The 57,671-nt window shown below is 27.1% G+C and carries 23 protein-coding genes and 1 riboswitch; of the genes, 19 read left to right on the top strand and 4 right to left on the bottom strand.

Features of this window, described 5'->3' with window-relative positions:
- From AC07E4_RS12995 to AC07E4_RS13035, 9 genes are all read left to right on the top strand, one after another.
- Positions 1–276, top strand: a 276-nt coding sequence (locus tag AC07E4_RS12995) for a hypothetical protein (protein WP_478216600.1), incomplete at its 5' end; no start/stop codon positions are given.
- A 1,363-nt stretch (positions 277–1,639) separates the two neighbouring features.
- On the top strand, positions 1,640–5,860 hold the full coding sequence (locus tag AC07E4_RS13000) for a leucine-rich repeat domain-containing protein (protein ID WP_478216766.1): 4,221 nt from the start codon (positions 1,640–1,642) through the stop codon (positions 5,858–5,860).
- 183 nt (positions 5,861–6,043) lie between these two features.
- Positions 6,044–6,418 carry a hypothetical protein gene (locus AC07E4_RS13005; protein WP_478216601.1) on the top strand — a complete coding sequence of 125 codons (375 nt, stop codon included), beginning with the start codon at positions 6,044–6,046 and terminating at the stop codon, positions 6,416–6,418.
- 277 nt (positions 6,419–6,695) lie between these two features.
- Positions 6,696–8,492, top strand: coding sequence for an O-antigen ligase family protein (locus AC07E4_RS13010; protein WP_478216602.1), 1,797 nt, complete (start codon positions 6,696–6,698; stop codon positions 8,490–8,492).
- Positions 8,493–8,533: 41 nt separating this feature from the next.
- A complete protein-coding gene (locus AC07E4_RS13015; RefSeq protein WP_478216603.1) occupies positions 8,534–9,124 on the top strand; it encodes a hypothetical protein in 591 nt (196 codons plus the stop codon).
- A gap of 132 nt (positions 9,125–9,256) precedes the next feature.
- Positions 9,257–11,317: a hypothetical protein gene (locus AC07E4_RS13020; RefSeq protein WP_478216604.1), complete on the top strand. Its 2,061-nt coding sequence runs from the start codon at positions 9,257–9,259 to the stop codon at positions 11,315–11,317.
- A gap of 211 nt (positions 11,318–11,528) precedes the next feature.
- Positions 11,529–11,696 carry a hypothetical protein gene (locus tag AC07E4_RS13025; RefSeq protein ID WP_478216605.1) on the top strand — a complete coding sequence of 56 codons (168 nt, stop codon included), beginning with the start codon at positions 11,529–11,531 and terminating at the stop codon, positions 11,694–11,696.
- 586 nt (positions 11,697–12,282) lie between these two features.
- A riboswitch (cyclic di-GMP riboswitch) is annotated at positions 12,283–12,366 on the top strand.
- A 214-nt stretch (positions 12,367–12,580) separates the two neighbouring features.
- Positions 12,581–16,483, top strand: coding sequence for a cell wall-binding repeat-containing protein (locus AC07E4_RS13030; protein WP_478216606.1), 3,903 nt, complete (start codon positions 12,581–12,583; stop codon positions 16,481–16,483).
- Positions 16,484–16,852: 369 nt separating this feature from the next.
- Positions 16,853–18,073 carry a hypothetical protein gene (locus AC07E4_RS13035; RefSeq protein ID WP_478216607.1) on the top strand — a complete coding sequence of 407 codons (1,221 nt, stop codon included), beginning with the start codon at positions 16,853–16,855 and terminating at the stop codon, positions 18,071–18,073.
- A 302-nt stretch (positions 18,074–18,375) separates the two neighbouring features.
- Here AC07E4_RS13035 and AC07E4_RS13040 read toward each other — a convergent pair whose 3' ends face one another.
- On the bottom strand, positions 18,376–18,849 hold the full coding sequence (locus AC07E4_RS13040; RefSeq protein ID WP_478216608.1) for an REP-associated tyrosine transposase: 474 nt from the start codon (positions 18,847–18,849) through the stop codon (positions 18,376–18,378).
- Between the two features lie 940 nt (positions 18,850–19,789).
- On the opposite strand from AC07E4_RS13040, the gene AC07E4_RS13045 reads away from it, so the two are divergent.
- The gene (locus AC07E4_RS13045; RefSeq protein WP_478216609.1) at positions 19,790–22,708 is read left to right on the top strand and encodes a cell wall-binding repeat-containing protein; all 2,919 of its coding nucleotides are present in this window, start codon (positions 19,790–19,792) and stop codon (positions 22,706–22,708) included.
- A gap of 200 nt (positions 22,709–22,908) precedes the next feature.
- Here AC07E4_RS13045 and AC07E4_RS13050 read toward each other — a convergent pair whose 3' ends face one another.
- Positions 22,909–23,715, bottom strand: coding sequence for an SLAP domain-containing protein (locus tag AC07E4_RS13050; protein ID WP_478216610.1), 807 nt, complete (start codon positions 23,713–23,715; stop codon positions 22,909–22,911).
- 1,360 nt (positions 23,716–25,075) lie between these two features.
- Between AC07E4_RS13050 and AC07E4_RS13055 the strand changes: the two genes are divergently transcribed.
- From AC07E4_RS13055 to AC07E4_RS13080, 6 genes are all read left to right on the top strand, one after another.
- Positions 25,076–28,147 carry a cell wall-binding repeat-containing protein gene (locus AC07E4_RS13055; protein WP_478216611.1) on the top strand — a complete coding sequence of 1,024 codons (3,072 nt, stop codon included), beginning with the start codon at positions 25,076–25,078 and terminating at the stop codon, positions 28,145–28,147.
- Positions 28,148–29,593: 1,446 nt separating this feature from the next.
- Positions 29,594–33,298: a cell wall-binding repeat-containing protein gene (locus tag AC07E4_RS13060; protein WP_478216612.1), complete on the top strand. Its 3,705-nt coding sequence runs from the start codon at positions 29,594–29,596 to the stop codon at positions 33,296–33,298.
- A gap of 1,222 nt (positions 33,299–34,520) precedes the next feature.
- Entirely contained in the window at positions 34,521–35,135 is a 615-nt protein-coding gene (locus AC07E4_RS13065) for a TetR/AcrR family transcriptional regulator (protein WP_430830086.1), read from the top strand.
- Positions 35,136–35,414: 279 nt separating this feature from the next.
- A complete protein-coding gene (locus AC07E4_RS13070; protein WP_478216613.1) occupies positions 35,415–37,556 on the top strand; it encodes a YhgE/Pip domain-containing protein in 2,142 nt (713 codons plus the stop codon).
- Positions 37,557–37,582: 26 nt separating this feature from the next.
- Entirely contained in the window at positions 37,583–39,739 is a 2,157-nt protein-coding gene (locus tag AC07E4_RS13075; protein WP_478216614.1) for a YhgE/Pip domain-containing protein, read from the top strand.
- A 1,257-nt stretch (positions 39,740–40,996) separates the two neighbouring features.
- On the top strand, positions 40,997–45,964 hold the full coding sequence (locus AC07E4_RS13080; RefSeq protein WP_478216615.1) for a cell wall-binding repeat-containing protein: 4,968 nt from the start codon (positions 40,997–40,999) through the stop codon (positions 45,962–45,964).
- A gap of 670 nt (positions 45,965–46,634) precedes the next feature.
- On the opposite strand, the gene AC07E4_RS13085 is transcribed toward AC07E4_RS13080, so the two are convergent.
- Positions 46,635–48,266, bottom strand: coding sequence for a cell wall-binding repeat-containing protein (locus tag AC07E4_RS13085; RefSeq protein ID WP_430830082.1), 1,632 nt, complete (start codon positions 48,264–48,266; stop codon positions 46,635–46,637).
- Between the two features lie 1,202 nt (positions 48,267–49,468).
- Here AC07E4_RS13085 and AC07E4_RS13090 point away from each other — a divergent pair.
- Positions 49,469–51,235 carry a cell wall-binding repeat-containing protein gene (locus AC07E4_RS13090; protein WP_478216616.1) on the top strand — a complete coding sequence of 589 codons (1,767 nt, stop codon included), beginning with the start codon at positions 49,469–49,471 and terminating at the stop codon, positions 51,233–51,235.
- A gap of 55 nt (positions 51,236–51,290) precedes the next feature.
- On the opposite strand, the gene AC07E4_RS13095 is transcribed toward AC07E4_RS13090, so the two are convergent.
- Positions 51,291–52,934, bottom strand: coding sequence for a cell wall-binding repeat-containing protein (locus tag AC07E4_RS13095; RefSeq protein ID WP_478216617.1), 1,644 nt, complete (start codon positions 52,932–52,934; stop codon positions 51,291–51,293).
- A 175-nt stretch (positions 52,935–53,109) separates the two neighbouring features.
- Between AC07E4_RS13095 and AC07E4_RS13100 the strand changes: the two genes are divergently transcribed.
- Together AC07E4_RS13100 and AC07E4_RS13105 are read left to right on the top strand one after the other, a co-directional pair.
- Positions 53,110–55,185, top strand: coding sequence for a cell wall-binding repeat-containing protein (locus AC07E4_RS13100; RefSeq protein ID WP_478216618.1), 2,076 nt, complete (start codon positions 53,110–53,112; stop codon positions 55,183–55,185).
- An 846-nt stretch (positions 55,186–56,031) separates the two neighbouring features.
- On the top strand, positions 56,032–57,330 hold the full coding sequence (locus AC07E4_RS13105) for a hypothetical protein (RefSeq protein WP_478216619.1): 1,299 nt from the start codon (positions 56,032–56,034) through the stop codon (positions 57,328–57,330).
- Positions 57,331–57,671: the final 341 nt, after the last annotated feature.

The following is a 57,671-nucleotide window of genomic DNA, read 5'->3' on the forward strand; positions in this document are numbered from 1 at the left end:
GCAAAATCAAATGATGCAAGTGTTACAAAAATAACTGTAAAAGGAACAGAGGCAACTGTTGATTCAAGTGATTCAAAAATATATAATGTAAAATTAGCAAAAGGAACAGTATTATCTGATCTTAAAGAAACTGATGTAGTAGCAATTGCTAAAGATAGTAATGCAAAAGTAGGAACACCAGTAACAAAAGATGATGGTAATACATGGACAGTAGAAGTTACAGCAGAAGATGGAACTAAAGTTAATTATACAATTAATACAACAGTAACAGAGTAACTCTTTGGTATGTAATTATTTTCAAAAAATTAATAAAGTAAATAGGGAGGGATAGCCTTTGGGTTATCCTTTTCTTATTAAATAAATGAATAGAATTAATGAGTTTGAAGTATGCAAGATAATATGAAGTTAAAGCATCATATCAATAAATTCATAAATATATCCTAAAAAATATATAGAAATATCTTTATTATCAATAGAGGCAGTAATGCATATAGTTAGAATGCAAATATGAGTAAAGGCATTTCAGTTTTATACTGAGTTCATATTAATTTCTAGTTCTAAATTTTTGGATCATGAGTTATATATTTAACATTAAGGACATATAAGAAAAAATTTGTGTGAATTGAATAAAATGTATTCTTTTCTATGAATAATTAAGATAATAAATTATTACAAAGAAGAGTATTTTTTATAAAAGATATGTAAAAGAATTATCAATAGAATACATTAAGAATCAAAATTGTAGAAGTCCAAATGAATTTTTAAGTTCACTAAAAAAATTATTTAAATATGTCTTATAAGAAGTAAAAGGAACGAGTATAAGGCAATAATATTGTCAAGAATGTTTTAGTTTTAGAAAATATAACTTTATAAAGATTAGTACAGTCTTTGAAGCAAAACTAAACACTATTTAATTTAGTAATAGTAAATTCTTTTTTATAGGAAATATGAATTTAACTAGAGTATTTATGTTGAAAATGTTAAACTAAAAAGTAGAAGGCATTATAAGATTCAATTCTTAATATGCCTTTTATTATGCGAAAAAATATTAATTTAAAAACATAGATGAATACAAGCTTAAAAATGAAATTACTCTTATTTCAGTTGATAATGAGATAGTTGCAATGTTAGACACAAATTAACAATTAACAATGAAGAATAAAACTGAAGTATCAGTTTTTAAAATCAATTTTTACTATAATTTGCTAAGCAAATTAGTTAAAGCATATAAAAAAACTAGTTTTTATGTGCTTCTATTTTTAGATATTAGGAACAAAGTGAGTAATATATACTATAACTATTCACTTTTCGCTATTAATTCTTACTTAGTTCCAAATATGATAATAAAAATAAACTGTAACTGTAGTATTATCATTTGATAAAGAGATTAGTTTGAATTTGAGTTTGGAACCCTATATAACTCTCCAGAAATATAGATAACCTTTGCAAGTTTATATTATTGATAGAACGCTGTATGCCATGAAAGTGGCACGTATGGTGTGGTCCTGCCAAAATCCTTTGGATAGGTAGGGATGGTGAAAAAAGTTTTGAATTTTTAGATGGAAAAATTATAAAATACAATGGGAATGATGTAAATGTAATTATTCCTGAGAAAATAGATGGAAATATAGTTACCACTATAGGAAGTAATGCCTTTAACAATAAGAACTTAGAAACAGTAAAAATACCTAATACTGTTAAGTGTATAGAAAGTCAGGCATTTGCTAAAAACAAGTTAAAACATGTAGAACTTCCAAAATATTTAGAAGAGATGGGGAATTTAGCATTTGGAAACAATGAATTAACAGAAATAGAAATTCCAAAGACATTGGCAATTATACCAACAGGAGCATTTTCAAAGAATCAGTTAACTTCTGTAACAATGCCAGAAGGTGTTACCATGATAGGAATATCTTCATTTAAAGATAATAAATTAGAAAATGTAATTATTCCAACAACTGTAGAAAATATTAGAGCAACTGCATTTAGTCAAAATGATTTAAAAAATGTAATAATTCCTGAAAGAACTAAAGAAATTGGAAAAAACACTTTCAGTAAAAATGAAAATATAAAACTAACGTATAGTAAATTACTTAAAGTTATTGAAAGTGGACAAAACTTTAAAGTAACTGGGAAATCAGAAGAAAAAGTACAAAAATTGCAAAATTTTATTAAAGCTGCTGAAAAATTAAATGAAGAAGCTAATGCTAATTTAGAAGTTATAAACAAGGTAGTTGATGATGTTAATAAAAGCATATATGACTTAATAGATGAAAAAGATTTTAATTTTATTAATGGAAAGATTACGGAATATGTAGGTAGTGAAAAAGATGTAATAATTCCTGATACAATTGAAGGCGAGGCGGTAACTTCAATTGGAAGTAAGGCATTTAGAGACAAAAAATTAACCTCAGTAAAACTTCCAGAAAGTATCAAAACAATAGAAGATAAAGCTTTTGAAAAGAATAATTTGAAATCAATTAATCTTCCAGAGGGGTTAACATACATAGGAGCAGGAGCTTTTTCAAGTAATGAGTTAAGCAGTGTACAAATTCCTAAAAATATAAAAGAAATATCCATGGCATCATTTTCAAAGAATAATTTAAAATCTGTAATTATTTCAAATGGCGTTACAAGTATAGGAGTAGGTGCATTTACAGGAAATAAAATAGAAAGTTTAAATATTCCAGACACTGTTATCAATATAGGAAAAATGGCATTTCAACAAAATGAATTAAACTATATAAAATTATCAAAAAATACAGAAATTGTAGAAGTATCTTCATTTGCTAAGAATAAGTTAACTGAGGTAAATATTCCAGAAGGCGTTAAGATAATAGGTGATGCAGCATTTAGAGGAAACAACTTAGAAACTGTAAATCTTTCATCAACAGTAGAAAGAATTGGAGATACTGCATTTAATGGGAATAATTTAAGCAAGGTAACTATTCCTACTAATATTAAGCAAATTGGAAATGAGGCTTTTACAAATAATAATGAAGTTAAATTAAAGTATTTAAAACTATTACAAGCTATTAATGCTGGTAAAAGCATAAATCTAGAAGATAAAGCAGAAGAAAAAGTAAATAAATTAAAATTACAAATTGAAAAGGCAAAGGAAATAAATGAGAAAGTATATGCTACGGTAGAAGAAGTAAATGAAGTAGTTAAAAACTTAGAAAATGCTATAAAACTTTTAAATGAAGATTATTTAGCATGTAGTATAAAAGAAATAAAGCATTTACAGTTTAATAATGTTTATGTAACATGCGGAACTACAGAAACTGACTTAAAAGAAAAATTACAAAAGCAAGTTACAATAATAGACTCTAATAATACAGAACATAATTTAAATATAAATTGGTCAATTTCAAATTACAATGAAAATGTTGAAGATGAGTATACAGCAAGTGGAAGTTTTGAACTGCCTAAGGGAATGAATCAATCAAATCCACCGATAGAGCTTAAAGTGATAGTAAAAGTAATAGTAAATTCTAAAGAATGGAATAAAAAAGATTTCTTATTTAAAGGCACAACTATAGCTGGATTTTCTGACAAGGGAAAAGAAAAATTTAAAAATAATAAAAATGTAATTATACCAACAACTAATGAAGGTGGAGAACCTATAACAGAAATAGGTGATAAAGCTTTTTTAGGTACTTATGAAAGCAAACAAAATCCAGAAAAAGGTATAAATACTGTAAACATACCAGATACTGTTACAACAATAGGTTTAGAAGCATTTCGTTATAATTGTTTGTCTGCTATAGAAATACCAAGTAGTGTAACAACTATAAAACAATCAGCATTCAATGGAAACAAGATAAAATCTTTAGTTATACCTGATACAATAAAAAATCTAGAAGATGGAGCATTTACACTTAATGAAATAGAAAATCTTACACTTCCTAATACTTTAAAAGTAATACCAAAAGCATTTGCCTTTAATAAATTAAAAACTCTAGTAATTCCAGAGGGAGTAACTAAAATAGAAATGTTAGCATTTAGTGATAATTTATTAACAGAAGTAAAATTGCCTAGTACGTTGAAGTATTTATCTGGATTTAATAATAATAAGTTCAAAAGTATAGAAATTCCTAAAACTGTAACAGAATTAGGAGAAAAAGCATTTGCTAGTAATAAAATGACATCAGTAACTATTCCGGGAAATGTAAAAGTTGTAGGGTCAAGAGCATTTTGGAACACTTGGCATGATCAGTTTTTAACATCAGTTAATATAGAAGAAGGTGTTGAAAAAATAGATGAATATGCTTTTGCAAGTAATCAACTAAAAGATGTAAATCTTCCAAGTAGTTTAAAAGAACTTAGTTACAATGCCTTTTCTACTAATTTAGGATATGATGGTATAGTTCATTTATTTATAAAGGATTATAAAAATAATCTTAAGGAATCTAAATATAGTGTAATTAATCCTGCTAAATTGACTATTAAATATGTATATGAAGATAAAGTTTTAAAAGAAGAAGATATGTGGAAAAACCCTAAAACAGAAGAGTATTTTCATATAGGTGATAAGGATGTAAAAATTCAACCCAATTATGACAACAATGAATATGAGGTTATAAATAAAAATGAAATAAGTGTTGACTTAAATGATAAATGTAATGAGTGTATTATTAAATGCAATAAAAAAGATGTAATAGATAAAATAACTATTAAATCTATAGGAGAAGTTCCTTCACAAGTGGTTAATTTTGGAACTGATAAAAATAGTGTTATTGAAAAGTTAGCAAAGACAGGAATCATAATAGATTCAAATAACAATAAACATGAGGTAACTTTAAATTGGATAATGGATAATTATAATGCTAACAAGTCAGGTAAGTATGTTGCAATTGGTAAATTTAAGCTTCCAGAGGGTGTGAATCAAACAGAGCCAGAAATGAAATTACAGTTTAAATCAGAAATAGTAGTTAAAGAACAATTTGAAAATGAAGATAATGATAAGTGGAGTGTTGAAGACTTTAGCTTTTCAGGAACAACTATAAAAGGTTTTAGTGAAATGGGGGAAGAAAAACTAAAAAATAATAAAGATTTAGTATTGCCTATGGTGAATAATGAAGGAGAAAATATAACAGATGTTGGAGAAAAAGCATTTTATAACAAAGGATTAGTTAGTTTGAAAATACCAGAAGGTATGAATGGATTTGTAATACAAGCAGGTGCTTTTCAAGAAAATAAATTGAGTAAAGTATTTATTCCAGAAGGTGTTGAAGAAATATTAACATTTGCATTTTATAAAAATGATTTAACATATGTAGATTTTCCAGGCAGTGTAAGAAAAATAGGTAATCAAGCTTTTGCAGATAATAAATTAATTTCTATGACTATTGATAAAGGGGAGGGAACTATATGTTTAGATCGTTTCTCATTTTTAAATAATCAAATATCGTCTGTAACTATATTAAAAGATGTAAAGAAAATTCATGAAGATGCATTCCAAAATAATAAAGGAAGTCAACTTGATGAAAATAAGGTTCAAGTTTTTGTTGCTAAATTAGAGCATGAAAATAATGGATTATTTGAAACATCAAAATATCATAGAGTAAATCTTTTAAGTGTGGAATCAATAGAAGAATTAAAACCAATAGTAATAGAACTTGGAACAGAAAAGGAAGATATAGGGTTATATGAAAAAATGAAAATAAAATTAAATAATGGACATATAAAAGAAGTAAAGACAACATGGGTATGTGAAGAATATGATGCTAATAAATTAGGAGAATATAACTTTAAGGCTATATATGAGCTGCCAGAAGAAATGAAAGCAGAAAAGCCAGAAGTAAATGTTAAGGTAAGAGTTAAAGAAAAGTTAAATGACAGTGGATTAGTAGCATAAAAAATTGATATATTAGGTAAGAATGACTATAGGCTAAATATATACTAAATTTAGTCTATAGTTATTTATTTATATAAATATGTATTAATTTACATATTTTAGTTAAAATGATATAATTAGTTTGTTGGGATTTTAGTATATATAAAGTCTATTTGTATTATTTATTAAAGGGGTAAAAGGGAAATGAAGAAAAAAAGTAAGGTAATAATAAGTTCAATTGTGGCAATTATAATTTTAGTTGTAGTATTAGTAGGTGTTTTAAATAGTAAAGTAAAATATACTAAAGAATTTTCATATCTTCCGCAGTGTAAAGAAATGAAATTAGAGCAAAGTGAACCAGGAAAAGATGATCAGTTTGGGAATGCAGTTTATAAGGTTAAAAATCAAGATTATGATACATATTTAAAAAAATACGAGAAAATATTAAGAAAAGATGGATGGAAGATAAATAAAAATGAAAAACCATCAAGTATAGAAGCTGAAAAAGATAAACACATTTTGAGAATAAATGTAGTTGATTCAAAAGATAGTTTAACAGTATTAATTTGGACCAAGTAATAAAAAAAAGACTTGAAGTAGGTAGTTTTATTTTCAGGTCTTTTTTATTATGCAAAATAGTATATTAAAAAAAAGAAGCTAATATAGTCAAAATTTAAATCTATAAAATATGTAATTTATTAAATATTATGTAAAAAAATAATAAAAATGATATAATATATAAGAAATCGAGTTTCAAATTTAGGTTATTCATGTTTTATTTAAGACAATATATTAAAATTGTAAAAAGCAATTAGAAGTTTTTAATAAAGTTTATTGAAAAAAGGTTGGTGATTATTTGGAAGATACTAATAGAAATAGTGTTACAATTTCATGGGTTTTAGCTAGCATAATATTTTTAACTACAATAGTAGTAAGGTTTAATGTGTTAGATATACTAGAAGAGCAAGCGTGTGTGCTAGGAAAGAGAAGTTTTACAACAGATTGCTTTTATTATAGTAAAATGAAACTTTTATTATTTATTAGTGTAATATTATTAATTTATTTTACATATTTAGTAGTTAATAATAAATTGAAGTTAATTAAGAATAGAATATATATTTTTATGATAACGTATACTTTTATGATTTTATTATCTGCAGTTATATCAAAAAATAAATTCACATCATTTATTGGGATGATAAATAGGTATGAAGGAACAATTACATTAATATGCTATGTAATTTTGATGTTTGTAGCTATGAATATATCTGAAAATGATAAGGCAATAAAGATAGTTGTATTATCTTTATTATTAACAGCTACTTGTGTAGGAATTATAGGATTATTTCAATATTTAAATTTAGACTTTTTTAACACAAACTTAGGAAAGGCATTAATAGTATCTAATAAGGATAAAGAATTTAGAGATCAATTGAAGTTTTCTTTTGAAAAAGGAATGGTGTATTCAACATTAGGAAATCCCAATTATGTTGGTAGTTATACTTCAGTTTTAATACCATATATAAGTACATTTATGATATATACAAAAAATAAGTTACATAAAATTTTGTTTTTATGTTTAGATATTTTGATGATTATAAATTTAATAGGGTCTAATTCAAGAGGCGGAGTGGTATCTATTATATGTTCTAGTATATTAATCATTTTAATAGCTATAAAAAACAAGAAAATTTCACTAAGAAAATTCGCAATTATCATATTTTTGTTGATATTTAGTTCTGTTATAGTCAATAAAATTGCTGACAATAGAATAACTGAAAATATTGCCAGTATATCAAAGGAAATAGTAAATATGTTTTCAACTACAAAAGAGAATTGTGGAACAAGGGTAAAAAGTATTGATTTAATAGATAAAGATACGGTTGGATTTAGTGAGAATGATAAAAATTTATATTTAAAATTTATAAATAATAATTATATAGTAATAGATAATGAAAATAACATATTAAGCTTAGAACAAGATAAAGAGAATGGTTTTTTCAAAGTTTTAGATGAAAACTTTGAAAATTACATGTTTAAATTAGGCAATTGGAATGGAAATGAGGCTATTCAAGTAAAGGAAAAAGCTTTAGATGTAACTTTTATAAGAAAAAATGAAGAGTTACAGTATTTAAATTTAATTAATGGAGAAATTTATGAAGTTAGGGATGTTGAAAAATTAGGATTTGAAGGAAAGGAAAGCTTAGGTTCAAACAGAGGATACATATGGTCAAGAACAATTCCACTGCTTAAAAAAACATTAATTTTGGGATATGGACCAGATAACTTTGCAATACATTTTCCTAAGAATGATTATGTTGGAATTGCTAATTCATATCAACGTCAAGTAATAATAGACAAGCCACATAGTCAATATCTAAACATTGCAGTAAATACAGGCATTATATCCTTAATAATATATTTAAGTATGTATATATATTACATTACAAATAGTATAAAAATATATTCTAAAATAGAAGTGAATGATTTTAAAACTATACTTGGATTAGCTATTTTTGTTAGTATATTTGGATATTTAATAGTTAATATTTTTAATGATAGTGTATTAGGAGTAGCACCTTCAGCATGGATATTAACAGGAATGGGCATAGGAATTAATTATAATGTTAAATTTATAAAAAAAGAGTATTAAAAAGGGTTAAAAATGAAATTAAAAGATAAGAGGGGAAAAGAATGAATAAGAAAAATATGAAAATAATAACTGTAATTATTGTACTTATTATTATAGTAGGGGTAGGATTAAAATCAATTAGTAAAATGAAAAATAATGATTCGAATTATGTAAAAAATTCAAGTAATAAATTAGAAGGAGTATCTGATTATAGTGAGATATTAAAGAATTATGATATTGATCAAAAAGATATTAAAGAGATTAAAAAGCAAATTAAATTAGAAGAAGATAATGTAAAGAGAAACTTAACTTCAGAAGAAATAAAATCAATTATTGAAGAAAAAATCAATAATAATGATAAGGATTCTAAAACTAATGAATTAAAGAAAAATAGTGATAAGAATGGTGAAAAAGATACAGTTAATAAAAAAGAAAATCCAGATGTTAAAATATTAGTTGAAGATGGTGCTGTACAAGGAACAACAGCAATAGTTGTAGAACTTGTAGGGGTTAAAGATTCTTCTAAGTATGAAGTGAAAGTAGATGATACTAATTTAGATTATTATGTAGAAAGAAAAAAATTTGGAGGATTTGTTGAAGAAGTTTTAAATGAACAACAAGTTTCAGAAAAATTAAGAGTTAATTTAAAGTAAAGTAGTTTTAATTATAGATAAGTAAAAAAATAGAAAAAGCAAAAACTATTACGATGAAAATTAATTAAAATATGTAAAAATATGATATATAAATGTTTACCAAAGGTTATGTAAATTAAGGGGGAATTAAAAATGAATAGGAAATCATTAAAATGTATTTGTACATTGGCACTAGTTGGTATTATATCATCAGCAAATTTAACAACAGTATTTGGAGCTATAGATAAAATATTAATACAAACGGAAAATGAAAGTTTAGTACAATATGATCGTAAGGAATTACAAAAAAGCCAGATACAGAAATTAATGGGGGGAGAAGGAAAATTATATACAAACTATATGAAAGATTTGATGAGTGGAAAATTATTATCATATCATGATAATGAAAAGAATGATTACATAGATGCAAGTAAAGTTAACAGAGCATATAGAGTATCATTAATGGCAGGAGACTCAATAAAAATAGATGAGTATACAGCAACTGCAAAGGAAGATGAGATATATAAAGTTAAAAATGAAATTATTCAAAAGAAACTTAATGAGAATGGAAACATAATTGAGGAAACTATAAAGTCAGAAAATAAACCTAATGAAGATGTGAACTCAAGTATTAAACTTGAAAGATCAAATGATGGATTTTATGATGGAGATTTTCAAGTTAATTTTGATGGCGAGATAGATAAGGAATCGGCTGAAAAGCTAGAAAATTATAAAATGCAAGTAACAAGAAAAGAAACAGGGAAAACAGAAAATGTAAAATTGTTTGAAGTTAAGGTTAGAAATAAAAAGGCATGTATATCAACAGTAAGGCATTTAAATCTTAAAGATGAGGATGTAGTGAATCTTAATATTTCAAATGTAAAATATGAAAATGGAAATAAGATTGATAATACAAATATAAATTATAAAAAAGAAGTTAACATAGATCCAGTTAAATTGGCAGATGAAGGTAATTACTTCTATATGGGCAATTCATTAGATGAATTTGGAATAGATTTTAATAAAGAATTATTAAAAATAGACAATGGTGAAGATGTTCATAATAAATTATCAGAAGGTATAGATGTAGTATATAATGATGGAACAAGACCAGAAATTGAGAATATTGATTTTTTCGATTTATATTCTGGAGGAAAGGATTATAAAAACTCAGGTATATTTGTAAAATTTACTAAACCTTTAAAAGACAATGTAACTGTAACTATAAAAAAAGGAACATTAAAAGATAAGGATTATCAAGAATGTGATGATATTAAAATGGAAAGCAATATAAAGCAACAAATTGTAGATAGAATAAAAGTTATACATAGAAACACAGATATTATGGATGTTTTAAAATCATTAAAATATATTGATTTAATAGAAGATAAAACACCATTTGAAAAATATGACAGTTTATTAAAAATAAATCAAAATATAGTTGCTAATAAGTTTTTAGATTTAATTGATGAAAGAAAGTTAGGATATGATTATTTTGAAGATTTAAGAAATATATCAAAGTTTTTAGATGAATCATTAGAGTTATCTAAAAATGATATTGATAATATAATTAATGCAGATAATGCTGAAGAATTAACAAAACTAATGGATAACTTAAGAGTTGAAGGATTTTATAATGTTGAAGATGTTTATAAAGAAAAAATAGCAATGAAAATTTTAAATGAAAAAAATAATGATTTAAGCAAAATAGAAGAAATATTAAAAAGTGAATTAGTAGTTATTATAAATGAAAAATTAAATGAAATGAGCAAGTATGAAGGAAAAGAATTAGATGAAAAAAGCTTAGAGGAAATTAGAGGGAAAGTTGAAAGTATAAAAGAAAATAGAAAAAGTCTTACTTGTTTAGGTATGGGGTGGAATGAAATTCAAGATAAATTAGTTAAAAATGTATATCAAGTGGAAGACGATTTAGAATTTGAAAATTTTATTTTTAATTTAAAACAAGATAAACTTGGAGAAATTAACTATCAAGATAACATATTAGATAATATATATAGCAAAATGTCTTCTAAATATAAATATGGAGTAAAAATAGCAAATAGTGACAATAATATTGTTGGAACAGATGGTATTGTGAGTAAAAGCAATAGGGCTGAAGTTGTAAATCTTACATTAGATATATATAGATATGATGATGAGTATACTGATGATAAGGAAGTAGTTAATTTAAGATTAGATTTAAAAGCAAATTAATAATGAATTTTTAATATAATATAAATGAATGAACTAGTTATTTAACTGGTTCATTCATTTTTTATTTATTGAGAGTATTTTGGAATAAATTCCAAAATACAAAAAGATTGGTATTAAAAAATAAATTAACAAAAGTAAATTGAGATTTTTTAAAACGTAGCTAGAATTTGTTATTAACGTAGCCGGGATTTTAATCCCGGTGACCTGTGATGTGGATATAAATTACAAAATTACAATAAATCAAAGGCGAATAGCTGGGAATGAATTACGAGTTACAAAGCACATGAATTTCGGATTACAGGGAATTTGGATGTTATGTTTAAACGTAGCTGGAATTTCTATTTTATGTAGCCGGGATTTGAATCCAGGTGGACCTTAATATGGATATAAACTATAAAATTGTAATAAAACAAGGAGGAATATCCCGGAATGAATTCAGGGTTACAAAAAAATAGATTTCAATGCTGGTATCCCTTGATAGGGTAATAAAATTATAAATTGCAATTAATCAAATGGAAAGTGTCTTAGAATGAATTCCAGGTTACACAAAAAAACTTTCTTTTGCTGATTAATGATAAGAAAGTGACAAGGATTTAAGAAAAATGTCTAAAATGTAAGAAAAAGGTCAAAATAAGTAATAATAAAATATTTGAAATAAATATACAAAGAATATATAATTTTAATTGTAATTGAGGAAAAAATATTAAATTATTTAATATTATGAAAAATAAATTGTTTAAGATTTAAATATGGTTATTTTATAAGGGTTTATGTTGAATAAAGTCTTATAAAGTTTAGAAAAATATGAGATAGTCCAAACGCATTTTAAAATATATTAAGAATTTAAATTAAATATTATTACAATATTTAATTTAATTCTTGGTATAAATATAAAATGATTATGAATATAAATTTAAAAGTGGTAATTAATAAGGGTGTAATCTAGAACTTAGATATACATCATATAATAAGTAGGGAGTTATGATGTATAATCTGTATTTGGGCTCTTAGATTATGCGGAGCAAGTAGAGCAACCCACCTATGACAATAATTTTTAGTGAATTATTGTTATAGGTGTTTTTTATTGTGACATAATTTTTATATGGTCGGAATTGTGTCAATTCAAGTCTAAATTGAATTATCAATTAAAAAAACATATTAAAATAGCAAGTATCACTTCAAATTTTTAAATTGTGTCATAAATTCAGCTATGAATGGTAATGGTATAAAGGGAAATTTTATGTATAAGAGGGAGAGAATTTCATGAGAAAAGGGTCAAAAATTATTTCAACACTTCTTTTAGGGGCAACTTTAGGCTCTGTTGGAACAAGCGTATTTGCTGTCGAGTCAAAGGATGTTATTAGTGAAAAGTTGTTAGCAGGTGCTACAAGATATGAGTCAGCTATTGAGGTTAGTAAAGAGGGATGGAAAATTTCAGATACAGCAGTTTTAGTTAATGGAGCAGCACTTTCAGATGCTCTTGCAGCAACACCTTATGCAAAGATGAAGAATGCTCCAATTTTATTAACAGAAATGGACAAGTTATCTCAATCAACCAAAAAAGAACTTGAAAGATTAAAAGTTAAAAATGTTTCTATTGTTGGTGGTGAAGGTGTAGTATCTAAAAATGTAGTTAATGAATTAGAGGCTATGGGAATTAAAACTTTCAGAATATTAGGAAAAAATAGATTTGAAACTTCACTTAAAGTGGCAGAAAAATTAGATGCTAAAGCTGTTGCTGTTGTTAATGGATTAGATGGAAGACTTGCTGATGCAATGAGTATTGCTTCTCCAGCTGCAAAAAAAGGTATGGCAGTTTTATTATCAGATGGGAAAAGTTTAAGAGGTGCTGATAAGTTCGTAAAGGATAACGAAATATCTGAAACTTATGTTATAGGTGGAAATGCTGTAGTTTCTGATGAAAATGCAAATAGTATAAAAGCATTAAGAATTGGTGGACAAGATAGAAGAGAAACTAATGGAGAAGTTTTAAAGAAGTTTTATGATGAAAAAGAATTAAAAAATATTTATGTAGCTAAAGATGGTGCTAGTAAAGAAAGTGAACTTGTAGATGCATTGTCATCAGGTTCTTTAGCAGCAAAAGAAGGAGCACCAGTTATGCTTTTAGGAACAGAAGTTTCAAAAGTACAAAAAGAATTCTTAAAAGAAAAGCAAATAAAAGCTTTAACACAAGTTGGTTTTGGTATAAATGAAAAATCACTAAAAGAACTTTATGAAGTACTAAATGTAACTAAAGGAATTGAAGTTAGCACAGTAAAAGAGTTAGAATCTGCTGTAGAAAATTCAAAGTATGGGGAATTAATTAAGTTTACTCCAAAAACAGATGTTAAAGAGAATTATGAAATAAAAAGTAATAAAGAAATAGTTGTAGAGCTAAATGGTAATTTTAGTGGCGAAATTAAGGTAGACATGCCTAAAGGTGACGTTATAAATCAGGGCGAATTAAAGGGAAAAGTGATTTTAAATGAAATAAAAAGTGGAACACTTTTAAATAATGGAACAATACATAATATAGAAGTTAATGATAAAACAGGTTCATCAATTGTAAATGGTAAAAATGGAGTAGTAACTAAATTAACAATTGGGGAAAAAGTTAAGACATACATATCTGGAAACATAAAAGAAATTGTGGTTGAAGGAAAAAAATCTGAAGTGAAGCTTGGAGGAGAAATAAATAGTGTTAAAGTAAATGGCGAAGAAGCTTCAGTAAAAATAGAGAAAAAATCTAAAATAAAAAATGTTGAAATAACGGGTTCTGCAAAGGGAACAAAAATAAGTAATGATGGTAGTGTTACAGCTTTAAAAGTTAGTAGTAATGCAAATGATGTAAAAATAGATGTTACTAATGGAAAAGTTGAAAAACTAGAAGGTAACAAAGATCAAGTTATAGGTGGCGACAAAAATATAGGAACAATAACGAAACCATCTACTGGTGGTGGAGCAAGTTCTGGCGGAGGTGGTGGTACATCATCAAAACCTGAAACACCAGAAAAGCCTGAAACACCACAAGAATCAAAGCTTGATGAAGTAAAGAAAAATGCAAAAAATGATTTAAATAAAGAGTTAGAAAAATATAAGCAAGAAGATTATACTGTTGATAATTTTAATAATATAAACAAAATAAAAACAGATGCAGAGGCAGTGATAAATGAAGCAAAAACTGAGGAAGAAGTAAACACTATAAAAGTAAATGCAAGTAATGCAATGAATTCAGTAAAAACAATATTATTTGAAGTTAAAGAAGAATTTGTTTTAAAAGTTTCAGAAGTAAATAGCAAAAATTTAATAGAAGATAACTACACAGTAGAAAGCTTTGAAGCATTACAAAATGCACTAAACTTTGATGTTACAGGCAAAACAGTAGCAGAAATAAATGAAGCTGTAGAAACTATAGAAAAAGCATTAGAAGAATTAAAAATTTCAGATTTGAAAATAGCTAAAGATGCAGTAGAAAAAGCAGAAAATACAATGAAGTATGAAGATGTAGAAGCTGCAAAAACATTAACAGGAAAGCTTCCAAGTGGAGAAGTAAAAGACAAACTATTTGAAAAAATGTACAAAGCTATAACAATAAAAAATGAATTAGGAACAACAACTATACAATTCCCATATGAACTAAGAGAATTTAACATGACAGTTAAAAATGGAGAAGAAGAAAAAACAGTAAAAATAGTAGTTGATGACTTAAAACATGAATTAGAAGTTGAAGGCTTAAAAGCATTTGCATCAGAAAAAGGCTTTGAATACAAAGACTACAAAGATGAAAATAACAATGTTGTATTTACATCATATGTAGAAAATGCATCAAGAATAAGATTTGTAGACAATGAAAACTCTGATGAAATAATGAAAATAACTTATAAAACAATAAAAGAATCAGAAAAAGAAATGAAAGAAGCTACTGAAATTTTAAATGAAAAAGTAAATGAAGTTGAAAATAAGAACTTACTAGAAGAAGATTATACAGTAGAAAGCTTTGAAGCATTACAAAATGCACTAAACTTTAATATTGAAGGAAAAACAGTAGCAGAAATAAATGAAGCAGTAGTAGCTATAGAAAAAGCAGTAGAAGAATTAAAAATATCAGACTTAAAAATAGCTAAAGATGCAGTAGAAAAAGCAGAAAATACAATGAAGTATGAAGATGTAGAAGTTGCAAAAATATTAATAGAAAAGCTTTCAAATGGAGAAGTAAAAGACAAGCTATTTGAAAGAATGTATAAAGCTATAACAATAAAAAATGAATTAGAAACAACAACTATACAATTCCCATATGAGCTAAGAGAATTTAACATGACAGTGAAAACTGGAGAAGAAGAAAAAACAGTAAAAATGGTAATTGATGGCTTAAAACATGAATTAGAAGTTGAAGGCTTAAAAGCATGTGAATCAGACAAAGGCTTTGAATACAAAGACTACAAAGATGAAAATAACAATGTTGTATTTACAGCATATGTAGAAAATGCATCAAGAATAAGATTTGTAGACAATGAAAACTCTGATGAAATAATGAGAATAACTTACAAAACAGAAAAAGATGCAAAAGTAGAAGATAAAAAAGAATTAGATAATGCGCTTGAAGCAATAAAAAATAATTCAATAAAACTATCTTTTGAAGAATTTAATAAAAAAGAAAATAGACTAGAAAAGACAAAAGAATACGTAGACAATCTAGTGGAAAATAAAAATATTAAAATTAGCGTAACTAAATGTGATAAAGATGATTTCTACAAGGTTAGTTTGAAGTTAAATAAAGAAAGTGTAAATAAAACAATAGAAGTAAAATACACAACATCACCACAAGTTGTAAGTATAAAAGCAAAAAAAACAAAGATATCTTCTATAGGTGAATTTTTTGACAATTGGGTAAACACAAAATATAGTTCTGTAGAAATAGAATTAAATGAAAATGTTGAAATAAATAAAAATGAGGATTTAAAGAGTTTATTTGCTATAAATAATGGAAAAAAAAGTGTTCAAGTAGAAAGTGTAAACCTATATGAAAATATAATAACAATTAAATTAAAACAAGCTATAAAGAATATAGACAAAGTAAAAGTATCATATAAAGGTGAAGAAATAGGAGCAATAAAAAATAAAGATGGTAATCCATTAGAAAACTTTGAAGAAAAAATAAGCAAATAAAAAAATGAGGTAGGAGGTAAACTCCCGCCTCTTATCTTTTGAATAAGGGGAATAGGCTCAGACTTTATTTGTTTATAACGTAGCCGTGATTTGTTTTTTTTCGTAGCCGGGATTTCAATCCCGGTGAACTATGATGTGGATATAAATTATAAAATTGCAATAAATCAAATGGTAGTGTCCCGGAATGAATTCCGGGTTACAAAAAGAATGAAGTTGAATTCTAAATAAATGGGAAATTGTTTTTCTATGTAGCCGGGATTTCAATCCCGGTGAACTATGGTGTGGATATAAATTATAAAATTGCAGTAAATCAAATGGTAGTATCCCGGAATGAATTCCGGGTTAGAAAAAACGAGGGGGATTAAATTTATGCTTAGAGAGGTTGATGGTATGAACTGGGAAAGTGAATTTTTAAGTAGCAAGCAGATTAATATGTTAAAAGAAGCTAGTTATGGTGTAAGGGAAAAGTCAATTATGGACACATATAAAATTTTAAATGTGACTAGAGGTACAAAAGTAGAAACAGTAAAAGAATTGCAAGCTGCTATAAAAGTAGCTAAAGATGGATGTTTGATTAGATTTATTCCAAAAGAACATATAAAAGAAGCATATGAAATAAAAACAGATAAACAAATAGTGGTAGAGCTAGTTGGTAAACATAGTGAAAGAATAATAGTAAATATGATAAAAGGAAGCATTATAAATCATGGAATTATAACAGATGTAGTAGTTATTGACAATATAAATAATGGAACATTTTTAAACAATGGAATAATAAACAATATTAAGGTTAGTGATAAGGCTAGTACATCAATTATAAATAATAAAGCAGGCAAATTAGATAAAGTAATAATTGGAGAAGATACAAGAGTACATATACATGGAGATATACAACAGGTTGGAATTGAAGGGAAAAAATCTAAAGTGGAGATAGATGGAGATGTAAAGACTTTCAAATTAGAAGAAAAATGTACTGTACTAAAGGAAGATAAGAAAAATGATGACATAGAAGATTTAGATGTAAAGAATAAAATATTAAGAGGCGAGGAGGTCTTAAAATTAATACATGATAAAATAATAAAGTTACCATTTGAAGAATTTATAGATAAAAATAATAGATTAAAATATGTAAAAAAATATGTTAAATCTTTAGTTAGAGATGTTGATATAAAAGTAGCAGTTACAAAAACTTTTAAAGAAGATGTATATAATATAAAACTAAAATTAAATCCAGCAGAAGTAGAAAAGAATATAAAAATTAAATTTACTATATCACCAGAAGTTAAGGGGATATCATTTAAAAAAATGGGGAAACTTTGGTGGAGTGAAGAAAGTATAGAAATAAGTTTAACAGATGACATAGTTATAAATAATGAAAATGATTTAAAAAAGGCATTTCATATTTATGAAACAAGAAAGAAGATACATATAAATAATATTAAAGCAGAAAAAAATAAAATAATACTATATTTAAATAGTAGTGTAACAAATCCTAAAAAATTGAAGTTATATTACATAGGAGAAAATGAAAATATAATTCAAAATAAAGATAAAAATATACTAAGAGATTTTACAAGAAAAATAGGGTAGTAGATAGAGAATGGGGAATCTATCTGCTACCTTATTTTTTTACGTAGCCAGGATTTTTAAAAATGTAGCCGGGATTTTAATCCCGGTTAACTATGATATGGATATAAATTATAAATTTGCAGTAAATCAAATGGTAGTGTCCCGGAATGAATTCCAGGTTACAGAAAAGATGAAATTGAAAGGTTGAAGAAAAATTAAAAACAATGCTTAAATGTAACTAGGATTTTTTAGAAATCATATATGAGATTTATTTTTTTCGTGCCGGGATTTCAATCCCGGTGATTTTGGTTATGGGAATAAATTTAAATTAAAAGTAAATTAAAAGTCTTATCATTTTCATAAAAAAAAGTATAACTAGAGTAGAAATAATCTTTATATTCGTATGCAATGTTAGCTTTTATTGGATTATTGTGTATATAATTCATAATACTGCTAGGCTCAAATTCATTTTTGATTATATTATCATAAAAACCTTCTTGAAATATTGATGTAGAATTATTTTTTGAAAGTTCATTATAATATTTTGAGAAAGTTCCTTTTAGCAATTTCATAAATGTAGATATAGAAATGTTATTGCTAATTTGGATGATGAAATGAATATGACTAGGCATAATGACAAATGCATATATTTTACAGGAATATTTGAGTTTATAATATGTTATTAAATTAATGAATAAATCACAAGCTAATTTATCATTAAATATAGGTTTTCTATTCTTAGTTATTGTAGTAATAAAATATACATTATTAAGTTCATTATAATGCTGTAATTTCATCTAAAACACCACCTAAAATAGTTATTACTTTAAGTAATATCCATTTAATTTAGATATAAACATATTTTATAAAAATCATAGTATAAATTTATTTTTTTATATCAGGAATTTATTTTAAAAAGTAATAGGAGTATGTTAAAACCTAGATGGGATTTTCTTAGATGTAGCCGGGATTTGTTTTTTTCGTAGCCGGGATTTTAATCCCGGTGGTCTTTGATGCGGGAATAAAATTATGAAGTGTAATGAATTAAAAGAGAATATCCCGGAATGAATTCCGGGTTACAAAAAATATGAATTCCGGGTTGCAGAAAAATTGGAGATAATGCTTAAATGTAACCAAGATTAAAAAAAATGTATATGGGATTTGTTTTTTCGTAGCCGGGATTTCAATCCCGGTGATCTTTGATATGGGAATAAAATTATGAATTGTAATGAATTAAAGGATAATGTCCCGGAATGAATTCCGGGTTACAAAGGAGTGGAATTTAATTTTCAATATATGGGAAATTATTTTTAATGTAATATGATCATGTTGAAACGTAGCCGGGATTTCAATCCCGGTGATTTTGGGTATGGGCATAAATTTATGAATTGTAATGAATTAAATAGAAACGTTCCCGGAATGAATTCCGGGTTACAAAAAATATGAATTCCGGGTTACAGAGGGGTGGAGGTGGAAGTGAATTTTAAATACGTAAAAATACATTTTGAACACTAAATAATTATGATAATAATATAAAATTAAACTTGGAAATTTATTGAACGAATATAATAACAAATGGATTATTTTATATAAAATATATTATATTGTATTTTATGTTAAAATATTATTAAAATGAAATGATTAGTATATTTAATTAAAGTGTTGATTATGTTTATATGAATTTTAATATAATGGATATTCAATAAGAAATTTAATTTATAAAAGGGGAAAGAGAGAATGAGAAAGAGTTCAAAGGTTATTTTATCATTATTAATTGGAACTACGTTTTCCAGTGTAGGATTAACGTGTTTTGCTGGTGAATTTAATAATGTTATAAAGGAAAAATTATTAGCTGGTAAAAGTAGATATGAATCAGCTATAGAGGTTAGTAAGAGTGGATGGAGTTATTCAGACAATGTAGTACTTGTTAATGGAGCAGCACTTCCTGATGCTCTTGCAGCAACACCATATGCAAGAATGAAGGATGCACCTATATTATTAACAGAAAGAGATAAGTTAACTACATCAACAGAAGCAGAACTTATTAGATTAGGTACTAAAAATGTAACTATTATTGGTGGCGAAGGTGTAGTTTCTAAAAATGTAGAAAATAAATTAAAAGGTATAGGGATAACTATATCTAGAATTGCAGGAAAAGATAGATTTGAAACATCAATGAAGGTTGCAAGAAATTTAAGCATAAATTCAGTAGCAATTGTTAATGGGTTAAATGGCAGAATGGCAGATGCTATGAGTATTGCAGCACCAGCAGCAGAAAGAGGAATGGCTATATTATTAACTGATGGCAATGATTTAAAAGGTGGAGAACAATTTTTAAAAGATAATTTAATAAATAATATTTATGCAATTGGTGGCGAAGGTGTTATATCTAAAAATATAGTGAGTAGGGTAAATGCTAAAAGAATTGGTGGTGTAAATAGATTTGAAACTAACGCATCGGTGTTAGAAACATTTTATCAAAATAGTACACTAGGTAATATTTATACTGCTAAATCTGGCATTGAAAATGAAGGAAATCTAGTAGATGCATTATCAGCAGGTGCATTAGCTTCTAAAGAGGGAGCACCTGTTATGTTAATAGGAAAAGAGCTATCTCAAGGTCAAAAAGATTTTTTGAGTGGAAAACAGGTTAAGTCCATAACAAAAGTTGGATATGGGGTTTATAGCTCAACTATAGAGCAAATGAAAGAAAAATTAAATGCTGTAAAAGGTATTGAAGTTCATAGTATTGAACAACTAAAAAGAGAACTTTCAACTGCTGAAGAAGGTGAATTAATTAGATTTAATTCATGGGGAATAGAAAAAGAAAATTTTAATATAGAAACAAATAGGAATGTAACTGTAGAATTAAATGGAAAATTTACAGGAAAGATAACTGTGAATATGCCTAATGGAAATATTGTTAACAATGGAGAATTAGCAAATGAAATTATTATAGATGAAATTAATAATGAAGAGTTTATTAATAATGGCAAAATAAAAAGTTTAACTATAAATGATAAAAGTGGAGCAACTATATTTAATGAAATTCATTGGAAAACAGATAAGATAACTGTTGGAAGAAGTGCTAAAGTAAAAATCACAGGAAATGTAACAGATATTATTATTGAAGGCAAAGATTCACAACTTAAAATTAATAGATTATCAGAGATAAATAAGGTGCAAATAAAGGAAGCTGCACAAGGAGCATTTTTAGAAAATGAAGGAACCATAAAAAATGTTACTGTGGATAAAAAGGTACAGTATGTAATGATTGAAAATACTAACGGAAGGATTAATCATTTTTATGGAGATCAAAACTGTGTAATTGGGGGAAGAGTGAATATAGGATCAGGTGTTACTAATAATGATAGTGATAATGAAAATAATAAGTATACAGTAGAAATTATTCCGTTATATGATGATATAAAAGTAGACAAGGCTGATGTTATAATTGAAAGATTTGGAGATGTAATAGAACCAGAATATGATGGAACATATAGCTTGAAAAAGGGCAGTTACACTTATAGGGTAAGAAAATATGGCTTTGAAGAAGCTAATGGAAGTTTTGGAGTTAATGGTGATAGAAAAGTTTATGTTGATTTAAAAAAAGAAGGAGAAAAACCTACAGAACCGGAAAAACCAGTAGAAATTAAAAAAATAGTAAAATTTAAAGCTGCAAATGGAAAAGAAAGTTTAGATGGAGCATCAATAGTAGTAAAAAATCAAGATAAAACATTTGAAAGTGAAAATGATGGAAGTTATAAGTTAGAAAAAGGTAATTATAGTTACGTTATAAAAAAAGAAGGATTTAAAGAATTAAAAGGGGAATTTCAAATTAGTGATAGTGATAAAAATATTGAAGTAGCATTAGAAAAGGAAGAAATTCAAAAACCTGATGAACCTAAAGAAACTAAAAGAACTGTTAACTTTAAAGCTAAGGATGGAAGCGAAAACTTAGACGGAGCATCTATAGTTGTAAAAAAAGATAATATTGAAATAAAATGTGAAAGTGATGGAAGCTATAAGTTAGAAAATGGTATATATATTTACATTGTAAAAAAAGATGGCTTCAAAGAATTAAAAGATGAATTTAAAATTGAGGATAATGACAAAATTATAGAAGTATCTTTAGAAAAAGAAAAAATAGAAAAACCAGATATAATTAAGTATGTTATATCCGGAACAGTAAGCTGTGAAAATGTAGTAGTTAAAGATGCAGAAATAATATTAAAGAAGGATGGAAATATAATTGAAAATATTAAAAGTAATATAAAAGGAGAATTCACAGCTAAACCAATAGAAGAAGGTAATTATGCATTGGAAGTCACTTCTAATGGGTATAAGAAAAAATTATTAAATTTAAAAGTATCAAGTAATTTAAAAAATGTTAATATTAACTTAGAAAAGGAAGTTGAAAATGAATTAGAACAAATAAAAAAGAATGCTATAGTTTCTGTACAAGATGGAGCTCTTATGGGAACAACAGCTATAGTTATAGAACTTACAAATGTTAAAGATCCTTCAATGTATGAAGTAAGTGTTAAGGGGATTAAATTAGACTATAATAAAAAAATGAAAAAATTTGGTGGGTTTATTAATGAGTCTATAACTAAAGAAGAAATAATAAAATATATAGAAATATCTTTAAAATAGAAGTATATATATTTAATGATTTAGAATGTAATAAAAAGAAAATAATATTATTTAAATTAACTAAATTTATAATAAACTAAGACTATATTCGGCTTATATTAAAAATAATTAGTTGAATAATATAAATAAAGAGTGATTTTAAAAAACTAAAAATCACTCTTTTATATTATATAATAATTTTTCTTTATATTATGAAATATCTATTTAATAGTTTTAAAGTCTGCAGTTAAATTACTTAAATCAAAAGATGAAAGATCATGAGATTTGCAATCTACTATGAAATTTATTAATTTTGCTTTATATGCATTTACATGAACATCACTAACTTTCAATACTGCTGAATAAATTATAGCTTTATTATTATCGTATATATTTAGTGGTATTTGTTCTAAAGTAGCTTGTTGATTATTACCATTTCTTATCAATATAGTTACCTTAATGTTTTTATCATCTAACAATTCTACTGAGTAAACTTTAATATCTAAATTACCCTTTTCAAGTGGTTGAAGAGTATTAAGATAATTTTCAAGGAATGTTTTTGCTTGGATATCCATATTTGGAAAATCATCATATTCGATTTTAACTGTTTTCATAGCTTTTATAGTATCTTTAAATACTATTTTCCACTCTTTATTTAAAATCTTAACATCAGACAGGTCACTTTTAGAGAAAAATAGTTCATATGGTCTTGCACTATGAGGTGGAATATCTCCTAAATCTTTTAGATTAAATATTTGAGTTGATACTATGTTATTGTTTTGATCTAAAAGAGTTAAAGGCACCATGTCAAAGTTGATAGGTACGTTAAGCCCATTTCTAAAGAAAACTCCTACTTCTATCTTATCGTTAGCATCAAATATGTAAGAGGTGGATATGTTGATATCGTTTTCTTTGATAGGAGGAAGAGTTGATAATTCATCCTCTAGCATTTGTTTTTTTATCTTTGAAATAGTTATTGAATCATGTTCCGTTAAAGATAAATTTAGTTTTTCAATTTTTGTGTCCATAAAACCCCTCCATGATATGTATTTGTTTAATTATTATACCATATTTATAAATAATTTCCAAAATGTAAAGAGAAAAACCAAGCACGAACGCTTGGTCTTAACTCTCTTTATTATATTTAATTCTACTATCCCTTTAGGGAGTAACCTAACTAGGATATTGTGCTAACGTAAATTAAAATACTATACAATAATTAGAAAAATTACATTATACTAATTATTTCGAAAATAACAAATGTAATGTAAAATAATATATTTTTAAAAAATATATAACAATAAAATTTATGATAAATAGGAAATTAAATACAATAAAAAAATTACTATATTTAAAAAATTTACCATACCATAAATATATAATAAATGTCTATTAAAGTCAAGTTAAAACATATAAAATTTACCAAATAAATATAACAGTTTATTCATAAGATATATAATATTTTTTTAGAAAAGAGGTGTTTGTTTTAGTGTGAAATTGAATAAATAAAATTAAGGAATGATACAGGGAATGACTTTGCGTGTTTAGTTAAATATATTATTTTTCGTAGCCGGGATTTTCTTAGATGTAGCCAGGATTTGTTTTTTCGTAGCCGGGATTTCAATCCCGGTGATCTTTGATACGGGAATAAAGCTATAAATTGATAATGAATCAAGGGAGAATGGTCCGGAATGAATTCCGGGTTACAGAGGGATGAAATTGAATTTTCAATATATGGGAAAATATTTTTAATGTAATATGATCATGTTTAAACGTAGCCGGGATTTCAATCCCGGTGATTTTGGTAGGGAAATAAAACTATAAATTGGTAACGAATCAAAGGATAATATCCCGGAATGAATTCCGGGTTACAGAGTGATGGAATTAAATTTTCAATATATGGTAAAGTATTTTTAATGCAATATGATCATGTTTAAACGTAGCCGGGATTTCAATCCCGGTGATCTTTGGTAGTGGAATAAAATTATAAATTGGCAATGAATTAAATGATAATGGCCCGGAATGAATTACGGGTTACAGAGAAGATGAATTTTGGATTGTAAAATATGGAAATTGAGGGTTATAGAAAAAAGGATTATACTTAAATGATACAAGATAGATTGAGTTCTTGTTACAGTTTATATAACTTCAATTATATATATGGCAAAATACATATAATATAAATTTTATTTTATAAATGAATATAAATTTAAATATTTTTTGAAAAAAATTCATTTAATGTATTGCATATATTACCAAAAGTGAGTAAAATATATTATAGATGAAAAAATGACTTCGGTACATTTTTAAGTGAATTTATTTTTATTAAAATTTATATTTTTTTATGTAATTAATTTGCCAGCTAAAATTAATTGGGAGGGATGGCTGATGAAAGGTAGTTCAAGAGTTATTGCATCAGTAGTAACTGCAACAATGTTAGCTACTAGTGCTAATTTGACTGTATTTGCTAGTTCAAGTAGTTCAGATGGTCAAATAAGAGAAAAAATAGTTAATATATCAGGAGAAACAAGATATGAAACTGCAGTTGAAGTGAGCAAAGAATGGGGCGAATGTGATACTGTTGTTTTAGTTAATGGAGAAAATATAGTAGATGCATTACCAGCATCGCCATATGCATATAAGATAGATGCACCAATATTATATACAGAAACAGATAGATTAACACCAGTTACAAGAAACCAAATAAAAAAATTAAAAGCTAAAGAAGTTGTAGTTATTGGTGGAAATGGTGTAATTAGCGAAAATGTAGTAAATACTTTAAAAGGAATGAAACTTTCAGTTAAACGTATAGAGGGAAAAGATAGAGTTGAGACAGCAGCAGAAATTGCTAAGCAAATGGGAGATTTTGATGACGTTGCAATTGTAAATGGTATGACAGGTATGGCCGATGCATTATCAATAGCAGCACCAGCAGCACAAAATGGAATGCCAATACTTTTAACTAATGCTGGTGGAGATAGTTTAGGAAGCGGAAAAGAAATAGCAGATGAAGCTAAAATCCAGTATATAGTTGGTGGAGACGGTGTTGTTAAGTATTCATTAGAAGATTCACTTGATAATGCTGATAGATTAGAGGGAATCAATAGAAATGAAACAAATGGAGAAGTTCTTCAAGAATTCTATTCAAATGGTCAATTTGAGAATTTATATATATCAAAAGATGGAAGCAAGAAGGCATCAGAGTTAGTTGATGCATTGACAGTTGCACCATTAGCAGCTAAAAATGAATCACCATTAATGATTATAAATAATTCAATATCAACTAAACAAGAAGCATTTTTAAAGAATGTAACAGCAGATAAAATAACTACTGTTGGTGGAGGAGTAAGTAAAGTTAATGTTCTTAGAATATTTAAGACATTACAAGAAAATAGAATAGTATCAAATCTAAAACCTATATTCCCAGATTTAGATGATGCTGAAGCGCCAACAATAGAAAGTGTAAAATATGGTGGAGAAAAGAACAATAAAATATTTATAAATTATAATCAAATGATGAGCACTTCAGGCAGAGGATCTGTAAAAGATAAGAGCCTTTATGAGATAAATGTTAATGGACAAGGATATAAGTCTATAAGCAGAATATCAGGTGCTACTATAAAAGATAGTATAGGAAATAGAAATGTTACAATAACTCTACCTAAGTCTGTATTAGAAACAAATACAGGTAGCAAAGAAAAAACTAATTCTGATTCAGTTAAAATAAGAGTAGGAAAAGTGAAAAATATTAAAGGTAAAGTTTTAGATACAAGTGCCTTAGATAAAGATATAAAAGCTGAATTTGATGGAAAGGTATCATTAAATTCAAGGGAACCAGAAGTTATAGATTCTAGAAAAATAGATATATACTTAGATGGTGAATTTATAGGTGTTAATAAAGTTGATTTATCTAAAGTATATTTAGATATAGATAAGGATAATATATCAACAAATGGTTTAGGAATTAGTAATAGACCAGAAATTTTAACAGCTTATACTAGAGGGGTTAGTTCAGATGTTTGTAAGGTAACAGTTATTTTCAAAAATAAAGTTTTTGAAGATGATGGTACAAGTTCTGTATTAAAAAATATAGAATTTAAAGAAGGTGCAATAAAAACAAAACTTGGAACTCCCTGTGAAAATTTCAAAGTAGCTATAGAAAAGGGAAGCTCTACAGGTGGTGGAAACACTGGAATTGGTACAATAGAAACAACACAAATACCGTTTGTAGATGGAAAAGAAGAGTCAGCAGCTAGTGAATATACAACAAAATTAAAAACTGTATTAGCTAAGCTTTCAGGTATTGAAGCATTATCTAAGTTTGAAAACTTACTTTCAATAAATGGAGAACCAATAGATGTAAACTTTAGTGAAAATAATAAATTTAAAGATTATAAAATAAATGTTGATAATAAAATTCCTGAGTTTATAAAGAGTGCAATGGAACTTAAGAAAAATATGACCGATAAAGACGGAAATGTAAATATAGGAATGTCTGATAAAGAATTAGCAGTAATAATGAAAGCTAGTCAAATAAATCCAAAAGAACATCCTGAAATGTTTACTAAAGAGGAAATGGAACTTTTACCAGCAGCAAAAGCTAAATATGAAGGTTTAACTAAAACTTTAGAACCTATGTTTGCAGCTATAAATAATCCTATAATACCAAATTTCGATGAAAGTGGTAAGGTAATAAATTTAACTATAGTATCTCCAATATATTCAATGATTGGCAAATTGGATATGAATGGAGTAATGACTGTAGTTGGAAAAATGGTTCAATCAGGAGAGGCATTAAATGAAGATAAAACTATAAATTATGATAAAATAATTGCTAAACTTGAAACTATGTTAAATGTTATAGGACCAAAGAATTTTGAAACAGCCATAGGAAATAATGTAAAAGTTGCATACAACAACGGATATAAAGAACCAGCTAATTTAGCAGTTTTCATAAGTGATGTATATACAGAAGATGTTAAAAATATTGTTGAAAAACTAGAAAAGTTACTACCAGAATTAATGGGTAGTGGAAGTATAGCAGATAAAATTAGTACTATAAAATCAAATTTAAGTATCAAGGAAATGTATACAATTTTAGAAACAGCTAAAAAACTTCCACAATCATTATTGTGTACAGGTGAAACAAATAAAGTTGTAGCTGAAGTTACAGCAGCAACAAAAGCAGAAGCTGGAATTAAATTTACTTCAGGAACTATATTTGAAAAGCATATTGTAGTAGTTGTAAATTTAAATGGTAAAGAAGAAGAAATAAAAATAACTATACCATCAAAAGCAACATCATTAAGAGTTGCAGATACTGTTAGAAATGTATTAAGTAAAAATGATGGAAAGTGGACAGAAAAATATGAAGTAAAACCTGGAAAAGACAACAATGTAATATTACAAGCTAAAAAAGCTGGTAAAACAGGTGATACTTTAAAAATAGCATTAAAGTAGAGATATAAATAAAATATTAATAAAAAAAGACTTAACGCAAAATGTTAAGTCTTTTTTTATTTTATAAAATAAATTTTAAATTACATCATACCAAATATGAATTTGCTGGAATGAATTCCAGCCTACAAAAAACATGAATTCCGAACTGCAAAGAAGATGAATTCCAACCTACAAGGTTAGGAAAATTTTAAAAAATGATATAAATGAAAAAGATAAAAAAAAGTAGCTGGGATTTCAATCCCGGTTATTTTGGATATAGAAAAAAATTATAATAAATAAAATAAAGAATGCCCTGGAATGAATTCCGGGCTACGAAGAATATGAAATTCAGGATAAACAATATGAAGTTTGGGATACGAAGAAAATGAAATTGAGGGTGAAAAAATTTGGATAATATTTAAATGTAACCAAGATTTATTTTAAATTGTATACTGGATTTTTTTATCGTAGCTGGGATTTCAATCCCGGAAAACTTGGATATGGGAATAAAATTAAAAAATACATCATGAAAAATATGAATTTGTTGGAATGAATTCCAGCCTACAAAAAACATGAATTCCAAACTACAAGGTTAGGAAAAATTAAAAGTTATATAAATGAAAAATATAAAAAAAGTAGCCGTGATTTCAATCCCGGAAATGTTGATATGGAGATAAAATTTTAAATTACATTGAAACTATAAAAAAATGGTAAGTTTGGGATTCTATAATATTGATTTGGAATTATCACTTGACAAACTTAGTGTGATAAAATTCATTTTGCAAGTCTTAAGTTAACTTTAAATTTATTTTCATGAGCTAGTTTCAATTTAAATTATGTATATGCTTAAATGTTTATAGTTTTTAAAGAAGAATTTGGAGGCACATATTTTAATAATATGAAATTTATACACTAAATGTAAATAAATTATAAATTAAATTTATTTCGTATGAATATTAAAATAAATCCGTTGACAGTAAATTACAACGATGATAATATTTTGAATAGAGAAAGATTATATTTAAGACAATTGAAAAAAATGAATGAAAAAAAATGAAAAATTCATTTTATCTTAATAATGAAATTTTTGCTTTTTATAATAATTTAATTTATTTATTAATATAATATTTAATATAATTGTTAAACTGCAATACATTGACAATACAAGGTTTTGATAAGATTTGAATTCATAATTATTGTTTTTGAAAAATCACTTTAAATGTAAAAGAATTTGTTTAATAAATTTAATATTGAAAAAGCAATTATATGAATTAATTAATTCATATTCTTTCATATGATAAAGTTAAAAAACAGAATAATAAGTCAATTTAATTTAGGAATTAATGTAAAAAATTAATTATAAATTTTAAAAATATTAAGAATAAAATATAAATTTTACTTAAATTTACTTAAAAATATTAATATGAATAATTGAGAAATTATTCTAATTAAAGGGGGATTTGTTTCATGGGAAAAAAATCACAGGTGATATCTACTTTTTTAATAGGTGCTACACTTACTACTTTAGGCTCTAATGTTTTTGCTGTAGAATCAAAAACTACAATAGAAAGAAAAATGTTAGCAGGTCAACATAGATATGAAACAGCAGCAATTGTTAGTAAACATGGGTGGACAAGTGCTGAAAATGTTGTTTTAGTAAATTCAGAAGCTATTGCAGATGCTTTAGCAGCAACTCCTTTTGCTAAGTTAAAGAACGCACCAATACTTTTAACTACACAAAAGAGTTTAACAGAAACAACAAAAACTGAATTACAAAGATTACAAGCTAAAAATGTATTTATAATTGGTGGAGAAGGTGTTGTATCTAGTTCTGTAGTAAAAGAATTAACTGATATGGGTATAAAAGTAGAAAGAATATCAGGTCAAGATAGAGTTTCAACAGCTATTGAAGTTGCAAAAAACATAAGTTCTAAAGAAGTTGCAGTAGTTAATGGTTATACTGGACTTTCAGATGCATTATCAATTGCACCAGTAGCAGCAGATAAAGGTATGCCTATAATTATTTCTTCTAAAGATAATTTAGGAAAAAGCAGTGAATATATAAAAGAAAAAGGAATAGAAAAGTCTTATATTGTAGGTGGAGAAGGCGTTGTGTCTACTTCTGTTGAAAAATCACTTCCAAATGCTGAAAGAATAGGTGGAATTAACAGAAATGAAACTAATGCAAAGGTATTAGAGAAATTCTATGCTGAAAAGGAATATAACAATGTTTATATAGCTAAGGATGGAAATCCTAGTGAAAGTCAATTAATAGATGCTCTATCAGTATCAGCTGTAGCAGGAAAAGAGAAAAGCCCACTAGTCTTAGCAGGTTCTTTATTAAATACAAGCCAAAAAGCTTATTTAGAAAATAAAACTGCAAAAACAGTTTATGAAGTAGGTTATGGAGTTAATAAGAGCACAGTTGAAAATATAGTTAAGGCATTAGGGGTTAAAGATGTAAAACCAGATCCAAAACCAGATCCAGAACCAGAGAAAAATGTTATGTCTGTCAAAGCTATAAATGCAAGTCAATTAAAAGTTGAATTTGGAAAAGTTGTAGATGAAGATAGTGCTACAGATTTAGAAAATTATAAAATAACTAATGAAGATGATAATAAAGAAGTTTTACTTGATGATAAGACATCATCAGTTGAACTTAGTGAAGATAAAAAATCAGCAGTTGTTACATTAAAGCAAGGGTATAGTATAAAACGTAACCAAGCTACATTAAAGGTAGAAATTAAAAATATATACTTAGATGGAAGTAAGGATAAAATAGATAACTTTAAAAAGGATGTAAGAATATTAAGCACATCTATTCCTGAACTTGTAAGTGTAAAGCAAGTAGGAGAAAAAGAATTTGATTTAACATTCTCTGAACCTATTACAGCGGATAGTAACAGAGAATTAATGAGCGCTATAAGAGTTGGAAATAATCAAGCACCATCAGAAGTAAGTACTATATTTGACAATAATGGATTAGATGCAAATAAAGTAAGAGTAGTTCTTTCATCAAAATTAAAAGATGGAGAATATGATATAAAAATAAAAGATGGAATATATAATTATGCTGGATTTAAAGTTGAAGAAGGAACTAAAAAGTTTACTTCAGCAAAAGATGAAAGTGAAATTAAAGCTGTAGTTGATAAGATTGAAGGAAATGAAGTTACATTAAAATTCAATAAACCTATAGAAGATGAAAATCCAACAAAGGATAATGTTCAATATTATATAGATTATAACAATAGTGGATATAAACTTAAAGTTAAGAGCGTTCAAAATGACAAAATAATTTTAACAGGTGATGATTTACCACAAGGTAAACACAAAATACTTGTTAGATATAAGAGTGATAAAAAGGACAAAATAGAAGATTTATGGGGAAATAAGTTTGCAGAAGCAGATATAGAATATAACTTAAAAGGAGAAAATGCACCAACAGTAAAAGCTGAATATAACAAATATGATAGAACAATAGATTTAAAATTTAATAAGTCTGTTACAGGTGCTGATGATCCTGAATCATATGTAATAACAGATGGAGATGGAGAAGAAGTTGAGTGGGATGAAGAAATAAAATGTAAAGATAAAGGAAAAGGTGACAGGGAATATTCAATTGATGCATCAGAATTTGAAGGAACTTATAAAATTGAAATTGTTAAAGGTAAAATTAAAGATACTACTGTAGCTAGAAATTCTGTTGAACCAATTACTTTAGAAGTTGAAGTTGCTGATATAACACCAGCAGAAATTAAAATTGCAACTTATGGTGGTGAACATGGGGATCAGATATTTATAAGATTTAGTGAAGGTATGAGAAAAGAAGGCAATGGCTCTGTACTTGATATGAAAAACTATTTAGTGGATTATAATGGAAAAGGATATAAAGCTTTAAATGAAATAGAAGATGCGGAAATAGAATTAAGAAAAGATGATGATTTAGTTGCAATAACATTACCAGATGAGATAGATACTAAAAAAGAAGTGAACATTCATGTTGGATCTATAGCAGATGCTAATGGTAAATTTATAGGGATGAGTGGAATTGAAGTTAAAGATGTTAAAGATGACAGAGATATAAAATTATGCGAGATAGACAATGTGGAAGAACCAGATATTAGTCAACCAGGGGTTATAGCTGTAACTGATGCTAATTCAATGAAAGTTTATTTAGATAGAGAAGTAGAATTTATAAATTTAAGTAAAATAAAATTAAAACTTGATGATAATACTGAGATTACTCCTATTTCAAGTGATATAAGTGAATCAGAAGATGGAGATGGAAACTTAGTATATTGTGTAGAACTAAAATTCATAGAAGATGAAGAAAAAGATGATGATGACGATGATGATGTTGAAAAACAAGAGGTTATATTTAATACAGATGGAAGTATTAAATATAATGGAAATAGTTCAGCTGAAGTAATATTTGAAGATGGTGCATTTGAAACTGTAAACTATTCAGAATCAAAATTAATAAAGGATGCAATAAACAAAAATAATAAAGCTGTCGATCAAATGCCAGCAGAGATGATAGAAGATGCAATAATATTAAGTGGAAAGAGAATAGAACTTAAATTTACAGAACCTGTAAATGTTAATAGTATTTCAGCAGATACATTTAAAGTTAAAAATTCAACTGTAGATAAGGTAATTTCAGCTACAGGTGAAAAATTTACTGATACAGTAATAATTTGTTTAGAAGAAGAAACAAAGAAAATGGAAATTAATATAACACAAAAAATTCCTATAAGAGATAGATTTGATAATAAAACAAGTACAAAAAAATTAGGTGAATCAACTGCAAAATACTATGGAATATCAATGAAGGGTATAGAATTAAATAAGAATAACAATGCAGAAATAACTTTAACATTTGATAAAGAAGTATCAAAAGATATGAATTTGGATGACTTGAAAAGTAAAATAAAAATAGATGGAAAAGATTTATTAGAAGAAGATAAAGTTATAGTAGATGCTGAAAAAGTAATAATAACATTAGCTCAACCATATAAATTTGATTCTACAGATTTAAAAAACAATAAAAAAGCCATTACTATAGATGCAGGAGCAATTAAATGTGAAGCAGGAAAAGATGAACCAACTGGTGATGAAGTTCATTTATCACGTGCAATAAGTACAAGTGTTGAAGTAAATGAAATAAAATAACCTTAGAATAGTGATGTTGTTCATTCATTTAAGGGTAGTTAAATGAAATAACTGAACAGTTGAATAATGTGTAAAATCAGCTCCCCGGTTGATTTGGTAAAATTAAATTAAAAAAATAAATCTAACTACATTTCAATTTTATTGAAATGTAGTTTTTTTATGAGCGAGCAAAGTCATTTTTGGTAGTCTTGTTGAAAGTATTCCCATACCAAAGATCACCGGGATTGAAATCCCGGCTACGTTTAAAAAGAACCGGTTAGTCTAAAAAAAACTGCTACGTTAAAAAAACCAGTTAATCTAAAAAAATCTAGTATATGATTAGAAAATGTTGTATAAGATTAGAAAGAAATTGAGGCTAAATTTAAATATAATCCTTTTTTTCTGTACCACGGAATTCATTCCGGGAGAATATCTATTTAACTTAGTACAAATTAATAAATTTATTACCATACCAAAGATCACCGGGATTGAAATCCCGGCTACGTTTAAAAAGAACCGGTTAGTCTAAAAAAAAACTGCTACGTTAAAAAAAACCAGTTAATCTAAAAAAATCTAGTATATGATTAGAAAATGTTGTATAAGATTAGAAAGAAATTGAGGCTAAATTTAAATATAATTTTTTTTTCCTGTAACCCGGAATTCATTCCGGGAGAATTTCTATTTAATTTAGTACAAATTAATAAATTTATTCCCATACCAAAGATCACCGGGATTGAAATCCCGGCTACGTCTAAAAAAAAACCGGCTACGTTTAACAAGAACCGGTTAGTCTAAAAAAATCTCGGCTACGTTAAAAAATACTAGTTAGTCTAAAAAACTCCGGATAATCTAAAAAATCTAGTATATCATTAGAAAATTTATTATATGATTAGAAAATTGTTTATAAGATTAAAAAGAATTTGAGGCTAAATTTAAATATAATCCTTTTTTTCTGTAACCCGGAATTCATTCTGGGAGAATGTTTATTCAATTTATTAAACATTGATAAATCAGATAAATTTAATGAATTTTATTTATTTAATTTAACTATAAGGTAAAATAATAATTTTATGTTTAATAATGGATAAAGGTAGTTTATTACCATGTATAGAGTTATAATATATAATGATAATATTAAAAAATAATTGATGTATTGGTGTAAAATATTGATTTTTTTAGAAAATCATAATATAATTATTTAAGACTTGAAAATGACTAATAGTCATTTTGAGGAGGAGAAAATATGAGTGGTAAATTAAAGCCAAAGTTGAAAAAGTCAGAGGTCAATAAGTTGCAAAAAAAGAATAAGCTTATGGATGTTGCATATAATCTTTTCACTACGAGAGGAATTAATGATACATATATAAGTGATATTACAAATGAAGCAGGGGTAGCAAAGGGAACATTTTATTTATACTTTAAAGACAAATATCATTTAAGAGAGATAATAGTATTAAGAAAAAGTTGTACCATATTAAAAGAAGCTTTAGAGGCTGCAAATAAACATCATTTTGAAGTTTTAAGTGATGAGGTAATTTTCTTTATTAATCATATAATTAATTATTTAAAGAAAGATAAAAAGTTATTGAAGTTAATTCATAAAAATCTTACTTGGAGTATTTATAGAAAAGGGTTATATGAAAAAGATGAATATGAAGAATTTACACAAATATATAATCAGTTTGTAACCAAGATGAAAGGAAATGAAAACTTAAGTGTAGATGCAGAAAAATTATTGTTCATAATAATAGAACTTGCAGGTGGTGTTTGTTATAACTCTATTATATTAGAAGAACCAGCAAATATTGATGATATGAAGCCTGTATTATTTGAAACAATAAAAAAAATATTAGGGTAAAATATTAAAAATATTAGTTAAGTTTATTTTTATAATAATATTTAGTTGGTTAAATTAATTTTGGATGTTAATAAAAAATATATTACATATTTAAGTGGATTTTATTTGTATATATATTAGAAAAATAGGTTGGAAAATTTAAAATTGAGAATTGAAAATTTATGTAAAATTAACAATTAATAATGGATTGGTCACCTATATAGGGGTATTACTTTAAGTTAGGTTATGAAATAATTTATTCTTTTAATTTTTGTAAAATATATAGTATGGAGGTTAGATATGAAGAATGCATTAAAGGTATTTAAAAGGGACATGAAAAGTATCATAAAAAACCCAGTCGCACTTTTAATCATTGTTGGTGTATGCGTTTTACCATCGCTTTATGCATGGGTAAACATAAAGGCAAGTTGGGACCCTTATGAAAACACTGGAGATATATCGGTGGCTATAGTTAATAATGATAAAGGAACAACTTTTGCAGATAAAGATTTAAATATAGGTGATGATGTAGTTGAAGAACTGAAAAGTAATGATGTTATTGGATGGCGGTTTGTAAACTCAGAAGATGCAAATATGGGAGTTGTAGATGGTACATATTATGCAATGATTGAAATACCTGAGAATTTTTCAGAGAAATTAACTAGTTTAACAACAGACAAGCCAGAAAAGCCTAAAGTAATATACAAAGTGGATACAAAGATGAACCCAGTAGCAACTAAAATTAGTGATGCAGCACAAAGTACACTTATAAATGAAGTAACATCTAATTTTATAAGTACAGTAAACAAAGAAGTTTTTTCAGTTGTAAATGAGGCTGGAAATAAAGCAGAAGAGAATAGAACTCAAATAATATCACTAAAAAATGCTATTATATCAGTAAATAAAAATATGGATGTAGTTACAGGACTTTTAGAGGGATTAGATAGTAATGCTAAGAATTTAGGACAATTTTTAACAGAAGTTAGAGGAACACTTCCTACAATAACAGATGGAATATCTAATATTCAACAAAGTACAATTAATAGTAAAGATTTAAAGGAAGTAACTCAAAAAAATCTAAATAATTCAATAGACAACCTTAAGATAAGTTTAAGTGAATCACAAGCATCAATTAATAGGCTTAATGATTTAGCACAAAATTTAAGTCATGATAATAATAAAAGTGGTAAGGTTTCACAAATAAATAAAGATATAAACTCTGTAAACAATGCTATTGCAGGTAATGTAAAGTATTTGAACGAAATTAATAATGTTCAACCTAATAAAGCAATATCAGATTCAATAGTTGCTTTAACTAGTGTTCAGAATTCAGTTGGACAGGCTAAAGATACTGCGGCTTCAATGCAAAATGAGGTTAGTTCATCTGGAGAAGTTAGCGATAATACTGTACAAGTTTTTGTAAATAGCATTAAAAATATAAATGCACATTTAATTGAAGCAGTTAATCAGTTTGATTCTGGTGCAAGACCTGCGTTAAATACAATAACACAAAGTTTAATTAATACAACTGATGATGCAACAAAACTTTTAGAAACATCTAAAGGAGTATTTACACAAGTAGATAATTTATTAAAATCAGGAACAGAAGGTAGTGAACTTGCAGCAAGTGTTTCAACAAAATTAAAGGAAGACTTACTATCATTTAAAAGTATAATCAAACAATTAAGTTCAAAACTTGAAAAAGTTGGGGATGATGATATACAAAAGATTATAAACATACTTCAAAGTAACCCAGAAGTTATGGGTGATTTTATTGCAGAGCCTTTTAATTTAGAAGAAAAACCAGTATTTCATATTCCAAACTATGGTTCAGCTATGACACCTATTTATTCAGTACTTGCTTTATGGGTAGGAGCTACAATACTTGTTTCACTTTTAAAAACTCATCCAGGAGATTTTGAAGGAAGTGAAAATATAACAATAAAAGAAAAGCATTTTGGAAAGTTATTAACTTTTATATTTCTAGCATTTATTCAAGGTGTTGTAGTTACGGTAGGAAATAAGGTGCTTTTAGATGTTTACGTTGTTAATTTCCCACTTATGGTAGCCTTTGGAGTTGTTACAGCAGTAGCTTTTACTACAATAGTGTTCACTTTAGTTGGAGTGTTTGGAAATATAGGTAAGGATATTGCCATAATATTTATGATAATACAACTTGCAGGTTGTGGTGGAACATATCCAATTCAAGTAGATCCAAAGTTTTTTAGAGTTTTACAACCATTTTTCCCATTTACTTATGGAGTTGGTGGTTTTAGAGAAGCTATAGCAGGACCTTTAAAAAGTAGTGTTCTTGTAGATTTTGCAATGTTATTTTTGTATATAATAATATTCTTAATAATAGGTGCTATATTTAAAGAAAAATTACATGACAAGGTTCAAAACTTTGAAGCAAACTTTAAAAATTCAAGGGTAGGAGAATAATTCTAAATTCGAAAAGAGGTGAACGTATGAAGCAGGTTTTTAAAATTTTTAAAGAAGATTTAATGACTATATTAAAAAACACACCAACACTTATAATAATAATAGGATTGTGCATTATTCCATCGCTTTATGCTTGGGTTAATATAAAGGCTTGTTGGGATCCATATGCTGGAACATCAAATGTACCAGTGGCTATAGTTAATAAAGATGAAGGTGCTACATTAAATGATAAAGTCATTAATGTAGGAAATGACATTGTAGAGTCGTTAAAGGAGAATGACTCTATAGGTTGGGTTTTTATAGATGAATGGCAAGGTAATTTTGGATTAAATGAAGGAAAGTATTATGCATTAATTGAAATTCCATCAAACTTTTCAAAAGGGCTAATGACTTTAGCCACACCTACACCACAAAAACCAAGCATCATATATAAAGCAAATGAAAAAGCAAATGCTATTGCAACAAAGATTACAAATGCTGCAAAGGGTAAGGTTACAGATGAAATTAGAAAGAACTTTGTAAGCACAGTAAATGAAAAAGTATTTGAAACTTTAAATAAGATGGGTGTTAAAGTTGATAATAATAAACCAAAGATTCTAGAACTTAAAGATGTTATGACATCAACTAGCAATAATATAGCAGCAATAAAAAATCATGTTCAAAATGCTAGTGAAAACAATAAGAGTCTTGAGAGTTATTTAAATACAGTAAAAAATGATTTGCCACTTATGACAAATCAAATCAATAACCTTCAACAGGTAACTCAATCAAGTAAAGAGTTAATATCTTCAACACAGAAAAGTTTAACTAACTTATCTAATAACTTAAGTAATGATATAATAGAGATGCAGAATATAAATAATAGCATTCAATCATCACTAAATGACTTAAGATCATCAGTTAATGATATGTCTTTAGATAATGCTAGAAAAGCATTAGATAATATGTGGGATTTAGTTGATTCATTACAAGATATAGTTGATAGAAAGATAGATGATATTGAGGCATTAAATGATATAATAGGAAGTCCAGTTTTAGATGAAATTGGAGACTTATTTAGAAATATACAATCTATGCTAAAGGATCAAAAGACTAGAATAGAAAAAATAAGAGAAGCATTAGATAAAAATGAAGCTAAGGAAAATATAAATACACTTATAAGTATGTTAAGTGAAACTAATTCAAATATATCTAATAAAATAGGAAATTTATCTAATAAATTTTTTGCAAGTGGATTAAATGTACTTAATAGTTTAGGAGATCAGGTTTCAAGTGGAATGGATGTAGCAAATTCCATGTTAGATGGTGTTAGAGGAATAGTTCCAGGACTTTCAGCAGTGACGAATTTTGGAATAAGTAGCAGTAAACTTGCAACAACTCAAACAGAAAAACTATCGAATAAACTTACTGATTTCCAAACAAAAGTTGATGAACTTAGTGATAAGACAAAAGATTTAAATGACAAGAATATAGATGAAATAGTAGATATAATGAGTAAGGACTCTGGTCTTATGGCATCATTTATATCTTCACCAATTGAAGTTGAAAGAACTGAGATTTATGAAACATCTACATTTGGTGTAGGATTAACACCTTTCTATACAACTCTTGCAATATGGGTTGGAGTGCTGTTATTATCATCTATGTTAACAACAGAATGTGAACCAATAGAGGGATTAAGTAATTTATCACTTATGAAACAACATTTTGGTAAAATGTTAACATATTTAGCAATATCACTTGTGCAAACTATAATTGTTGTATTAGGAGATAAGTATATACTAGGTGTAAAACCAGATAATTTCTTGCTTATGATAGCATTTGCAATACTTGCTTCTATAACTTTTGTAATAATTATGTTTACATTAGTGTCCATAATTGGTAATATAGGAAAGGCGATTGCTGTAGTTATAATGGTAATGCAAATAGCAGGTTCAGGTGGACTTTATCCAATACAAACCAATCCAAGGATATTTGGAATACTACAACCACTATGGCCATTCACTTATGTTATAGATGGATTTAGACAAGCTATAGCAGGTCCAGTTTGGAGTAGTGTAAGAAGAGATGTAATAGCATTAATTATAATATCTATTGCATTCTTATTACTTGGATTGCTAAGAAAGCCACTACACAAAGCAGCTCATTTACTTGAGCATAAATTTAAAGAATCAGGGTTATAGATTTTAACGAAAATCAAAACAATATATTAAATTATATTAGTAACTTGATTTTCTTAAAATAAACCTTTAGGGAGTAAACAGGATAAAAAGCTAACTCAAAATTTTTGAGTTAGCTTTTTTACTATGTAAATTTATTTCAATGAAAAAACACATAATTTAAGTAGAAGATGAATGTATTTTTTTATTAGCAGAAGTTATTTTAAAAACGTAGTCGGGATTTACTTTTTTTCTTAGTCAAGATTTGCTCTTTTCGTAGCAGGTATTTTCTTTTTTCATAGTCGGGAGTTGCCTTTTTTGTAGTTGGAATTTGTTTGTCTCATAGCCGGGATTTGTTTTTTTCGTAGCCGGGATTTCAATCCCGGTGATTTTTGTATGGGAATAAAATTATAAATTGGTAATGAATTAAATGAGAATTACCCGGAATGAATTCCGGGTTACAAAGGGATGAAATTAAATTTTCAATGTATGGGAAATTATTTTTAATGTAATAGGATTATGTTCAAACGTAGCGGGGATTTGTTTTTTTCGTAGCCGGGATTTCAATCCCAGTGATTTTGGATATGGGAATAAATTATGAATTGCGATGAATTAAAGGATAATGTCCCGGAATGAATTCCGGGTTACAAAGGAAAATGGATTATGTTTAAATGTAGCCTGATTTTTTTTGTAGTCATAATTTTTCTGTTTATCTTGAATTTTCATGTGTAGCTTGAATTTTGCTTTGTAGTAATAATTTATTTTTGGAGTTGGGGTTTCCTTTTTCTCGTAGCCGGGATTTCAATCCCGGTGATTTGGGGTATGGGAATAAAATTATAAATTGGTAATGAATTGAAGGGGAATGACCCGGAATAAATTCCGGGTTACAAAGGGATGAAATTAAATTTTCAATGTATGGGAAATTATTTTTAATGTAATAGCATTATGTTCAAACGTAGCCGGGATTTGTTTTTTTCGTAGCCGGGATTTCAATCCCGGTGATTTTGGATATGGGAATAAATTATGAATTGTAATAAATTAAGGGAGAATGACCCGGAATAAATTCCGGGTTACAAAGAACATGAATTCTGGATTACAAATATCTTAATAAATTTTAATGTGTGATTTGGAATTTTAAGTTATTTGAGATATTATATAATAGGATAAAGTTACGAATATAAGATTGTAATATAAATAAGTAAATTAATGTAATGTTAAGAAAAATATAAAGACAAAGTTATGTTTTTATAGTTAATATAAATTTTAAGGGGGAAGAGTTTTATGAGAAGATTTTCAAAGGGCATGTGTGCTTTGGTGCTAGGAGCAACTTTAAGTACTATGTCTTATTCTGCTTTTGCTAGTGTTAGCAGAGTTATGGGTGGTGAAAACAGGTATTCAACGGCAGCTAAGGTTGCAGAAAATGGGTGGAAATATGGAACTAATACTGTAATTTTAGTAAATGGAGAAGCAATAGTAGATGCTCTTGCAGCCACTCCATATGCAAAATATAAAGATGCACCTATATTATTAACTCAAAGAGACATTATTCCAGCAGAGACAAGAGATGTTATATCTAAACTAGGTGTTAGTAATGTAGTTATAATTGGTGGAGAAGGTGTAGTTTCCAAGGTTGTTGTAAATCAACTTGAAAACATGAGTTTGAATGTAGAGAGAATATCAGGTGTAAATAGGTATGAAACATCTTCAGCAGTTGCACACAGTATGAGTGGTGTACATAAAGTTGCTGTTGTTAATGGAGTAACAGGTCTTGCAGATGCACTTTCAGTTGCAGCACCTGCAGCTAGAGATAACATGGCAATAATATTAAGCGATGGAAATAAAATAATATCTGGACAAGATATAGTTGAAAACGCATCAGACAGATATGTAATTGGTGGAACAGGTGTTGTTTCTGATAATTTAACAAATAGTATATCTGGAATAAGACTTGCAGGTATAAATAGAAATGCAACTAATGCAGCGGTTTTAAATGAATTTTATCCAGAGGAATATATAAATAAAGTCTATATAGCAAAAGATGGAGCTAAAAAGCAAAGTGAGCTTGTTGATGCTTTAGCGGTTGGTTCATTAGCAGGAAGAGAAGGAAACCCTGTTATGCTTTTAGGTAATTCATTAGTTAGGGAACAAGAAAACTATTTAATGCCAAGATTATCACAAGAAGTTGTACAAGTTGGTTATGGTGTGCCAAGTAATGTGGCAAATGATGTAGTTGGTGAATTAAATGTTATTGGACTTCCAAAGGAAGATAAAAATAAGGTAGCAGAACTAAGAGAAGTTAGAGCTATAAATGGAGAAGTTATAGCAACATTAACAAATTCTATAGATAAGGCAAAATTAGATGATTTTTATATTGTTAAATCAGTAGATGGTGGACAGAAGAATAGAATTACACCTAATAGAGTTGAATTAAATGATAATAAAGTTGATGTGTCTTTAAAATTAAATGAAGAGCCAAGAGAAAATTGGAATAAGAGAATAAATTATGAAGTTAAATATAAAAATGGAGATTTTAAATCTTGTTGGTTCAAAATAATATATGAAGGTAAGGGACCTGTATTATCAGTAAGTGAGGTTCCAGATATAGTAAGAGTTTCAGAGGTAAAATTAAAAGTTACAGCAATTAAAAATGATGCAACTTCTATAGTTGTTTCAAATAATGGAACTAAGTATCAAAAAGATAAAAATAGTGAATACACAGTAAAATTAAAAGAAGGTAGCAATGAAATTGTTATACTTGGAACTAATGCTAAAGGTGATGAAACTAAGATTACGAAGAGAGTAATTTGTGATACAACTATTCCTAAAATAACAACATCAAAACTTCCAGCAGAGACATACGAAAATATTTTAAGATTTAAAGTAAATATAGATGAAGAATGTAATGTTGTTGTAAAAAATGGAGAATATACTGCTAAGTCATGTGGAAATGGTGAATATGAAGTTGAGTTAGGTGATGGATATAATGTTATCTCAATTCAAGCTACAGATAGAGCAGGAAATACATCTCTTATGAAGTCTTCTGTAAAAAGAATAGTGAAGTTAGAAGCAACAAGTGCAGAGGCTACAGCTGATGTAGTTAAGTTAAATGGAATAAAAGGCACAAGTGAATTAGGTCTTATGGACAGAAAAATAACATTAATAGAAGAGGGAACTGATAGGAAATTAACAGCTACTTATATAAAAAATAGCTATAAGAATCATGGTGCTGAATTTAAAATTGACGGCAATGAAAAATTACAAGATGCTAAAAAATATAAAATTGAAGCAGACTGGGGAGATTTTAGTAAGTGTAATTTAATGGCTAAATTAAGTAGTAAAAAAGTTGATAAGTTATATGTTATAAATCAAGTGCTTACAGTTGGAGATAGAACAATAAAAACTGAGACAATTGATCAATATGGAGATAAGCTTTATTTAAATAAACATGAAAATCCAGAAGTAAAATTAAAAATTGATGGAAATTTAGTTGATATAGTACAAAGTGGTAATGATTTTAGAATAGTTAATCCATTACAAAGTGGAAAAGAAATAAAAATACAATTTTTCAATAATGATAAACCAATATCAGAAGTTGTAAAATTTACTGTTCGTGAAGGAGAGCCAAGTAAACAAACAAAAATAGAAAATATAAAGTCTTATAAATATGATGCAAGTAAAAAAGAATTTGTAGAAATATCTTCATCTGAAAGGTTAAGTATAGGAGATAAGGTTAAGCTTACTGCTGAGGTAAAAGATCAGTATGGAAATACACTTACAAGTGATTTAGCTAAAATAAAATGGACAAATAAAAGTAATAACAACATTATAAATGTTGAGGGTAGTGAAAAGGACAAAGGAAAAGTTCATGAAAGAACAGATGGATTAGTATTTGAAATTAAAGATAGTGGAACTATAGATATATTAGCAGAAATAGATAATAAGGCTAATCAAAGATTTAATACTAGAATTGATTATACAAATGCTAGTGAATTGAAATTTAATGTTGATGAAAGTAATAAGGATAAAATTTATAGTAATGAAAAGTGTAGATTAGGAATACTAGAAGGCAATATAGGTTCAAAGCTTACATCATATAGTGTTAAATATAATAAGATAGATGGTTTAGAGGTTTATCCAGTACAAGGAACTGGTGATAATAAAGAAAAAGTATTTATTGATGTTAAAGCTAAAAACCCAGGAAAATATACTTTAAAACTAAACTATGGTAGCTTAAATGCAAAAGATATAGTGTTTGAGGTTGTAAAAAATCCTGAAGTTAGAAATATAAATATTAATGGATTTGAAGGTAGTAAAGATAAAGAATTAGAACTTAATGAGGCTTCAACAAGTGAAATGAAGTTTACTAATAGAAGTAATGAGGAGTTAGAAGTAAAAGCTAGCGATATTGATATTAAAGTAATTAATGACAAAAACACCGTTGTAACTGAGTGTGTTGAATGTAAATTGTTAAAGAAAGATAAAAGTGCCGCTGGAAAAGATGATGTAGTAGGTGGAATAAGTTTTAATGTTAAAAAGGAAGGTAAATACAAGGTTTCAATTAGTAATACAAAATATAGCACTAATAAAACAGTAAATATTATATGTAGAAAGTTTACAAGAATGAGCTTAAATAGCAATGTATCTGTGAAGAAAGATGAAAGTGTTATAGTTCCATTAGAACTTCAAGACAACTTTAATCAAAAAATGAGCATAGATAAATTTGAAATAAAAGACTTTAATGTTAGTGACAACATAGGAACGATTGTATATTACAAAGGTAAAAATGGAGCTTATACTAAAGTTTCTGATAAAAAAGAGGCTGATGGAATAGGTATTGAGATAAAAATACCTAAAGAGGAAAGTGTAACAAGCAAAGACATTAATGTAAGTTATACTAAGGGCACTAATATTGAAAAAACTATTATCAAAGTTAAAATAGATGAAGAAAGAAAAGTTAATAGTATTGAAACTTCAGCAAAAGAACTAACTATGAACACTGGAGAAAATAAAAATATTAATATAACTGTAAAAGATCAATATGGAAGTAAAATGAAAAGTGAACCAACTGTTACTGTTAAAGACGGAAATGATATATTAACGGTAGGTGAAGTTAATGGGGGAAATGGAGACTATAACTTTGATATAACAGGAAAATCAGAGGGTAACGCTATTATTGTGATAAAAGCAGGAGAAAAATCTATTGAAATACCAGTAACTGTACAAGATAAAAGTAAAGTTCCAAATGGAATTACTATAAGTTGTGAAGAAGACCTTAATAAGTTATATTCAACAAGAGATGGAGAGGTAAAGTTTAACTTTTCAGCAACAGTTAAAAATTCAGCTGGTGAAGAGATAAGTACCAAACCACTAATAAATTGGAGTACAAGTAGTAAGAAAGCTACAATAGATGATAATGGAAAATTAACAGTTTCTCAAAATACAAAAGAAACAATAACTGTAACAGCAACTGCTGACAATGGAACATATGCATCTGTAAAAGTACAAGTCAGTAATGAGGCACCAATAGCACAAAAAGGGACAATGAAGTTATTTTTAAATGAAAAAGAAATAGAAGAAGGAACTGAATTAGAAATAAGGGAAAATACAACATTAAAGGCAACTGCCGTAGACCAATATGGCGGAGATATTAAAGAGGTTGATTTTGGAACAGGAACTAACTCATTCGGAGGGAAATGTGAACTTCAATCAAAAGGCAAAACTGTAATGATAAAGCCAATGGCAAATGGTAGAACGACGATTACAATTTCATCTGGAAAGGCTAGTGAAAAATTAAATGTAATTATTAGAAGTGTTCCAACTGATAAGGAAATAATGGATGAGGCTATAAAAAGCTCAGAAACGAATTTAAGAGATTTCTTCCCAAAAAGTAAAATAAATATAACTGGAATTAATACTTTAAATATAGATAGAGATATTGACTTTGGTGGCTTGAAAATTACTTCAGATTGTACATTAAATATATCAAAAGGAGTACTTATAGAAAATTTAAATTTCAATAAAATAAATATAAAGGGAAATAGAAATAATATAACCATTTTTAATTTTGTTGGAGAATCTTTAGAAGTAGAAGAATCAGAAGTAAATGTTGGAGAAAAAATAAATATAAAAGAAATTAAATTAAATAGACAACCTGCAAAAATAGAAGGTAGTAAAATAGTTATTGATGAATCGGCAAAACCACAAGTACCTAGTGATGAAGAAAAACCTAAAAGTAATAGTGAAGTATAAAAAATAAAAAGAAAGAGATTAACTTAAAAATAGAAAGTTAGTCTCTTTTTATATAATCTTTAAATATTGTATATGTATCAAAAATCTCCAAGGTTAAAACCTAGGCTACAAAGGGGTAAAGGAAAATTTGTCCCAACCTCTGTAGGCGAGGTTTTAACCTTGCTGTTACACGATAATATTTTTTATATTGTAGCCGTATCAAAGACCGCCAAGACTAAAGTCTCAGCTACGAAGGGGCAAAAGAAAACTTGGGACGTATAGTTATTCAAATATTTTTTCGGTAGGGTGGAATTCATTCCACCCATTTAAATATGCCAATAAGGGTATTATGAATGAAGTGAATAATATTATAAATAACTGTCAAATGTCCATTGTCAACTGTCAATTGATAAAGTAGGCGAGGTTTTAACCTTGCTATTACACGGTGTCATTTTGAATTTTATATCCATATCAAAGACCGCCAAGACTGAAGTCTCGGATACGAAGGGGTAATGGGTTAGATTTGTCCACATATTCAGAATTATTATCCACATTGTTTATAGATATATTGCTTTTTTGTGGATAAATATAAAAATTTTTTCCAAGTGAAATTTAAATAATTGATTTCAAAGAAAAAATAACCTCATACTTATAATTTATAAGTGAGGTTATTTTATATTAATGGGTAAAGTTAATGAGCATTGTAAAATTTAATGAATTCAACTCGTAGACTTTCAACAAAGGCACTAAATTCATCGTCAGGGCCATTAAAGTTTTTGATTGAAGTTTCTATTTTTGAAATATAATCTTGATAATCTAAAAAGTTGCCAATATATGATTTAAATTTATCTGTTGATATTAAAGCATCAGACTTATTTTGCTTTTTAATTTCATCAAAGAATTTATTAAATACTATATTTATTTCATAAAATTTATCACCATGAGAAAAATTATCAATTTTTAATTCGTTGTCTTCAACTACAAAAGTTATTGGTATTGATGAGAAAGATCCATGAAGTTGCTTCCATATAGAAGCGACACAAACTTTATCAGATATATAATTAAAATTATTTACAACTAAAAAATCCGAAGAATATTTAGGTTCAGTTTGATAAAATTCTAAGTAATCCTCATTATTTATTTTATTAAATTTAAGATTTGACAAATAAGCACGAGAAAAATATTTTGAAAGTTCATTTAAAAGTTTTTCTTTAGTCTCATAAGGTGCTTTTAATCTATAATTTGAATATAAATCATTTCCAGGTATAGGCACTTTTTTATTAAAATCTAAGAAATTTAAATCGCTATAAAATTTACAACCATTATTTAATTTATTTAAGAATTCATCAGAAGAAAAATCTTTAATGTTATTTATATTACTTAAAAGATTTAAGCAATCATTGTTTACAGTATTTTCATCACCTATTACAATAACATCTTTTATTGAGCCACCCCAATAATTTAATAAATCATCTAATTTATTTGATGGTTTATTATTTGCTAGAAAAACACAACTATTAGTTTTGCTAGCTAAAGCAGATAAGCATAAAGCATCATGATAATTCATGCCAGAAGCCATATAAACTTTTTCACTATCTATATTATTTATAAATGTATTTAATATATCATAATTAGTTTCATAGCGATCATCACCATAAATTCTATATGGATTAGAAACAGAAGCATCAATAGCTTCGCTTATAACACTAGGTCCACCTAATATATAAGAAAAATGATGGTTACTGTTATTTAGAAAATCACTTATGTTTTTAGGTAATTCATTTTCAGGTGTTAAAAGTATAGGCATTTGTTTTATACCAGCTATACTAGAAGCACTCAATGAATCGGCATAGTTATAGCCAGTTGCTAGAAAAACACCATTAGAAGTGTCTAGTTTTTTTGCAACTTCAAGGCTTGTATCATATCTATTTTTACCAGCAAGTCTAGTTGTATTTATGCCTAATGATTTAATGACATTTTCAACTTCATTGGAAATAGCACCTTCACCGCCAACAATAATGACAGTTTCAACATTTAGTCTTTTAAGTTCATCCTTTATAGATTTGTCTAACTCTTTAGGAGTTGTTAAAAGTAATGGAGCATTGTACTTTTTAGCAAGAGGAGAAGCACTTAAAGCATCAGCAAAATCTTCACCACTTACTAAAACTGCGTATTTAGAATTTTCCCAACCGTAAGAAGAAATTTTTGCAGAAGTTTCATATTTAGTGTTTCCATAAATTCTTTCTGTTTTAGGTTTAGCAAATGCAATAGAAGAAGTTAAGCACAATATCCCCAAAGTTAAAAGTAAAATCTTTTTTTTCATAAATATCATCCCCTTTAAATAAAAAAATATGATGTACTTCAATATATATAATCATAGTACATATAGAACAATACTTTATTACAAATATAATACAAATTTTTACAATAATGATATTGTTTGAAGTTGTAGCGTATATCCATATCGAAGACCGCCAAGATTGAAATCTCAGCTACGTAGGGGTAGGGAGTTATTTATTCAAATATTTTTCTGTAGGGTGGAATTTATTCTACCTGGACTTAGGTGAGTATCGAAATCAAAGATCACCAAGATTAAAACCTCGGCTACAAAGGGGTAAGAAGTTAATAATATATATATTTAAATTTTCTGTAGGGTGGAATTCATTCCACCCATTTAAATGTGCCAATAATGGTATTATGAATGAAATGAATAATATTATAAATAACTGTCAAATGTCCATTGTCAACTGTCAATTGGTAAAGTAGGCAAGGTTTCAACCTTGCTGTTACACGATAATATTTTTTATATTGTAGCCGTATCAAAGAGCGCCAAGACTGAAGTCTCAGCTACAAAGGAGTAAAAGAGAATTTGTCCCAAACTCTGTAGGCGAGGTTTTAACCTTGCTATTACACGGTGTCATTTTAAATTTTGTAGCCATATAGAAGACCGCCAAGACTGAAGTCTCAGCTACAAAGGAAAAAGGAAAATTTGTCCCAATCTCTGTAGGCGAGGTTTTAACCTTGCTGTTACACGGTGTTATTTTGAATTTTATATCCATATCGAAGACCGCCAAGACTGAAGTCTCAGCTACGAAGGGGTAAAAGAAAATTTGTCCCAATTTTTGTAGGCGAGGTTTCAACCTTGCGATTGAATGATGTTATATTGAATGTTGTAGCCATATCGAAGACCGCCAAGATTGAAATCTCAGCTACGAAGGGGTAAAAGAGAATTTGTCCAAATCTTTGTAGGAGAGGTTTTAACCTTGCAATTACACGATGATATTTTTAATTTTGTAGCCACATAGAAGACCGCCAAGACTGAAGTCTCAGCTACGAAGTAGTAAAAGAAAATTTGTCCCAATCTTTGTAAGCGAGGTTTTAACCTTGCAATTACACGGTGCTATTTTATTGCTAGAATATTTTATGGAGTAAATGTATACTTTTAATTATTTGTAAATAAAAGGATTTTATTGTTAAAAAGTGCATGTATATATGTTAATATTTAACTTGTAGGAGGGGAAGAAAATGATAAACAAGAGATTGATATTTACTGCTGCGTTTGCTATGGCATGTACTTTATTAACAACTAGTGTACATGCTGAGGGAACGATTAGATGTAAAAGGTTATGGGGAAATGGAAGATATGAAACTGCTGTAGAAGCTTCAAAAGAGGGTTGGGAGAAATCTAAATATGCAATTATTGTTTCGGGAGAAAACTTTCCAGATGCAATAACAGCGGGACCACTAGCTAAAAAATATGAGGCTCCAATTCTTTTAACAACAAAGGATTATTTGCCACAACAAGTTATTGATGAACTATCAAGATTAGAAGTTCAATGTGCTTATATTATTGGTGGGGATGGTGCTGTATCACAAGAGGTTGAATTAGCACTAAAAAATAACAATATTGCTGTTGGAAGATTAGGTGGAGAAAATAGATATGAAACATCTATAAAGGTTGCAAATGAGGTTGGAAATGAAGGTAAACTTTTTGTAGCAACAGGAGAAGGATTTGCGGATGCACTTTCAATTTCAACAGTAGCAAGTGTTAATAAAAGTCCTATAATATTAACACCAAAAAATAATTTAACTAACGATATTAAAGATTATATAAGCAAAAATAAAATAGAAAAAACTTATGTGGTTGGAGGAACTGGTGTAGTTAGTGAAAAAGTTTTTAATGAGCTTCCAAATTCAGAAAGAATTCAAGGTAAGGATAGATATGAGACTAATGAAAATGTAATAAATAAATTTAAAAATTCATTAGATTTAAGAATTCCATACGTTGCAACAGGAGAGGCATTTCCAGATGCATTATCTGGAGCAGGAGTTGCAAATAGAAAGAAATCACCAATAATATTAACAGCACCTAATGTTAAACAAAGTACTAAAAATTTAATATCAAACAATTTGATTAGTACCGTAGAAAGACCAGGAGTTGAGCAGCCAATTATACTTGGAGGACAATCAGTTGTTAGTGATTCAACATTAAAAGAATTAGGTCTTAATGAAATACTTTTTATGAGTGATAAAATTTTACCTAATTGTAATAATGGTAATTATAAAGTTAATGGAAACATAATGTTAGGAGGAAAAAGATACTCTAAGGGATATATATTTGAAAATAAATTAAAAGAATACACTTTTGATTTAAATAAAAACTTTAATGTTGTTAGTGGACTAATTGGCGCTAGTAATGGAAAAGCATGCAAGGTAGAAGTGTTCTGTGACAATGTATCAGAAGGTGTGTTCGAACTTAAAGATGGGGACTTACCAATTAATTACAATATCGAGACAAAAGGTGTAAAAGAACTTAAATTTGTTATTCATAATGCACCAGAGCTAGGAAAAATAGTATTAGCTAATACTGTTGTAGATTATGATCAATTTAAAATTAGAAAAGTTAGTGATGACTTTGCATTTAATAGTGGATATTTAAGTGATGTTTTAAAACCTTACTGTGGTGAATATTACAAGGTTAATACTGGTATACAAATTGGTGAGGATGTTTATCCAAATGGATTCCAATTTGATAATTGTGAAAAAAGATATTCATTTAATTTAGATGGAAGATATACAATTTTAAATGGAATACTTGGAGTAAGCTCAGGTAATGCGTGTAAAATAGAAATATTATGTGACGGAGAATCTAAAAGATTAGTAGAATTTAATGGAACAGCAGCAAAGGTTAATTTAAATATGAATTTAAGTGGTGTTAATAAGTTAGAATTCGTAATAAATGAACAGCCTCAAAATGGAAATGTTATATTAGCTAATCCATCAATTAGATAATATAAAAAAGTCCCATACTCTTAAGTTAGAGTATGGGATTTAAATTTAACAAGTGCTAATTTTTTTCATTGTAAGATTTAATAAATTTATTTTTCATATTTTCAACATAAGATTTAAATTGATCTTTAGTACCATTAAATGAATTTAGATCAGTCCTAATATCTTCTATATAGTTCTTATCTGCTGAATCAATTATTACATAAGAAGAAAGTTTATTTAATGCAGATAGAGCAGTTTCTTTATCTAAAGCTTGAATTTTATCAAAGAATGAAATAAATATATCATATAAATCATAATAAGATTCAGCATTTAGAACTTTATCAATTTTAAGTTTAGAACCCTCAACAGTAAAAATAACAGGTGTAAAACTGTATTTTAAGTCATCATTTGACCAAATAGAAGCAACACAATATTTATCAGAAATATAATCAATATTATTAACTAATAAAAATGTTGAAAAATAATTATCATTAATAGGTTTTACTTGAGGAAGTTCTATATAATCATTATTATCAATTTTATTAAATTTAAATTTAGATAAAAAATCATGAGAAAAATATGAACCAAAAACATTTAATAATTTTTCTTTTGTTTCATAAGGAGTTATTAATTTATAATTGAAGTATGCAGGATTATCTTTGCAATATACCCCATTGTTTGAGTCACTATATCCACCACGATTGCGATAAAACATACAACCTTCAGTTAATGTATTCATAAGTTCTTCAGAAGAGAAATCTTTGATACTTTTAGTATTACACAAATTGCCTATAGAATTCTCATCAATAACATTTTCATCTCCAACAATTATCAAATTTTTAATTTTATCATTATTGTAAATTAAAAAATTAGAACAATCTAATGATTTTATTGGTCCAAGAATAACAGCACCATTATTTTTACTAGCTAATGAAGAGACACATAAAGCATCGTGAAAGCTTTGACCAGATGCTATATAAGTATTAGAGATATCTAGTACATCTGAGAATTCATCAATTATGCTAAGATTTGTTGCATAACGATCAATACCATATATTCTAAGTGTATTTTTTAGGGAATAATCTATATTTTCACTTATAATGAGAGGACTACCTAAAATATAGTTTTTATTAGCATTATTTTCTTTAATAAAACTATAGGTCTTATCTGGTAACTTATCTTTAGGTGTTAAAAGAATAGGCATTTGTTTTATGCCAGCAATGCTAGAAGCACTTAAAGCATCTGCATAATTATCTCCAACTGCAATAAATGCACCATTAGAGCAACCTATTTCTTTTGCTACTTCAAGACTTGTATCATATCTGTCTTTTCCGGAAAATCTTGTTGTGCTAATGCCTAAAGATTTTATTTCATCTTCGACGCTATTTGAAACAGCGCCATTACCACCAACAATAATTACATTTTTAACTTCAAGTCTTTGAAGTTCGCTTTTTATACAGTTATCTAGTTTTTTAGATGGTGTTATTAATAGTGGCGCATCATATTTTTTAGCAAGAGGAGATGCACTTAATCCATCAGCAAAGTCTTCACCATTAACTAAAATTGCATATTTTGACTTTTCAAATCCATAAGAAGAAATTTTAGCAGAAGTTTCATATTTACTATCTCCATAAATTCTTTTTTCTGATGAGCTAGCAAAAGCTACTGAAGAAGTCAGGCATAGCAAGCCTAGGGTTAAAATAAAAATTTTCTTTTTCATACCATTAAACTCCTTTATAAATAAAATAATTATTAGTTCATGTATAAGTATAGTATAAATGGAAAATAGTGTATTACAAATTAAATACAAAATATTACATATGGTTTATAATAATGAATTAGTTTTATTAATGTGATTTTTATTCGATAATTTAATTAAGGGAGTTGATATTTATATGGGAAAATATAAGAGAAGTATAGTTATTTTGATAGTTATGCTTATTAGTTTAAATAGTAAAGTTTTAGCAGACACTAATAATATTGAAAGAATATATGGAAAAGATAGAGTTGAAACTGCTATTAAAGTTGGTGAAGATTATTTTAATAACTTGAAAGAAAAGTCAGATGTAGCAATTTTAGCTCCAGCATCCAATGAAAATTTAGTAGATTCACTAACGGTTGCACCACTTGCATATAAACTTAGAGCACCTATTCTTTTAAATGATTCAAAAGATAAATTAAATGATAAAACTTTAGAAAGTTTAAAAAGAAATAATATAAAAGAAGTTTATATTTCTACAGGAAAAGGTGTTATTTCAGATAAAGTTGAAGAAAAATTAAGAGCTAATAATATAAAAGTAAATAGACTTGGTGGAAATAATAGATATGAAACTGCAAGAAATATATTAGATACTTTTGAAAAGTTTGGTGGAGAGGTGAACGAAGCTTTTGTTGTGTCTGGCAGTGGCATTGCAGATGCATTATCTATATCATCTTATTCTGCAAGACATGGAATTCCTATAATTTTAATAGAAAGTAAAGATGAAATAAGTAAAGAACTTGTAGATGCTTCAAGTAAAGCAAAAAGTGTTTATGTTATTGGCGGTGAAGGTATAATATCAAATCAGTTAGTTTCTAAATTAAATGGGGAACGTATAGCTGGTGCAACTAGATATGATACAAATAGGGAAGTTATAAAAAAAATATATAAAGATAAATTATCAAGAATTTATATTGCTAATGGACAAGATGAACATTTAGTAGATTCACTTACAACATCTATTTTAGCTGGATATAGCAATGCACCTATAGTTTTAAATAATAATTCAATAGATATTAATACTGCTAATATAATAGATAGTAAAAGTGATTCAAATACATCATTAATAGCACTTGGTGGACAAACTATTATGTCAGATGAGGTAATTCAAAGCTTCATGTACAATGAAAATAAAGATTTAGATGCAGTAAATATAGCAAAAGAAAATCTTGATTTAGGAGATTTATCAAAGGTTATTTATGATTTAAATTTGCCTATTAAAGGTGAAAATAATGTGGATATAGAGTGGCGATCAAGTGATGAAAGTGTAATAAGTGCAAATGGGAAAGTTAAAAGACCTAACACAGAGAATGATGTAAAGGTGACACTTACAGCTACATTAACAAAAGGAAAAACAAGAGAAACTAAAGAATTTGTTGCAAATGTTAAAACTGTATACATAGAGAAAAATGATGCTATAGAAATAAATTCATTAGATGAATTTTATGATTCAATAAAAAATTCATTAGAAGAATTTGATGAAAATTTAACTTTAGATATAAAAAATTATAATAATAAAGAGTATAATCTAGAAGTTATTAATGATATATTAGTTGCGAATCCAGATATAAACTATGCATATTCAGGTGCAAAGGCAGGAATTTCAGGGTATCAAGATAGCCAAGAAAGAATAATGAAAATAACTTTTTTATATGAATTAGATAAGGAAACGATGATATATGAAAAAAATGCTGTACAAAATAAAGTAGAGGAAATAGTAACTTCAATTATAAAAGCGGATATGAGTGATATTGAAAAGGAACTTGTAATTCATGATTACATAGTAAGTCATGCAGAGTATGATGTTGCAGGATATGAAAGTGGACAAGCAGCACCAGAAAGTCACAGTGCTTATGGTATTTTAATCAATGGTGTAGGTGTTTGTGATGGATATGCAAAAGCTACATATGAGCTTTTAAATAGAGTTGGAATTGAGTGCAAATTTGTAACAGGGAATGTTGTTAATGGTGAAGGTCATGCATGGAATATAGTTAAGCTTGATGATGGAGAATGGTACAATCTAGATGTAACTTGGGATGACCCTACATATATATATTCTAATAATAATGAAAATCATATTTCACATGAGTTTTTTAATGTGAAAAGCGAGATTTTTAATGAAAATCACATAAGAAATAAATTTGAGCAAACATTTCCAAATTGTAATGGAATAAAATATTTAGGTGAAAATTTAATTTATAATGAAATGTAAACAAGGGTTACGTTTTATATTATCATTATAAACCGCCAAGACTGAAGTCTCAGCTACGAAGGGAAAAAGAGAATTTGTCCCAAACTCTGTAGGCGAGGTTTAAACCTTGCGATTGAATGATATTATATTGAATATTGTAGCCGTATTAAAGACCGCCAAGATTGAAATCTCAGCTACATAGGTGAAAGAGGTTAATGTGCCATATAATTATTCAAATATTTTTCTGTAGGGTGGAATTCATTCCACCCATTTAAATATGCCAATAAAGGTATTATGAATGAAATAAATGATATTATAAATAATTGTAAAATGTTCATAGTCAACTGTCAATTGATAAAGTAGGCGAGATTTTAATCTTGCTATTACACGATGTTATTTTGAATGTTGTAGACATATCGAAGACCGCCAAGACTAAAGTCTCAGCTACGAAGGGAAAAAGGGAAACTTGTCCCAATTTTTGTAGGCGAGGTTTTAACCTTGCTGTTACACAATATTATTTTGAATGTTGCAGTTATATCAGACACCACCAAGACTGAAGTCTCAGCTACGAAGGGGTAAGGAGTTAATGTGCCATATAATTATTCAAATATTTTTCTGTAGGGTGGAATTCATTCCACATATTTAAATGTGCCAATAAAAATAATATGGATGAAATTAATAATATCCATTTATGATGAATAATTTGTAGAAAAATAAAAAAATATTCTAATTTTATAGTAAATTTTATGATTTTTGTAATAAATAGTTTATAATATTATGAAATTATAGTTTATAATCTAAATATAGGGAAAATACGATAAATTTAGGAACATAATAGTAACCTGTTAGAAAGGGGCGTGACATTTTATGTACTTTGATTTGAAAGACATTATAAAAGAATCAAAAGTAGGTTTAGATGAAGGAATAGAAATTGGTTTTTCAGGTAAAGATTTTTCTTTTAAAAAGTTTCGATATGAAGGTGAAAATATTATTCTTGTTTTTAAGAAAAATGATAATGAAGTTGAGATAAGTTTAAATAATAATAGATTAAAAGAATCTATTAAAATAGATGAAAATATAGAATGTGAAGTAACTGAGATAGAAGAATTAGTTGAAGAAAGTGGAAATAATCTTTACACAGATATAGATGAATTTGTGGATGAGGTAATAGATGAAGAAAATAAAAATCCAATAAATGAAGAAATAAATATTAATAAAAGTGAATTAGAAGAAATTATTGATGAAAGTTTAAAAAATGAAAATGATGAATTAATTGAAACGAAAGAATATAATTTGAATATAATAGAACAGTATCAATCACAAATTGCTAAAACATATAGTGAAAATAATTTAGAAGAGAATAAAGAATTTTTAGAAGAGATTGTAGAAGAAGATATAGTTCATGAAAATCTGAAGATACAAATAGAAGAGGCTAGTTACAATATTTTAACTAAAGTTATGATTATAAGGTTTAATGAGCCTATTGATAAAAATATCTTAGAAAAAGATTTTTTTGATATATTTGATATAAGCTTACTAGAGTATGATGACGAATTGCTTAAATTTATGAGCAAGGTAAAGGATATAAAACAAGGTAAGGTTAATACAGAATTTGAAATAAAATTTGAAAGTTCTCAAAGCTTAGATTTAAGTAGAAAGATTAGCATTAAATTTAATAAAGGATATATGGAAAAGCAATACAACTATTTAGTTAGTGATGATAAATTAGAAGTTGAGTTTGAAAAATATTATATAAAAAAAGAACATCATATTATGAAATCCATATTTGGATTAGATATGAAAAAAATTGTTGAGGAAATTAATTTTAATTGTAATGTAAATGAGTTTAAGATTTGTTTTGAAGATATGCCAATGAATTTTATATATAAAGCATTAACAGTATCAAAGGAACAAGATAAATATTTCGTAGCAATAGGAAATGAAAAAGTTGAATTTGAAGATACTGAGGAAAAGTATGAAGGGTATATAGGATTTAAAGAAGCAAAAATAAATTTAGAATTACCTACGGGAATAAAAAAACAATTAAATTTATATTTTAAATTCTTAGAACATGCAGTAATAGCTATATGGGATGAAAATTCATTTTCAGATGAGTTTATAAATTATATGAAAATTAAAGATGTAGTGTCAATATCAGTAGGATAAAGAGAGAATTTAATGTTCTCTCTTTTTTTATATAGTTTAATTTTAAATATCAAATGAGAATTAATTTTTTCAAAATGGTATTAATGTGTCAATAAATATGTAGTGTCAATTCTTGTAGGCCAGGTTTCAACCTTGCAATTACATGATGTTATTTTTAATTTTATATCCATATTGAAGACCACCAAGACTAAAGTCTCAGCTACAAAGTGGTAAAAGAAAACTTGTGTCGTATATTTATTCAAATATTTTTTCTGTAGGGTGGAATTTATTCTACCAATTTAAATATGCAAATAAGGGTATTATGAATGAAATGAATAATATTATAAATAACTGTCAAATGT

The organism is Clostridium amazonense (genome assembly GCF_056431285.1).

Bases quoted from the DNA above. Each gene is read 5' to 3' on its own strand.
- AC07E4_RS13030 (WP_478216606.1), top strand. From the start codon at position 12,581: ATGAGAAAAGGGTCAAAAATTATTTCAACACTTCTTTTAGGGGCAACT.
- AC07E4_RS13015 (WP_478216603.1), top strand. From the start codon at position 8,534: ATGAATAAGAAAAATATGAAAATAATAACTGTAATTATTGTACTTATT.
- AC07E4_RS13055 (WP_478216611.1), top strand. From the start codon at position 25,076: ATGAAAGGTAGTTCAAGAGTTATTGCATCAGTAGTAACTGCAACAATG.
- AC07E4_RS13095 (WP_478216617.1), bottom strand. From the start codon at position 52,934: ATGAAAAAGAAAATTTTTATTTTAACCCTAGGCTTGCTATGCCTGACT.
- AC07E4_RS13065 (WP_430830086.1), top strand. From the start codon at position 34,521: ATGAGTGGTAAATTAAAGCCAAAGTTGAAAAAGTCAGAGGTCAATAAG.
- AC07E4_RS13075 (WP_478216614.1), top strand. From the start codon at position 37,583: ATGAAGCAGGTTTTTAAAATTTTTAAAGAAGATTTAATGACTATATTA.
- AC07E4_RS13035 (WP_478216607.1), top strand. From the start codon at position 16,853: ATGCTTAGAGAGGTTGATGGTATGAACTGGGAAAGTGAATTTTTAAGT.
- AC07E4_RS13105 (WP_478216619.1), top strand. From the start codon at position 56,032: ATGTACTTTGATTTGAAAGACATTATAAAAGAATCAAAAGTAGGTTTA.
- AC07E4_RS13050 (WP_478216610.1), bottom strand. From the start codon at position 23,715: ATGGACACAAAAATTGAAAAACTAAATTTATCTTTAACGGAACATGAT.
- AC07E4_RS13070 (WP_478216613.1), top strand. From the start codon at position 35,415: ATGAAGAATGCATTAAAGGTATTTAAAAGGGACATGAAAAGTATCATA.
- AC07E4_RS13090 (WP_478216616.1), top strand. From the start codon at position 49,469: ATGATAAACAAGAGATTGATATTTACTGCTGCGTTTGCTATGGCATGT.
- AC07E4_RS13020 (WP_478216604.1), top strand. From the start codon at position 9,257: ATGAATAGGAAATCATTAAAATGTATTTGTACATTGGCACTAGTTGGT.
- AC07E4_RS13085 (WP_430830082.1), bottom strand. From the start codon at position 48,266: ATGAAAAAAAAGATTTTACTTTTAACTTTGGGGATATTGTGCTTAACT.
- AC07E4_RS13080 (WP_478216615.1), top strand. From the start codon at position 40,997: ATGAGAAGATTTTCAAAGGGCATGTGTGCTTTGGTGCTAGGAGCAACT.
- AC07E4_RS13100 (WP_478216618.1), top strand. From the start codon at position 53,110: ATGGGAAAATATAAGAGAAGTATAGTTATTTTGATAGTTATGCTTATT.
- AC07E4_RS13040 (WP_478216608.1), bottom strand. From the start codon at position 18,849: ATGAAATTACAGCATTATAATGAACTTAATAATGTATATTTTATTACT.
- AC07E4_RS13045 (WP_478216609.1), top strand. From the start codon at position 19,790: ATGAGAAAGAGTTCAAAGGTTATTTTATCATTATTAATTGGAACTACG.
- AC07E4_RS13060 (WP_478216612.1), top strand. From the start codon at position 29,594: ATGGGAAAAAAATCACAGGTGATATCTACTTTTTTAATAGGTGCTACA.
- AC07E4_RS13005 (WP_478216601.1), top strand. From the start codon at position 6,044: ATGAAGAAAAAAAGTAAGGTAATAATAAGTTCAATTGTGGCAATTATA.